The organism is Micromonospora sp. CNB394, from assembly GCF_000374985.1.
GTDB lineage: Bacteria > Actinomycetota > Actinomycetes > Mycobacteriales > Micromonosporaceae > Micromonospora > Micromonospora marina.
The window spans coordinates 1-55,913 of the sequence record NZ_KB895858.1 but is presented as its reverse complement, the minus strand read 5'-3'; the positions used below and the strand labels follow the sequence as shown (position 1 = coordinate 55,913).

The window sequence follows — 55,913 nt, the reverse complement described above, 5'->3', positions numbered from 1 at the left end:
ACCCTCGTGGTCTGCGCCGCATGCCACGACCACATCCATACCGGGAATCCAACCGACCCACTCACGCAGTAGTCACTGGAGAGCCGGATGATCGGGAAACCATCAAGTCCGGTTCGGCGGGAGGCCACACGGAAAAGGGCCAGCTCACGCTGGCACCTCGCCGCGTGGCCGACCCAACCCTCGTGGATGAACGGCTTCGGCAAGATCCGCCGCTGCACCGACCGCAACGCGGCGATCATCGACTTCTACCTGTACCTGGCCGCCGCGATCGTCACGATCCGTCAACTCATCCAACGAGCCCGCACGCTCTATCGCTGGGACACCCGACCGACAACCCGCCGACTCAGGTAACGCCTATTGCCGGTCGCTCTAATGCGATGCCTCGGAGAACGCGGCTTCGCGATCCTCACCGGCAGCCGCACTCGAAGATGTCGTTAGGTGCCGTGTGCTCAGTGGCGTGTCCGGCTCTGCACTCCAAGCCGCCAGGCAGACGCTGCTGGCCGGGAGGCGGATGAATACGGCCGGTCACGAATACGTGCGTTGCACCAATCCTCTACGGGCTGATCCGCCGCGTGGCCGACGCGCTGCCCGCCAAGTTCACCCGAGGCAAACACCTCATGCGAACCCGGGGCGAGCTGAACGACACCTTCTCCGAGGTGTTCGACACCCTCGCCCCGAGCCGGGGCCAGATAGCGCCCGGCCACCCTCTCGGCATCTGGCCCGACCCGAAGGCGATCTCATGACCGACAGCGCACGGCGACAGCGGCCGGCGTTCACCCACGCGCAGGCCCGACGACGCCTCGGCGCGGTGTGCGGAGCCGATGACGGACCGCTGACCCGCATCACCGACGACCCGCACCTCGTCACCTGCCCGGACTGCGATGGGCTGATCGAGTTCGACGCGCTTCCCGACGACGCCACCGCAGGCGACCCCCGGGTCATCGAGGTACTGCGCGAAGTCACACGGGGCAACTGCCGCAAGATCGACGGGGTGATGGTGGACATGACGACCGCCGCCGCAATCCTGACTGTGTACGACGCGCTGAAACCCGCGACACGGGCGAAACTGGCCGCGCTGCGCATCGACCGGATGTCACAGGTGGCGTGGCGGCTGCTGCGCCCGCACGTGTAGGCCGGTGGGGTCGGTGGCCGGCGGGCACACCTGAGGGTGTGTGCAGTTCCCGACCGGCCACCTCGCCTGTTCCGGGCGGACCGGCGGACCAACGACCGCCTTTACCCGGGCCGGGCGTGCCACCGATCCTACGGCGCGTGGTACATCCGCTCGGCCTGCGGCGCCGTAAGGAGGAACCTCCGGGGGAGGATGACTACCGTGGCACGACGCGTAATGGGCGGGAGGATCGCCCTCGACCGGGCGGGTGTCGCCGCGCATACCGGCGCGGCGTACTCCACGGTCAACCACTGGCACCGCCACCGCGCCCGCTTTGGCTTCCCCGAAGGCTTCCGCCACGACGGCCGTGACTGGTTCTGGCTCGACGACATCGAGGCATTTCAAGGCGCGCACCAGGCCGCGAAGCGCGCCGAGCTGACGAAGGTCGACCGCCGCGGCGACCCGGAGGATCTGATCGGCTCGGGTGCCGCAGCACGCGTTCTCGGTTACGGCTCATACCGCAACCTGCCCGACACCTTGCTCGACCATCCCGACCGCGTCGAGGAGTTGCCTGACGGGCGGGTCCGCCGCTTGTGGCGACGGCGCACCGTATGGGCGGTGGCCGACGCCCGCACCGGGCGGCAATCCACCGGCCGTACCCTCGGCGCGACCGGTGCTCGCCAGCCGCACCCGTACGCCAACGATCCTCGCCTTCACACCGCGATTGAGCTACTTACCGAGACGGGCGCCGCTGGGCGGGACCGGCGGGGGCTCGGCGTGAAGCTGGCGCGGGTGCTCGGCGTCTCGCAGCGCACCGCGCAGCGGTTGCTTGCCGAGGCGCAGGCGGTGCCTACCGCTGCTGGCGACGCCAAGCTGTCCAGCCCTCGTCAGTAACCTCCCCTGTTCAGAAGGGATTTGGCTGATCGAGGGCGGTAAACGAAAGGTGCACCGGACCTGCGAGGATGTGGGTGTCTACGCCATGTCCACAGCAGAGCAAGGTGCACCTTTCTGGTGAGTAAGAGTAGTGGGTGGGATCAGCGGCTGGTCGTCAGCTCGGACGCCAAGGGTCTGGTCGGTCACGTGGGTGCGGTCTTGCTGCGTAAATGCGCTGATCGAACCGGTCTGACCAGCGGTTTGGGTCAGGTCCTGCCGCGCGGTAACGGTCCTGGCTGGTGGGATCGCGGCACGGTTCTGGTCTCCTTGGCTGTGGCGATCGTGCTCGGCGCCACGAGCATGTCCGACATCGGTTTGCTCGCCCATCAGGGCCTGGTCTTCGGTGATCGGCCATCAGAGTCGACCGTGCGGCGAGCCCTCGCCGGCCTCGACGAGGCGATGCTGAAACGGATCGCGAAGGCGCGGGCGAAGGTCCGCGCTCACGTGTGGGCGCTGCTGGCCCGCCGCCCGCAGGGGTTCCCGTGGCTGACCGTGGCGGGCAAGCTGCTGTCCGGGTGGGTGGTCATCGATCTGGACGCCACCCTGATCACCGCCCACAGCATGAAGCAGGGCGCCGCGGCGACCTTCAAGAAGGGCTATGGTTTCCACCCGCTGGGCGCCTGGTGTTCGAATACCGCCGAGTGCCTGGCCATGCTGTTCAGGCCCGGTAACGCCGGCTCGAACACGGTCGCTGACCACATCCGGGTCCTCGGCGACGCGATCGGCCAGCTCCCCGTCACCTATCGGCGCAAGCTGCTGATCCGCGTCGACGGGGCCGGTGCCACCCATGAGTTCCTCGATCATCTGGAGCAGATGAACCGGGCGTGGCGCAGCGTGAAGTTCACCGTCGGCTGGACGATCACCGCCGACGACGAGACCGCGATCGCCGCTGTGCCCGCCGACGCGTGGACCGACAGCCTGAACCAGGACGGCACCGCCACCAGTACCGCGCACGTCGCGGAACTGACCGGCCTCAACACCCGGCTCGCGGGCTGGACCGGCACCCTACGGCTGCTCGTACGGCGGGTGAAACCCTCGGCCCGGCACGTCAAGAACCTCACCGACCTGGAGAAACGCACCGGCTGGCGGTACCAGGTCGTAGCCACCAACATCACCCGCATCGCCCGGGTGCCCGGCTCTCACCAACCGCAATGGCTCGACGCCCTGCACCGGGCTCACGCCAGCGTGGAAGATCACGTGAAGACGGGCAAGGCGATGGGACTGCGCAACCTGCCGTCGAAAGCGTGGACCGTCAACCAAGGGTGGGTCCTGACCTGCAACATCGCCGCGGATCTGGCCGCCTGGACGCGGTTGCTCGGCCTGCACGACCAGCCGGACCTCGCCCACGCCGAACCCGACACCCTGCGCTACCGGCTACTACACCTGCCCGGCAAACTCGCCGCCCACGCCCGCCGCCGCGTGCTGTCGATCCCCGAGACCTGGCCCTGGGCTGAGGCGTTCACGCTCTGCTGGCAACGCCTCAGCCTGCTCCCGTTGACCACCTGACCAGCAGATCTCTGCACCTACCAGCAGAAAGGCCACGTCCCGAGAGTCCGGAGACCTCGCGCGTCCACAGTGACACGTGGCGATCCCACGCCCGAACCCAGTGGACAAAACGGTCAAGCCGAAACGGTCAGGCCAGGAGCAGACCACTCTGACGGATCGAGGGTAACGCTGTGCTGTCGTCGGAGGCTGGTCCTATCGTTGATCGCGTGGTTCTGCAGATCGACACCTCCGCCCCGCTGCTGCGCCCGAGCCAGCTGACCGACCTTGTTCGGGCAGTCAGTCTCGCCGACCCGGACGACGAGCACCTCTGGATTGAATGGAAGTCGACGCTCGACCTAAGCACGTCGGCTGGGCTGGAGCAGGTCGTCAAGGCCATCATTGGCCTGGCCAACCGCGAGCCTGCTGCCGCCGGGCGACGGGCGGGTGGGTACGGCTACCTTCTCGTCGGGGTCGAGCCCGGATCGATTAGTGGTGTGGCGACTTTGGACCCGGAGAAGCTGGTTGGCAAGGTCTGCTCTTACGTCGGCACCGCGATCAACTGGACGCCGGAGTACATCGCGATCGACGGGAAACAGGTCCTCGTCGTGATCGTGGATCCGCCGCAGCCGGGCGATCCCATCCACATCCTGCGTAAGCAGACCGAAAAGTTTAGATCGGCCACGATCTTCGTCCGGCACACCGGCCGTACCGACCCGGCGAACCCCGACGACTTCGACAAGCTCCAGGCCAGATTGCTCCAACGGACCCCGAGTCTGCAGCTGTCCGTGGCGGCTATCCCCTCGGCTGTTGAGGAGGCGGCCGACATCGATGGAGCGGTGAGGCGATGGGTGGATGAGCGCCGGCCTGGTCTTCTCGCTGCGCGCTACCGGTCCAGAGGGCGTGAGTCCGGCATTGACCTCGTGGGGGTACGCGGCGGGCTGCTAGGAGAGCGGGTTCCCGATGGCCGCACCGAGGAGCAGTACGCCGAGGAGATCGCGCAGTTTCTCCACGACGCGGAAGATGCTCTCGTGCGTCGCGGAGCTTGGGATCTGTTCCGGCACGAGCCGGCCTCGCTGAAGGTGACGGTGACCAACCCCACCGATGTTGGCTTCGTCGGCGTTCGGCTTGAGGTGCACGTTCCGGGGCAGGTGAGGAGCTATCCAGAGGAGTTGGTCGAGGCCCTAGAGGAGGATCGCCCGGGGGTGCCGCGTGCCCCCAAGCCCCTCGGCATGCCAACCTTTCGCAGCCCCATTCAACTCGGTGCCCACAACTTCGGGTCGTACATCCCCGCGCCTGTGTTCCCCGGCCCAGGCCCCTCGTACACCGTGCGAGACACCGGGTCCGTCACCATCGTTTACGACGACTTCGAGTTGCGCGCCGAGGACGCGATGACCTTGGAACCAGTGCCACTACTCGTACACGAGGAGCCAGGAACGACGCTGAAGGCCACCTGGTCCGCAACCGCTAACGGAATACGTGGCCGGATCAGCGGTGAATTCCCCATCACGGTAAGCCCCAGCACCCTTGACCTGGAGAATCTAGATGAGGACGGAGAGAGCGACGAGTAGCCCATGTTAGGTGATACCAAGCTGCTGACGTTGGAGAAGACGGCGGCTGCCGGGTTTCTCCCCTCGGCAGCCGCCGTAGCAGTTAGGTCACTCGTCTTCGGTGGCCTGCGGTACCGTGGCTACCTTTGGCGCCTCGATCAGGTAGCGCAGCGCACCATTGATATCGGTGTCTCGGCGGTTGGCGGTGCGCTCCAACACGTCGTATACGTCGGCGTCGACCTCGACGGTGCGGGACGCGGCTGGCTGGTCGTTCACGATGAAGCCTCCTGATGTGTTCGGTGTGATGCCCGGCCGGACATCCGGATCCATCCACGCTGACCTCGGTTGAGCGATCAAGCCTGTCGGTGGCGACGACCTGGGGCATGGACCAACGGCTCCGGGCGAAGGCAGCGGTGATGTCGCATGCGGTGTTCCGCGTTATCTCGTAGTGCCGTTCGGGATCGCGGTGTCAGCGGCGTGGGCGGCGTGCAGGAGAGCGGCGGCGAGGTGGCGCGCCTGATCCGGGCTGAGACTTAGCTGGAGGCCGCTGTGGGATGAAACGCTGACCTCGACGTAGGGGCGTTCCAGGTCGGCTGGGTCGGTGCCGATCCAGTCCGGGGACTTGTCCCAGAACGCGACCCGTACCTGTGCCTCGACCCTGAGGCACGCCTCGTCGTACAGGTGGACGGTGTCGGCTCGCCCTCGATGCATGCGGGCGCGCAGCGAGCCGGGGCCGGTGTCGCAGTCGCGGCACTCGGTGCACCAGCGCGGGCAGCGCTGCGATCGACCAGCAGCGGCCTGGGAGATGGGCTCGGTCACGTGCGGCCTCCTCGCGGGTGTGGTCGTGCGTGGTGCGCCGAACGTCGGCGCTATACCGAGGTGGTGGGTCGGGAGCCGTTGACCGGTCGCTCTTCGCGGCGTAGCGCGGCGAGCAGTTGGGATACGCCGCTGTTGCGGATGGAGTGGCCGTTGCGGCGTAGCCGTCGGGCGAGGGCGTCGCGGCTGACGGTGTGGCCTTCGCGGGTCAGCTCGGCGCGGGCGGTGCGGGCGGCGGGCAGCAGAGGTACGAGGTCCGGGGGAAGGTCTCGGTCGGAGTCTTCGGGGTCGTCGTCCTCGTGCGGATCGCTGTCGACGTCGTGGTCGTGCACGCTGTTGGTGGAGCTGCGGCTGCCGGGCGGATGTTCGGCGGTGTCGGGATCTTCGTACGCGTGCCGCGTGCCGCCGTCGATGTCTTCGGGCTGAGGTCCGGGCAGGGGATTCGGTAAGGCCGGCGCGGTGTCGCTGGCGAGCCGCATGGGCTCGGATACGGCAGTGGTGGGATGTGCGGGTGGGTGCGGGGGCGTGGGCGGTGCTGGGTTTGGTGCGTTGTCGAGTTCGCGGCGGCGGGCGGCGAGTTCGACGAGGGATACGGAGGCGACGATGATCAGGCCGTCAACGGAGGCCGGTAGGAGGTAGGGCACGGTGCCGGTCTCGCCGTAGCGGGCGACGACTCCGATCATGTGGTGGTAGCTGATCCAGGCGGCGATGGCGGCGATGGTGGAGGCGGCGGCGATCCGCAGGACACCGAGGGCCCGCCGGGCTATGGATACGCGGGTGACCAGCTCGACGGTGATCAGCAGCGCCAGCGGCGGCCAAGCGGCGATTGCTTGGGAGATGGCGTTGGGCTGGGCGTGCAGGATGTTCGCGGTGACGGAGGCGGCCACGCCGAGAGCCAGGGTCGCTCGTACGGCCCACTGCATCCGCCGGAGTTGGGCGCCGGTCACGGTCGGGTTCCGGTGAGGGGTGCCGCGGGTCGGAGTTGACGTTCGGCGACGCGACGGGTGGCCTGGGACGGTTCAGCGTCGCCGAGGTCGGCCAGCCGTTCCTCCAGCCGGCGCAGGGTGCGGCGCACTTCGTCGGGCCGTTGCTGCCGTCCGTGGATGCGCATGATCCGCTGGCACAGCTCCTCGTTGACTGGGTCGAGGTCCGCCGCGCGTTCGAGCTCGGCTATCGCCTGGTCGGGGTGCTCGGTTTCGAGGATTTCGGCGATGCGGGCGTGTGCGGTGAGGATGTGGTGGCGGTAGCTGGTGGCGTAGTCGGTGGCCCAGGTGTGGTCGTGGCCTTCGGCGAAGTCACCGGCGTATAGCGCGGTCGCGCGGCGCAGCGCGGCGAGTCGTGCCGCGTCGTTGTCGGTGGTGGCGGCCTCGTGGATGGCGGTGAGCATCTGCCACAGGTCGACGGTGATGGTTTCGGCGTCGAGGTGGTAGCGGCTGGTGGCCGGGTCGTAGACGATGAACATCGACTCGTCGTGGCCGGTCGCGGTGCGAAGCACCCGCCGGGCGGTGGTGATGTCGGTGCGGACGCGCTTGACGGCGGCGCTCGGGTTGGCGTTGGGGTGGAGGTCTTCGGCGAGTTGGTCGAGGGTGCGCCCGGCGGGGTGGGCGGCGAGCACGGCGAGCGCTGTGTAGGAGCCGCTGCGCATGCCGGTCGAGACCGGGCCGGCATCGGTGGAGACGGTGACCGGGCCGAGGACCCGTAGCTGGACCAAGGTCGCCGTGTCGGCTGGCTGGACCGGAACGGGCTCGTTCGCCTCGGTGGGCGCCGCGGCCGGGGGAGTCTGGGCGGGTGGGTCTTCTACGTCGGTGCCGGCCTCGGGTCGGGCCAAGGCTTCGGTGAGCATGGCAAGGACGGCGGCGAGGTCGTCCGCGCTGAGGGTGGACAGTCGGGCCGCCGGTTGCGGTTGGTCGCCGGTGACGATCCCCTCGCTGGTGACCTCGACGGTGGGCATGCCGTCGTGGTGGCCGAGAAGGACCGGGTGCAGGTCCAGGGCCGCGCGGTGGGTGTCGACGGCGTGGACGCGGGCGGCGTGCCGAGCGGTGGTTTCGATCAGCAGGACGTATGGCGGCTGGGTTTCGGCGTGGTCGGTGCGGGCGTTGAGGTCGGCGATCGTGGCGGCGTCGAAGCTGTCCAGCAGCCTCCGGCGGCCGATCATCTCCTCTTCGGCGTGGGTGACGGCGGCGGCGGTGTCGGAGAGGACGATGAGGCGTTCGCCGTCGTAGGCGGTGCCGTCGGGGTCCAGGCCGACCGCTGGGGCATCTTCGGGCAGGAGTTGGCCGAGCAGGTCGGCGGTCGTGACCACCACTGGGCGGGTAGCTGTGGCGTCGGCCGTGCCGGTCGTCAGGGCGGCGGCGAGGATGGCGCGGGCGACCGGGATGGCTCCGTCGCCGTAGAGGGCGAGGCCGGTGCCGGGCAGGTGGAACAGGCTGACCTCGGCAGCGTCTGAGTTGATGCCGACCGGGGCCGGCACGGTGGGGCTGACGGCCCGGTGCTCATCGGTGCCGAGGTGGCGACTGCCAATGGCGTCGACCCGGGCCAGGGAGGGTGGGGTCGGGGCGGGTTGCGGTGCGGTAGTGACCGGCGCGGGGAGCGTCAGCCGGGCTCGGCGGCGTCGTTGCAGGCGTAGCAGAGCTGCCAGGGCGGCGATGGCGGCGGCCAGGCCGAGACTGATCCAGCCTTGCGTCGGCAGCGTGACGCCGGTCTCGCCCTCTGTTCGGTCATGCTCCGATTCGCTGTCGGGGGTAGGTGTCGCGGCGTCCGCCGAACGGTGTGGAGCGCTCGGTTCGGCGGTGTTCGGCGCGCTCGGTGCGGGAGTGCTGGGAGCGGGGGCGGTGCTGGCCGGTGGGGCGGCGGGTTGAACGGTCTCGGTGGGCTCGGTTGTGGTGGCGCCGGGGTTGCCGGAGTCGGGACGGTGGGTGCGGGGTGGGGTGGGCGCGGGTGTGGCGTGGCGGGCAGGCAGGGCGAGGATCCAACCGACGTGGATCTCGGCGGGGTCGGTGAGGGCGTATCCGTTGGCCTGTTCGTGTCCCCGGTTGAGTGTGTAGATCTCCCGCCAGCGGTTCGGGTTGCCGAGGTGCGTGTCGGCGAGGTCCCACAGGGTGTCGCCAGCGAGGACGCGGTGTGTTCCACCGGGGGCCTCGCGCGCCCACTCGGGGACGGCATGTCCATCTTTCGACGCGGTCAGGGGCAGGGCGGTGCTGGTAGCGACCAGCGCGGCGCGGCTGCTGATAGTCACCGCTGGACGTGCCCCCTGCTGCGCGGCCGTTAGGTCGTGCAGCTGTGCGGGGGCGGCGGTCACGGCGGGATGGCGCGCGGCGGCGTCAGCGGACGCGCTCGGTGTGCCGGTGGCAATGGGGGCGGTGTCGATCAGGATGGCTCCGGCTATCGCGCCGACGAGCACGGCGGCTACCCAGCGGATCGGACCGTGTCGCCTCGCAGGTCGGCAGGGTAGACCGCGCCGGGTGGCCGAGGCGGCGGTGAACGCGTCGATGATTTCGATGGTGGTGTCGCGGAGGAACTGCGCCCACAGCAGCCAGCCGATCGTGGCGAGCAGCGCGAGGACCATCTGGTCTGACCATGTGCTCGTTGCGGCGGCGGACAGGTCGGCCAGGCCGGGCATGCCGCTGGGGGTTGGCCAGCCGATCCAGTCGAGGGGCCAGCCGGCGGCGACGATCAGCAGCCACGGCACTCCGGCGGTGAAGCCGGCCAGGACGGCGAGCGCGAGCAGCGCGCGTGTGGTCCGGGTGATGGCGCGGATCATGCTGGTCGTCTCCTCTCGGTGGGCGGGTCAGGTGTTGGGGCCGGTGACGCCTTGCACGGCGGTGGCGGTCGCGGAAGCGGACACGTCGAGCTGCCGGACGCCGACGAGTTGCAGGAGTTGGGTGTGGCTGGTGCGGCGCACCGTCACGGTGACCGTGGCCGTGGTCGCGGTGGCTTCGCCGTCGGCGCCGGCCGAGGCGAGCCATGCCCGAGCGGCCGACGCGGCGCGGGCGGGGTCAAGTTCGGCGATGTTGGTGGTGCGGTACTGGTACAGGTCGAGTTCCTGCGCGCCGGCCCTGGCCGCCGCCTGGGCGATGTCGAGGGCGCGGACTTTCTCCGCGAGCGCCAGCCCGGCGTCAAGGACGAGCCCGGCCACGGCGAGCAGGGCGATGGTCACCAAGACGGCGAACGGGGTCACCTGGCCGGAGTCATCTGCGGCGCGGTCGCGGAGCCGCCGCCAGCGGCCGGCGTCGGGTCGCCTCATGTCGGGCCTCCTCGGAAAACGTCGATCGGGCTGGTGGAGGTTGCGGTGACGGTGCGGGATCCGGGCACGGCCAGCAGCGCGAGGTCGGACAGCGGAACGGTGCAGGCCAGGGTCACGGTGACCGCGCCGCCGGGGCGCAGCCCGCCGGTGGCCACGTCGACGGTGATCTGTTGGCAGAGGACGGCGCGGGCGGCAAGGGTTTCCCGGGCGGTTCGGTCGGCTACGGCTCGGGCGGCGGCGTCGGTGCGGGCGAGGGAGGCGGCGCGGGCCGCGGCGCTGGCGGCGGCGTCGAGGTCCATCTGCGCGGAGACCAGCCGGCCGCACAGCACCACGAACAGCATCAGCGCCACCAGCAGTGGAGTCGCGAGTGCCGCCTCGGCGGTACTTGACCCCCGGTCAGCGTGTGCGGTCACCTGCCGCAGTCGACGGGTCATGTCTACCCGTGCTCCTGCTCCCGTCACGGCGCGGCCTCGCTGTCGGGGATGAAGCGCTCGGTCGGTCGAACCAATGTGGCTCGTACCGTCCAGCGCACGCCCGGTACTACCGAGGTGGCCGTGCCCACTACCTCGGTGCGAACCTTGGTGGCGGTGCGGGTCACCGACACCGACGGGTTCTTCAACACGCCGTCGCCGATCGCAGCGAGAGTTTGCTCGCCCGCATCCCTACCGGCGGTGGCACTGGATTGGTAGCTGGCGGCGGCGTTGGCCGCGCGGGTCGCAGCGCTCTGGGCAACGTGGGTGGCGTGCATGAACACTCCGGCCTGGATGACGAACATGACGATGAGCAGCAACAGCGGCATCGCGACGGCCAGCTCGGCGGTCGCGGCGCCCGCATCGGAGCGCAAGGCGACGCGTCGCCAGCGGGCGCGTAGCCGCCGGGCCGCGCCGAGCGCCGGGGAGGGTGGGCGCTCGGCACGGGGCTTCCGGATGGTCCTCGGCATCGGGTTCAGCCGAGGTTGATGCTGTTGGCCTTACCGGCGACCTTGACCGCGATGATGCCGATGACCACGATCGCCAGGGTGACCAGCAGGGCGGTGACGAGAACGGCCTCGGTGGAGTAGCCGCCGTCCTTGGTGTCGCGCACCGTCTGCCAGCGGTCCCGCAGCTCGGCGGCGAGGTAAGAGATGAGAGCGGACATGGTGTATTCCTCCAATGCGATTCGGAGCCTCGGGTTCGCGGGGCTCGCGTCCTACAGGCCGCCCAATACGGCAGCGAGAGCTGGGTAACCAAGGAAGATCAGGAACCCGGCGAACAGGGCGACGACGGGTAGCGCCATGCGTTCGGTGGCGGCGTTGGCCTCGCCTTCGGCGTCGGTGAGCTGCCGGGCGCGTAGGGCGACGGCGCGGGAGCGCAGCGACGCGCGGACCTTTGCGCCTTCGGTGCCGGCCAAGCCGACGGTGGCGGCGAGTTGCTGTAGCTCGGCGACGGCGACGCGGCGGCCGAGGGCGGCGAGGATGTCCCATGGCGGCACCCGGGCCAGCCGCGCCTCGGTCAACGCGTAGCGCAGCTCGGTGTAGGCGGGGCCGGAGCCCACCTTGGCGGCGTCGTCGAGGGCTTGGTCCACGCCGGCCCCGGACGCGAGGCTGATCACCACCAGGTCCAGGAACGAGGACAGGGCGTCGCGGAAGGCGGCCCGGTGTTTGGCTGCCTCGGAGCGCACCGACAGCTCCGGTGCGAGGAACCCGGCCGCGCCGAACAGTAGCGACACGGCGGCGGGCATGACCGCTCCGACGCCTATCCCGGCGACGGCGAGCAGCGTCGCGGCGACGGGCGGCAGCAGCAGCCCAAACACGGCGGCGGTCGCCTGTTCGGCGAGGTGTACGTCCACCGGCTTGTCGACGGTGGCGAGGTCCCGGCGGGTGCTGGCCAGAGGCAGGCCGGCGCGGCGCAATCCGTGAACGGCCGGACGACCCCACCGTCCGGTCCATCCCAGCGGGCGTCCGTCAGTGGTGGGGTCGGCGGTGGGGCTGCGCCGGTACGGGGCGTCGAGGGCCGCATCCAGGCGGGGTGGGCGGGGGAACCAGCCCACGACGATCAGCCACAGGCCCAGGCCGGTGCCGAGCCCCGCCAGCAGCACCAGCCCGGTCATGTCGGCACCGCCTCGGAATCGGCCGGCGCGGCGACCCCCGCCAAGATTCGGGCGGTGTCTCGGTCGCGCATCAGCCGGCTCAACCAGGCGAACGCGCAGGCGAAGCAGCCGCCGGCGGCCAGGAGGACGAGCTGACCGGTCGGCGTGTCGAATGGGGCGAGGTAGCCCCGGTTGAGTACGACGAGGAAGCCGGCCATGGACAGGGTGGCACCGACGATGACCCGCGCGGAGGTGCGGTTGCGTTTGCGGGCGGCGGCGACGCGCTGCCGCGAGGCGACCTTCGCCCGCGCGGACGCGGCCAGCTCGCCCAGCACATCTCCGAGCTGCCCGCCGCTGCCCCGCGCCGCCATCACCAGGCCAGCCACCACGAGGTCGGCGGTAGGGTCCGCCAACTCGTCGGCGAACGCGCGCAGCGCCTGCGGTAAACGCCACCTGCGCTGCAGGCGCATCGCGAGCCGGGTCACCTCCTCACGAATCGGTTCTGGGGACTCGATCGCGCTGGCGGTGATCGCCTGCTCCAACCCGGCCGCGGCGGACAGGTTGTCCCGCAACGCTTCCGTCCAAGTGGCGATGGCCTCGATGCGGGCAACCCGGCGGGCGTGGTCGCGGTCCGGGCCGATGATGGCCGGCAGCACCCACGCCCCGGCCGCCGCCAGGGCCGCCGCGACCGGCCACCGCGTCACCACGCCGACGAGCACGCCCACCACCACGCACAGGGCCACCCGACGGCGGTCGACCGCCCCACGGGACGAGGCAAGCCTCGACAACCGCGACTCCGTGTCGAGGTCGACGGGCCCGGCATCCCGGCGCGACAGGCCAACCGCCAGCAGCACCAGCCCGAATGCGGTTCCGGCCCCCAGCAGCGCGGCAAGGGGCACCGTCAACACCATCACGCCCACCCACCACCCGGGGCGGTACGGACGTCGTCGAGCAGCCCTGGGTCGAAACCGCGCCCGGCCAGCGCCGACAACAGCCCGGTCGATGCGGGCGCGTGCGGCACGGCCCGACCAGCCGGGCCGGGGCGGAAGATCTCGTTGCTGGACACGGCCAAGCCGTCCGCGTCGACCACCTCTCGCACCGAGGTCAGCACCCGGCCCCGGCCGTCAGCGGTGAACCCCATGTGCACGACGAGGTGCACCGACTCGGCGACGAGGAGGTTGGTGGTGGCCGGTGCCAGCCGCTCCGGTGCCTGCGCGGCGTAGAGCATCAGCTTCTTCAGCGCACCACCCGACGACGAGGCGTGGATGGTGCCCAACGACCCGTCGTTGCCCTGCGACATGGCGTTGAGCATCGGGATGACTTCGTGTCCCCGGATCTCCCCGACGATGACGCGGTCCGGTGACATCCGCAGACCGGAGCGGAACAGCATGCTCATGTCGATCGCGCCTTCGCCCTCGACATTGGCCTCCCGCGACTGCAACGGCACCACGTCCGGGTGCAACACCTTGTCCGCATCCAGGGCCAGTTCGTAGGTGTCCTCGATGGTGACGATCCGCTCGTCACTTGGGATCGCGGAGGCTAAAGCGCGCAGAAGAGTGGTCTTGCCCGCGCCGACCCGTCCGGCGATGAGGATGTTCAACCTCGCCCGCACCGCGGCGGCCAGCAGCTCCCGCAGCACCGGATTGACGGTGCCGAGCTGTTCCAGGTCGGCCAGGGTGACCTTCACGTATCCGTGCCGGCGGATCGACAACGCCGGACGCCTCGTGACCGACATGATTGCGTGCAGCCGGGAACCGTCAGCGAGCTGCAGGTTGAGGATCGGCGCGGCGCGGTCCCAGCGGCGCTCCTCGGCACCCTCACCGCCGGTCTCGGCGCGACCGGCGTCGGCGGCCAAGCGGCGGATCAGCTCCACCATCTCGCTGTCGGTATCGGCGATCGGTGCGACCTGGACGCGGTTGCCGTCGGCGTAGCGGACGAACACCTGGTCGCAGCCGTTGGCGTGGACCTCCTCGATCCGCTCGTCGTTGAGCAGCGGCTGCAGCCCGCCCGCGCCGAGCAGCATGTCCGCCACCGACCGGCTTACCCGCGACTCGACGTCCGGGCGCAGCGGCGGGCGCCCGGCGTTCATCTCCGCCGTGGCGTACGCGTCCAGAGCCTCGGTGACGAGGCGGCGGGTCGTGGCAGCCCGTTCGTCAGCGGGCATCGGCGTACCGGTGGCTGTCTCGTGCGCTCGAGTGGCACGGGTCAACCGCTCGGCGACCTCCCGACGAATGCGCCGCACCACAGGGATCTCGCTGGCCTCCCGGGTAGCCGAGTCAGGCAGCAGAGGGCCGGTCATGACGCCGCCTCCGCGGCTTGCTCTGTCGGCAGCGCAGCCACGGCGGGCAGGTACGGCGCGAGGTCGTCCCACATCCGGGCGTAGGCGGCCATCAACGGCAGCCGTCGCCACCGCCGTCCCGCTACGAGGTCCCCGCCGAGGACCGCTGCCGCGCGCCGGTCGTGCGGCAGCGGGCCGAGCACGCTCACGGCTTGCGGGTCCCGCGCCAACTCCTGCCCGATGTGGGTCGACAGGACATCGGCCACCTCAGCCGCCGGGTACGCGGCGCCTGCGCCGAGCAGCACCACGAGCCGGCCTTCGCCCGCGTCGATCAGGTCGCCCAAGTGCTCCCGCAGATGAGCCACGTCGGCGGCGTTCGCTCGCGCCAGCACCAGCACCACATCGGCCAGGCGCAGCAGCGACCACACCGGCGAGCCCTGCCCCAACCGGCCGCAGTCTGCCACTACCACCCGGTCCGGGGCGGTCAGTACCGCCCGGCCACCGCCGGTCAGCTCCGGCAACGCGGCCCGGGTCTGTGCCCCACCCGGCGGGGCGCAGACCACCGGCACCATGGCCTCCCGCACCTTCAGCGGTTGCGTCACAGCGGCGAACACCTCACGCGGCCTCGCCGTGCCCCGCGCGGCGGCGGCCAGGTCCACCACACTCGGCACCGCAGCCAGCTCGTGCCGGCGCACCAGATCCCCACCCGCCGGATCGCACTCCACCACCACCGGCCGCGCCCACTCCGGCGCGACCGCGGCCAGACCGAGCGCCGTCGTCGTCGCACCCGGACGCCCCTTTACGTACGTCACCGCCACCAGAGGCATGTCAGCTCCCTTCAGGCGCGGTCTGCATCAGCACCACACCGCCGGACGGAGCCGCCGCCAACAGCGGACCGTCAGATGCGGGCAGCAGCAGCGTAACGACGGTGGCGCCCTGCCCGTCACCTGCGAGGTCAACACCCAGCACCACCGCCGACAGTCGGGCCGGCGCTGACGCACTCGATCCCGAGCTGGCCGCCGGAGCCGGCTGGCCGCCCTCTTGTGCCTTGGCCGTGACGTACACCGTCACCCGCGCGCCGGCCGCGAGCCCTTGGGGATATTGGCCCGGCTTCAACGCCACCGAGGCCGTCACCTGACCGCCCGGCGGAAAGGCGGCATCCCCGAGCAGCTCCGGCATCAGGAGGGTGCCGGCCACCAGCGGCACCACCGCCGTCCGGCCCACCACCTCTGCGGCCTGCGCAGCCGGAATCAGTCGTACGCCAGAATCACGCGCAGCCGACACCTGCGTCAGGTCCGCTGCGGCAATCGCCTGTCCAGCCGCCACCGGCCGCGCCACCGCGAGTGCCTGGACACGGTCCCCGAGCTGCGCCGCCCCGTAGGCGTACGCCAGCACGCATACGATGACCAGCAGCCCGCCGAGCGCGACGAACGGCATCCTGCGACGCCGCCTAGCTGCTCGCCAGGGCCCCCGCCCCGCACTCGCAGACGAAGGCGCTAAACGATCTTCTCGACCTGACTTTGGGCGCACGGAATCCAGCGCCATAGCTTGTCCTCCTTGAAAGTGGCGCCTGAGCGGAGCTGTCTGCTCGCCTTTAGTTGGTGACCGTTTGAGACTCCTGGACCCGCGTCTGCACCTGCCCGGTCGTTACGAGCCCCGGCACCGTTCCGGACTGCCCCGCACCGGCCCAGGTCACCTCCCACGTGACCGTGACCGTCACCCCGTAGGTGCCTCGCGGTGCGTTAGCCGAGGACCGCCGATAGACATGGCCGCAGTCAGGCGACGCCTTCACCGGATCGGTACCCGACGTCCACGCCGTTCCCGGGCCGGTGCACGTCACCGTCACTCCGTCGCCCATCGACCAAGTCGCCGACACCGGCCGCGCCGTCGCCGTCACGCTGACCCCAGGAACCGAGGCCGTTGCCGAAACCGACCGCCACGACTGCCGATCGAGCGCCAACCAGACCGGCAGGTTCACGAGCTGGTCGCCCGGCGGGTTCAAATGAATGACAATCCTCGGCAGGTCCAAGCGCGCCCGCGCCTGCCGGGCCAACACCGCCGGAGAAACTACCGGCGGCGCACCTGCGATCCACACCACCCCGCCGAACGAGCCGGGGTCGCCGTAGCAGGTCCGCATGTACCAGCCGCCCTCGCCCGCCGGCTGACCCCCGAGCGCAGCGACCGTGGATGGCGACGGATCGGCCGGCGCGTAGTAACAGCCGTCCGCCCCCGCGTACGCCCCATCCCGAACGCACGGAATCTCCTCACCAGCCGGGTTGCGGCACTTACCGTCACCGCCTTGGCCACCTCCATCACCGCCGTCCGGCTTACCTGGCTGACCTGGCTGACCTGGCGTCCCCGCGTTCACGTCGCACGCCGGACGAGGGTCGTCCTTGCTGCACTGCACGCCGCCGGTTCCATCACCGGCAGACGCCGGGACCGGCAGGAGCACGGAGCCGAGCAGCCAACAAGCCGCGACCATGCCAAGGAGCTGTGGCCAGCGCGAAGCTGGGCCCGACGTCCGCCGGCCTAGCATGTCCCGGACTCCTCAAGGATGAACGAGCTGACCTTCCACGTGCCGCCGGTGAACTTGACCGTCGCGGTGGTGCGATGCTTGCCGCCGGGCTTGTCGTCCCAGAGCCCGCCGGAGACCTTGTACTCAAGCCACCGCGTCGAATCGACGCAGTCGAGCACCTCTGCCTCCGTGGGAGCCTGTTCCGGCTTGACTTGGGTGATCCTCGGGTTGAGAGCCAGGGACCCCTTGGTGACCTTCTTTTGTTCACGGTTGGTGTAGAGCGAATTGACGATCAGCCTCAACGCCTGATCAGAGGCGTAGCGGCGTACGTCAGGGGCATCCGGGTTCGACACTTTGGCCGCGTCTACGAACGCGCCCCACATGCTCCGATAAGCGAGGAGCGCGTCCCTCTCGGCGATAGCGCTCGGTCCGAGGCTCGGCGTGGTCGGCGGCGTCGCCGGTCGCGTCGTCGGTGTCGACCCGCTGGGTTCGCTAGAACGACACGCAGCGCTGAGTAGCACTGACGCGCCGACGAGACATGCCATGAGCTGACGGGTGAACACCGGCTCCTACCTCCCCGATCTCGGCGGTCGGCCCCTGTCTGGCCGCCGGCTCTGCGAGGCTTGACGCGGCGGACGGACGGTCAGCTGCACCAAGGTCACGACTCGTGTCTACACCCTGACCCCGTGGTGATGTCTACGTGCGTACCTGTGGGTACGTGCGTGGAAGCGGCCAAAACTCACGCACTCCGGAGTACGTACCTCGGTGCAACTGCGAGTTACATAAGCGCTCAAATGCCTCGATGTAGTGTCGTCGACCTGACAGATCCGCCAGTGTCGATAACAGCTAGGCTTCCTTGAAATTGTGGTCGCGAGAAGGGCGGAAGCGTGATGGGCGGCCCCGAACGCTTGGAGCAGGCGCTGGCATTGCTCGCGCGACGCGGCTCGTACGAGGTGCTGTCCGCCCTGGATGCCAGGGGCGGCACCGCAACCTTCGCGCAGATTGCCGCCGAAGCTTCGAGCCCGACCGCAATCCTGCGTGCGATGGCCGCCTACGGGTTCGTGGTCAGCGTATGTGGCGGCTCGTTGGACGGCGACCCGCTCGCCGATACCCACTTCAGCCTCACTGCTAAGGGGCAGGCAATCTTCGGCCACCTACTGCGATTGCACCGCTGGGTCGCCTCGCGCACCTCGTCAGCGGGGGGCGTCGGTACTTCCATCAACAGCGCGCAGACTGAGGAACCCTGATTCGCGGTTTTTGCTACTTAAGCCGTTTTTAGGAAGAGACGCTTCATGCTGAATGCTGCTAACCCTAGCTAGATCTCTCGCTGTGCGTGGCTATGCCTGCATAGACTGTGACCTTCGTGCGGCGCTCTCGGATTCGGGGGAGGTGAGTAGCGCTGATGAAGGATGTGCAAGAGCTGCTGGATCTTCTGACCAAGCGGAAGCTTTCCGTGGCGATCTTGACGGCTCTCCACGACGGACCACTTCGCTACACGACGCTGCAACACGTCGTGTCGCGAATCAAGGACGAGCCCGTGCACTCGCGCACGCTGACAGACACCCTGAACTACCTCTGTTCAGAACACCTCGTTGAGCACCACTACCAGGGAGCGGACTACGGGCTGACCGTCGGGGGCGAGAAGCTCGTTGACCTTCTGGCCGAGATCAGACGTTGGAGTCGCCAGCACCGCGGCAGCAGCGACGGCAGGCCCGCCAGGTGAGCAGCCTCCGGGCGATCGGGCTCGGCATCGCTGGCGCCGTCGCTGGCCTGCCTGTGGCCGCCCTCGTCTACAACGTTCGAGCATCAGGCCCGGTCCGGATGCCGGATCGCTGGTGGGTTGGCGGCGCAGCAAGCCCTAGGCTCCGTCTCGGTACTGCCGCCAGCACGGGAAGCGCCTCATCGGTCGTCGGGGCCTCGATATCGTCAACAATCGCCCTTCCCTCTTACTGGATCTTCTCAGTCGTTGGCGTTGCGCTGGCCATCATTGACCTGCGTTACCGGCGGCTCCCGTATCTCCTCACGGGGCTGCTCTTTGCCTCATCGGTGCTGTCCTTTGTCGTTTCAGCTATCACTGAAGGCGAAGCCGGCTCACTCGTAGCTCCAACGGCTGCGTGCTTCACCACGTCGTCCATGATGCTAATCATCGCTCTGGCCCTACCGGGCCAACTCGGGCTTGGCGACGTTGCGTTCGCTGGCGCAATCACATTCAGCCTCGGTTGGCTGAGCTGGCAGACAGCGGCGCTCGGTCTACTCGCGGGCCTGATCCTTCATGGCGCTGTCGTTGCCGCGTCTCAGCGTCGGCACTCCGTGAACGCGCTGACGCCCATGGGTCCAGCTTTCCTGGTCGGTTGGCTGCTGGCGGTCGTGGGCCACTCGCAATTGCATCTTACGCCGTAATGGGCCGCAATTCGGATCTTAAGCGACCCCGCGCAACGCCGCCATGGCTCGCTGAACAATCTTGCGGGCCTCAACGTCGTACAGGGCGTCGTTTGCCAGACGATCCATGACTGCCGAGTAGGCAGCAGCCTCCCCGCCATGGAACATGTACTCGCCGATGAAGGTTTCAACGATTGCCAAGTCATCACCGAGCAGTAGAAAAGAGTTCTGCGGTGCGGTTGCGAGCTGGCGACCAAATGGAATAACTCCGAGCTTTATGTGGGGCATGTCGGTGATGTTGATGAGCCTGTCGAGTTGCGCGAGCATGTCCGACGGTGGGCACAGTAGAATGTGCAGCGCGCCCTCGAAGACGAGGAACTCGAAATCCTTTGACGTGTCATACAACACCTGCTGTCGCATGATTCGACGTGCTGTTGCTGAACCCACCTCATCGGGATCGGCCCCGTGGAGTTGCACGCCCTCCTCAATCCGAGAACGAGCGTAGCTGGGCGTCTGGAGCAGGCCGGGGATGTACACGATCTCTGTGTTCCGGATCTTGCTTGCCTTGCTGACCAGCTGGTCATAGTTCCGCTGAATGGCAGACTGTCCAAGCCGAACCTGCTGGCGCCACTCCTGATGCAACCCTTGCGCCTCGGCGAGCAAAGCGGTGAGTGTAGCCTTTGTGGCTTTCGTTGCGCCGCATGTCGTCAACCAGCCGGAAAGGTCTTCGTCGGTTGGCATCTGCTTGCCGGTCTCGATCTTCGAGACCTTCGATTGCGTCCAGCTTAGGTGCCTCGCCAACTCGGCACCGGTCAACCCCGCACCGCGACGAAGGTCCCGGAGGTGCCCGGCTAGCCCACCCGGCCGCCGCAGCCAGTCCTCGATCGAATCCACTTTTGAGGACTTCCTTTATGGACTTTCCGGTGCTAGCCGAGTGACATCTGCATCCGGAGAGCTGTGTCGAACGGCGAGATTCCACCAGGCAACATGTTGCGACACGATAGTCGGGTCCGTAATGATCTCCCCGCCCAGAGGTTCACCTTGATCGCTGAACCGCATGAGCGCCAGCCGCAGCGAGTCGAAGAGCCACCAGTCGTCCTGAATCGGAAGCCCAATATTCTCTGCTCGGCTGCGACTCATGTAGCGGATTCTTTCGCCTGCGGCGGTGTTGTACTGCCCGCTCCACATCTCCCACCGCTGGTAGTCGGTGGGCGGCTCGGTGAGGACTCGCACCCGCTCAACCCGACGCCCCTGGGCCGTCACCGAGCGGATCTGATCCAGCCAGGCTGCGTAGAAGGGAAATTCGGTTACTGGCCGAGGCTCACCGGCGAGGAATTCGTCAATCGACTGCCGCTCGTCGGTCACGTCGTATACCGGTTGCACCTCTAGCCGGAATGCCGTGGCGGTGAAGTAGCGAAACAGTTTATTGAAATCATCGCCGGTGAGCTGTTCGGCCATGGTCAGGATGCCTGTGCCAGGATGCCGGCGATGACGTCGGCAGGAACCTCGACGGCCGTCTCGTTTGCGCCCAGATCGCGAAGCTGGGCACGCGTCTCGTCGTCTACCTGCCAACCCTGGACGACGTAGTTGCCGTTGTCGGCACGGTACAGCGCAGGGCAGTTGCCCGTCCCGCTCTCGCTCCACTTGCGAATGAACTCGAGTTGCACGATGTCGCCCCTCTCCCTCACCGCGCCTACCGCGGCGCGTCCGCACGGCGATGCTCGCATGAGGAGAACTGATGCGCAATATTCGCGAGGGGTAGCGAAGCTCTGGAACCCACGGTAACGGAGCGCGAACAGGGTCAAGCCAACGGAGAAGATATTCTCGACATGATGATCAACCCCGGGCTGTGTGCCAACTGGCTGACGCTCAGCGCACTGGGAGGGCCCCGCGCCGTGCCTCCGACACGAACGCCCTCCAAGACTCGCTGCCGAAGATCAACGCGGGCCCTCCGGGATCCTTGGAGTCCCGGACTGGGACCAGGGGGTTGAGGTTGGTGGCGACCTCCACGCACCCTCCGTTGTCCTGAGAACGACTGCTCTTGCGCCAGACGGCGCGTGACAGATCCGGGTTCACCGTGCGCTCCTCGCGGAATCCTCGTACTGGCGGGCCACGACCTCAACCAGCCGGACGGACTCCTGCTTGCTGAGGGCTGATGCGGTCATGTGGTTATACGCAAGGTTACAGCGGCGCAGGTCATCTTCCTTCTCCAGGTAGAGGTTTCCTGCCTGGCACTCTACGTAGACGACGGGGCTGTGAAGCCGCTCGTCGAACTCGAAGATGGTCATTGCGCCACGGGTTCCGGGGTATCCGCCATTGCCGAAGGGCACCACCTGCACGGTCACCCAGGGTGGCAACGCCAGCAGGTGTCGAAGCTGTGCGGCCATCACCGCAGGCCCGCCGATCTCCCGACGAAGGACAGCCTCATCCAAGATCGCCCATACTTCCGGCGGGTCGTCGCTAAACACCTTCTCCTGTCGCTCCATGCGGATCCGCACCTGTCTCTCACGTTGATCATCGTCTGTAAGGAGGGCGACGGTTCCGGCGATGGCACGGGCGTACCCCTCGGTCTGAAGCAGCCCATGGATGACCATCGGCTCGTAAGCCCTGATTGTGGTTGCCGCACTCTCGATGCCGAGGAACGTCGCGAAGGGCGTAGGCACCGCGCCGAACTTCGACCACCATCCACGCTGCTTGCCGAGCCCCTGCAACGCAAACAACTCCGTGCGCAGTTGATCGTCGGTGAGGTTGTAGCTGGCCAGCATCGCCTCCAGCTCGGCCCGCACGACGCCGACCTCTCCAGCTTCGATCTTCTGGATCTTGCTAACCGAACACCCGAGTCGGTCCGCGATCTGGCCCTGCGATACGCGAGCCCTCTCACGCAGTGCGCTGAGCTGCTCACCGAGCTGCCACCTCGGGATCGTTGGTCCGATCGGCCTAGCCATGGGCTCATCCTCCGGTTCTCTTGGGGTCATCCCTGGGCCTCTCACCTCATGGCGGTGTCATCCGGCGTAGCGGGACGGGGACGAAAAGTTACATCAGAAGATTGACATCCCCGTGGGCGAATGTCACCCTGACTGCCGAGAATATATTCTCGGCACCCTCGACGGGTTGCCTGTCCCTGCTGGTCGTCCTCGACGAGGGGAAGTCTCGGATGAGCGCCTTGAACCCTGGCCCCGGCCCTGGCGGGCGCGAGTCTCATCCGGACAAGTTGCTGGCTCTCGCCCTCGCTGCCCCCAGCCACGCTGCCGACCATTTCTGGTCGTTCATGGAAGACAGGAGCGTCCGGTTCCTGCCTCAGCAGCTCGCGCCGATGTTCTTCTCGACGGTTGCGCAGATGGCGGCTGGGCAGGGTGATCCACCTGCTCGGCGTGCCGCGTTGTCGGTGGCGGGTCGTATGTACCGGCGGTTCGGGCTGTACCCGTATCACAGCACGGTGATCGCTGCGGCGGTGGTAGACACAGTGCGGCGGTTCGCGGGTACGAGTTGGGACCCGGGGCAGGCCGGCTCTTGGGAGGTCGGTTGCCGCCGGGCGCTCCGTCTGGCCGAGCGGGCGGCGCGTGCGTTGGGCGACGGCCCTCACCTCACGGTCGCCAAGGTGGTGGCCTGCGAGGCGGCTGCCGATGACATTGCGATCTTGACCGTTCGACCGGCGCGTCGTCTTCGTTACCTGCCAGGTCAGGCAATGCCCGTGTGCACGCCTCGGCTACCCGGGCAGTGGCGTTGGCTTTCTCCGGCGAACGCTGCTCGCGCCGACGGCACGTTCGAGTTTCACGTGCGGGCGATTCCAACGGGCGTGGTGTCTCCCGTGCTGGTCGAGCAGGTAAGGCCGGGGGAGGTGCTGTGGCTGGGGCCGGCGCTGGAGGTCGGGCTGTCGCTGGAACAGGCTGGTGATGCTGACCTCTTGTTGGCGGCGGGTGGCACGGGTCTTGCGCCGTTGCGAGCGATGGTGGAACAGGTAGCCGCATCGGAGAGCCATCATCGGGTGACGTTGGTGGTGGGCGCGCGGACTCTGCTCGATCTCTATGACGCCGTGGCGTTGGACAAGCTTCAGCAGGCGCATGGTGACTGGCTGACGGTGGTGTTGGCGTTCTCGGATGACCGTGATGTGGAACCGGCCGCGCAGGGGGATCTGCTGAGCGTGGCGCTGTATCACCACCGGCCAGGGCAGGCGGTCTTCGTCTCTGGCCCGCCGGGGCTGGTGGAGACGGCGCGGCAACGTCTGCCCCTGGCGGGGGTTCCCTTGGACAGGTTGCACCTCGCCACCACCTTTCAGCGCGCGCTCGACTCGGCTCAATGGATGTCCCGCCAGCGGGCTGCACACCCGCCGGGGCCAGAGGCAGCGGACGCGACTGCGGCCAACAGCGGCCCGAGCCGATCCACGAGGGACGCGACATGACGTTTCCGAAGACGGTGATCCGCCGCGCGGCCGTCGAGGACATCGACCCTCTGTCGAGGGTCGTGGCGGATACGCTGATGGCGCAGCCTACGGCCGCCTGGCTGGTTCCGAATGCAGCTGAACGAGCCGGCGTTCTGCTCGGCTACGCACGACTTCTGCTGAGGCGCGGGTTGAACGAGGGCCAGGTTGTCACGACCGACGACCAAGCCGCTGTGTCGGTCTGGTATTCGCGGTTGGAGCCGCCCGCGCCGGCTGCCTCGTGGGTGTATGACCTGCAGCGGAATCTCGGATCGCATGCACCTCGGTTCGCGTTGTTGCACGCCTACGTCGATGCGGTTGTTCCGCATTCTCCGCATCACTATCTGGCGCACTTCGCGGCTCGTACCGGGCAATGCGGTGCGGCACATGCCTTGCTGTCCAGCTACCACCGTGAGCTTGATGCGGAGGGGCTTCCGGCGTACGCGGAGGTGAGCGGCGCCTGTCCGCGAGAGGGCCTGCTCGCTCGGCTCGGGTATGAGCCGCGGTCACCGGTGTTGTTGGAGCCCGGCGGGCCGGCGCTGTGGCGGATGTGGCGGCCCTCCTCTGGCGACCGGGGGCCCGACGGGTTGCCGTGCCGAGTGCGAGCGCATCGCTTCGCCATGCCGATGCGTCGGCGCGTCGTACCGGCAGCGTCGCCTCGTTCTCCCTGACGCCCGACCACACCTCCATTTGTTGATCACCTGCTGGCGATGACCCTCGCGGCGGGTCACCCTCTCGCACCCCGGTATTGAAGGAGGCACCCCTCATGCTGTCCGCTCTGACCCGTTTACGGGCTCTGGCGCCGCCACGTCGCCTGAACGCCGGACGGTGGCTGCGGCCGTCGTCGTCCTCCGCGCAAGCTGATGCCGCCGTCACGGACGCGGGAGACGTGACGTCGGACGAGTTCGCGTGGGGGTACGCGATTCGGCGCGAGTGGGCCAGCGGCTCTCATGATCTGTTCGGTTTCACCCCTGACGTCGAGACTGCGCGGTGCCGTCTCGATCGTGATCGGGGCTACTGGCGTCGCGGCCCGGTCCGACCGGCGGCGGTGTACCTCGTCGCGGCGAATGTGACCGACGTGGACCGGCACCCGGTTGACGGCTGCCGGCTTGCGGGATGCCCGGACTCCCCGAATCGGGGGCAGCGGTGAGGGCGACGCATATGCAGGTGGCGCTGGCGCGCCGGACGTTGACTCCAGTGGGTTTGTGGGTGTTCGGGGCGGCGGCGTCGGCTCCGATGGTGGTGCTCGCTGGAGGCATCGTCGCCACGTACGCGACCACACAGGTGACGGCGCTGCCGTTGGTGTTCGTGCTCGTGGCCGGGGTGGTGGCGTTGCTGGCGGTGGGGTACACGGCGATGGCCCGGCAGGTGGGACACCCGGCGGCCTACTACGGCATTCTCGCAAACAGCCTCGGACGCGGCTGGGGCGTTGCCGCCGGCCTGGTCGCCCTGGCTGCCTACAACTCCATCCAGATCAGCTTGTACGGGTTGTTCGGGGCGACTTTGGCGGCCCAGCTCGGCGGGGTGTGGTGGGTGTGGGCGGGGCTCGCTGTGGCGGTGGTGGGGACGTTCGGTGTGCGGGCGATCGTGCTGTCCACTCGGGTCCTGGTGGCCGTGCTGGTGGTGTCGCTGCTGATCGTCGCAGCCTTCGTCCTCGCCGGCGTCGGACAGCCGGCGGGCGGGGAGCTGTCGTGGGCGGGCTTCGACGCCAGGGGACTCGCGGTTGGCGGCGTCGGCGGCGCGGCGGCTTTCGTGGTGGCGGCGTTGATGGGCGTTGACGTTCCGGGCTCGATGGTTGAGGAAGCCGTGGACCGCCGTTCAGTCGGCCGGGCCACGATCGGCGCGGTGATCGTCCTCGGCGGCGTGTACGCCCTCGCGGCGTGGGCGATGGGCGTGGCAGTCGGCCCCGAAGCGGTCGGAGAGGTGGCCGCTGACCCGGCGGGCGGGTTGCCCTTCTCGATTCTGGAACGCCTCGGCGGCTGGTGGGTTCCGCTCGCGGAGCTGCTTCTGGTGCTGGCGATCGTCACCTCGAAGCTCGTCTTTCACAGCGTCGTGGCCCGGTACGTGTTCGCCATGGCGCGCGAAGGAGTCCTGCCTCCGGGGCTCGCTCGCACGGGCAGCGCGACCCGGGTCAGCGCGCCGCGCGGCGGCTCGTTGACCCAGACGGCCATCGCCTCATTGGTGGTGGGTGCGTTCGCCCTCGCCGGGACCGATCCGATCGCTGTGATGTTCACGTGGCTGTCGACGCTGGGCGCACTGGGCTTGTTGTGCTTGCTGCTGGCAGCGTCCGTGGCGGCGATGACCGCACCGGTGAGCGTGCGCGGTCCGAGGCCGGGGATGTGGGAGTGGCGACTGGCTCCCGTGCTGGGCGTGGTGGGCGGGCTGGTGCTGCTGAGTCTGATGGTCGGCAACGTCGGTTCGCTGTTGGGTGCCGCCCCGGGGTCGCTGTATCCGTTGCTGTTGCCTGCGATCCTCGCCGTGTTCGCTGTTGTTGGCGGGCTGTGGGCGGGGCATTTGCGGCGGTCCCGTGCGGAGGTCTACGCCGGTATCGGCCGGGGCACCCCGACGACGCACTCCGTTCCCGACGCGATCAACGTCTCGATCTGACGAGGGAGCGACGATGATGACCCACGCGCCCACGCCACCGCAGTCAGGCAGGCACTACAGCGCTGGTCCAGTCGAGGCCGGATGGCGACAGGATCACCCGTCGGTGATCCCGCCCGCCGCTGGGCAGGGGCATCCGGCCCACGGGCCGGAGCATGCCGCCCATCGGCCGGGGACGGGCTACGGGACGGCGCACACACCCGCCGACTACCCCCGGCCGCCGGACGCCACGATCACCCCGGCCCCCACCACCTATCCGGTGCCGCCGCCAGCGCCCGCCTCGGCATACGAACACCGACCCGGCGACGACACGGTGCCGTTGGAAGTCCGCCGGTGGGCCGACCTCCGTAAGCAGGTCGCGTACCGATCCAAGCGGATCAACACCGGCCACATGGTCGAGGCCGATCAGCGGTTCGGCGGGCGCGAGGCGCTCGGCCCGCACGGGGTGATGCTGTTCTTTGTCTCCGACGCGCCGGCCGAGCCGCACGGCTACCGGCTGCACACCGCCTACCGGCTGTGGTTGGCGTCCCCGGACGCGGACAACCTCCCGAGGTTGCTGGCGGACCTCGACGGTGTAGCCCGTGACAACATCGCTCGCGCGGCCTCCGCGCGGCGTCGCTGGCATCCCCTCGGTCCTGACGGCTCGATGGTCAACGGCGGTGACATGAGTCTGCCCAGTGGGTCGACCTACGTCGGCGTCGGTGTCAGCACCCTCGACTCCGACCAGGGTCGCTGGTACCAGCTCGCCCACACTCTTCGGGACCTGCCGGCCACCGGGCGCCGCTTGTCGGTCTTCGACCTCAAAGGCCAGGCGTACGTGCTGCTGACCGACGGCACCGCCCTGCACATCGACCGCGACCCGCACGCGCGCGTCGGAGTGGACGGCATCCGCTGCAACCGCACCCTCGACCCGGACCGCGTCACCTACTACAACCGGCACGAGCACCTGACCGAGGACGGCGACGACGCCACCCGAGCGGTGTGGCGGCACCTCGGCGTCCTGCACCACACCCTCACCGCGCACCTGCACGGGCGGCCGGCGTGACCCACACTCTGAACCTCACCGACGCCGCGGACCTGAGCCGCGCGCCGGTCGACATTACGGCCGTCCTTGATCACCTCGTCCGCGAAGCCGACGCCGCGGCGGGCACGAGCATCGGGTTTCCGGGCGCTGTGGACCTCGACTACACCGAGGTCATGACACGCCTTGGCAGCCGGCTGTGGAACAACATCGGCGACCCCGCCGACGAGGGCGGAATCGCTCACACCCGGGCGCTGGAACGCGCCGTCATCTCGTGGGTAGCCGACCTGCTCGCCATGCCCACCGACGACCGGTGGGGGTACGTCAGCAGCGGCGGCACGGAAGGCAACCTGTCCGCCCTGCACGCCGCGCACCGGCGGGACCCCACGGCACGGATCTACTACTCGGCTGCCGCCCACTACTCGGTGGCCAAGGTAGTGCGTCTACTCGGCGCTCACGGCGTCCCGATCCACGCGCAGCTCGACGGGGAAGTGAACTACGCGCACCTCGCCGAGCAACTCCACCGGCGGCGCCGCTTCCCGGCCATCGTCGTCGCGACCGCCGGCACCACCATGACCGAGGCGGTCGACGATCCCGTTCGCATCCGCGCGGTCCTCGACGCACACCACGCAGGCGGGCACCTGCACGTCGACGCGGCCCTGTCCGGCATCCCCCTGGCCCTCGACGGCCGGCTGCGCCTCGACGACGCCAGCGGCATCGGCAGCGTCGCGATCAGTGGCCACAAATTCTTCGGCACACCGACACCGTGCGGCATCGTCCTCATCCGCGACCACCTCCGCGCCGCAGGCAGCCGCATCGCCTACACCGCCACGGCGGACACCACGATCACCGGCTCCCGCTGCGGCCTGTCGGCCGCGCTGCTCTGGCACGCCATCGCCGCCCACGGCCGGGAAGGGCACCGCTGGCGGGCCGACGAGGCCCGCCGGCTCGCGGCCTACACCACCGAGCAGCTCAACGCTATCGGCTGGCCCGCCTGGCGACACCCGCACGCCTTCACCGTCGTCCTACCCACACCTCCCGAACCGGTGCGCGCGAAGTGGCTGCTCGCCACCGACGGCGACACGAGCCACCTCATCTGCATGCCCGGTATCACCCCCGGCCAGGTCGACGCCTTCGTCGCGGACCTCGCCGCCGCCATCCGACCGCGATCCCGACCGATCCCGCGACCCCGACCCGGGCGGGCATCGCCGGCCAACGCCTCCGCGCACTAACCACACCAGCACCAGCTTCCTGAGTGACGAAGGGCAACCATCATGACCACCGGTTACGTATTTCACCCCGAGTACCTGTGGCACGACACCGGCACCAGCGCCGGCCTGCTGCCCGCAGACCCGACCGCCGGTGTCCAACCCGCGGTGCACGTCGAGAACCCTGAGGCGAAGCGACGCGTCCACGAGCTGATCCACGCCTCCGGACTACTGGGCGAGCTGATGGTCATCGAGCCTCGACGGGCCACCGTCGCGGAACTGACGCGCGTCCACACCGCCGCCTATGTCCAGCACATCAAGATCCAAAGCGAGCTGCGGGGCGGCGGTGGCGACGCCGGAGACGGCTTCTCTCCGGTCGGTCACGGTAGCTACGACATCGCTCGCCTCGCCGCCGGTGGGCTGATCGAACTCGTCACCGCTGCCGCCCACGGGGACATCACCAACGGCTACGCCCTGGTCCGCCCGCCCGGCCACCACGCCACCGCCGGCCAGGGGATGGGTTTCTGCCTGTTCAACTCGATCGCCGTCGCCGCCCGCCACGCCCAGACCGAACTCGGGCTCGCCCGGGTCGCGGTCGTGGACTGGGACGCCCACCACGGCAACGGCACCCAAGCCATCTTCTACGACGACCCGAGCGTGCTCACCATCAGCCTGCACCAGGCCAACTGCTTCCCACCCGACTCCGGCTGGACCCACGAAAACGGCACCGGCGACGGCACCGGCTACGCCCTCAACGTCCCCCTGCCACCAGGCAGCGGCCACGCCGCCTACCTCCACGCCATGCACCAGGTGGTCCTGCCGGCGCTGGACCGCTTCGCCCCCGACCTGATCCTGCTCGCCAACGGCTTCGACGCGGGTGTGTTCGACCCCCTCGCCCGGCAGATGCTCACCGCCGCGTCCTACCGCGAGATGACCCGCCTGCTCGTCGGCGCCGCCGACCGGCTCTGCCACGGCCGGCTCATCGCCGCCCACGAAGGCGGCTACAGCCCCTTCTACACCCCCTACTGCGCCCTCGCGTTCCTCGAAGAACTCACCGGCACCACCACCCACGTCACCGACCCTCTCGCCGCCGTCGTCGCCGGCTACGCCGCCGAACCCCTCACCCCTCAGCAAGAGGCCGTCATTGGCGAGGCTGCGCAACTCCTGCCCCGCATCCAGACGGTTGTTCCGTCCGCCTGAGGAACGACCAGGACCTGTGATGAGCACCAGCACCAGTACTCTCGCCGCCGCCACCGCGACCCTTCTTGTCGCGGCGGTCCCGGCTGCAAAACGAGCCCCGGAGTTCTGACCCGCACTCCACGAGACCAGGGCTGGGGAGACCCGAGATCCTTCAGCCCTCACCCGTAGTCGCCGCGAGGCGGCTACCCGACCGGCCGCCGTGTCAGGGGTGACCACGGATGGCCGGTCACGGGCCGGCGGCAGCGGGGCACCCCCGTTCCCCCTGCCGCCGGCCACCCAGCCCCGAATCGCACACCGGCCGCACCATCGACGCCGTCCAAACCGTTGCCAGCGGAAGCAAGGCCCAATGTGCCCCGATCCGCTTGAGGAAGAGGAAGTAGCGAGTGAGCCAGACAACCGACACAAGATCCGCCGCGGACCGCGCCGCTGAGCTGCGCGCCGCCCTCGTGGGCAACCTGTACGCCCAGGGCAAGATCACCTCGAAGCTGGTGGAGGCGGCGGTGCGTCAGGTGCCGCGCGAGCGGTTCATGCCCGCCGGGACCGATCTCGATGTCGCCTACGGCTTCGACAGCTCGGTGGTGACCAAGCGCGACGAGCACGGTGTGGCGATCTCGTCGGTGTCCGCGGCCTACATCCAGGCGCGGATGCTGGAGCAGGCCGAACTCGCGCCGGGCATGACGGTGCTGGAGGTCGGCTCCGGTGGGCTGAACGCCGCGTACCTCGCCGAGATCGTCGGCCCTGGAGGTCGGGTCGTGAGTGTGGACATCGACCCGGAGGTCACCGACCGGGCCGCGACGCTGCTCGAAGCGAACGGCTACGGCAGCCGCGTCCGGGTCCTCGTCGCCGACGCGGAGCACGGCGTGCCCGACGAGGGGCCGTTCGACGCGATCATCGTCACCGTCGGGGCGTGGGACATCGCCCCCGCCCTGCTCGACCAACTACGCGAAGGCGGCGTGATCGTCCTGCCCCTGATCATGAACGCGGTCACGAGGACGATCGGCTTCCGCCGCGACGGCGACCACCTGGTCAGCAGATCGGTGGAAGTCGCCGGGTTCGTACCGATGCAGGGCGACGGCGCGCACCCGGACCGGGTGTTTCTCATGCCTGACATCAACGGCCGGCACGTGCGGCTCCTGTTCGACTCCGACGTGCCCGATCACCTGGATCGTCTCGACGGCGTCCTTGCCGGCGGGCGCGCTGAGCTGTGGTCTGGCGTGACGATCGGCAACGGGGTGTCGTTCGCCGACCTGCATCTGTGGTTCGCGTGGTTCCTGCCCGGTTTCTGCCGCCTCGCTGCCGACGAGGGCACCGACTTGGCTGCCGAGCGCCTCTGGTTTCCCTTCGGTGTCGTCCACGGCGCGGGCTTCGCCTACCTGGCGTTGCGGCCTGCGCCCGAGGGGGAGGGGTTCGAGTTCGGGGCCCGTGCCTTCGGCTCGGACGGCGAGCGGGCCGCCGCCGCGATGGTCGAGCAGATCCGCGCCTGGGACCGCGACGGGCGCGACGTGGAACCCCGCTTCGGCTACTGGCCCGCCGACAGCGACCACACCCACATCCCCTCCGACGCCGCCGTCATGGACAAGACCTACGGCGTCATCTCGATCTCCTGGTCCTGATGACCAGGTGGCACCACCACAGCCCCTCTAGGGAAGGAGAGTGATGTCGATGGCTCCGCCGACCGCGGTCCTCGACGCCCCGCCGATCGACACCGAGGTCGTCACCGACGACGACTTCGTGCTCGACATGCGGGTGGTCGAGGCGACCACGCCGCTGGTGACCATGGCGTGCAGCACGAGCGACGGCTGCGGAAGCAGCTGCGGCACCAGCGCCTGCGCCACGTCGTCCTACGACCCGGCCTGATTCTCGGGCCACGCAACGCAGTAGCAGTGCCGCCGGAGCCCGCGCTGTGCGGGCTCCGGCGGCCCCACCCCTTCCTCGCGGCAGGAGGCGTCCGAATGCTGCCCCAGCGCTCTTTCCGACCGGTCGGCCCGGTACTGGTTCGAGCTAGCACCGACCCGGGTGACCTCGCCTGCGAGCCGGGAGTGGACCTGATCGGCCCCGCGGCCGGCGCCGAAGCTGGTCTCGCCTGGTTGGCCGAGCAATGGGCTAGGCCGGATGTCAGCGACGGCATCTCGCTGGCCAGCCCCGACCTGGCTCGTAGGGTCGACCAGCTCATCTCCGGCGGTGCGTCGAGTGCGACGGCCGCCGCCGTCCGTCGGGCTGTCCTCGCAACGTGTGGCTACCTACTGCGGTGGCAGCGGCGGACCACTCCGTTCGGGGTCTTCGCTGGCATCACGACCGCGACCGTCGGTCCTGCCTCCGCCAAGCTAGGGGATCGGCACCGAGCGGTGGCGCGGGTAGATGGCGAATGGCTCACGCGCGTCGTGGACCGGCTGGAAGCCCATCCTGCTCTGCGGCAGCGCTTGCTCGTGGTGGCAGACAGCGCCGCTGTCGTGCGTGACGGTCGCGCTATCGTCGCCGCTCGGTCCCCGGTGGGGCAGCGGACGCCGGGAATGCTGCGGGAGACGTCTACCAGGAACACGGCAGCGGTAGGGCTGGCTCTACGGCTCGGGGCGTGCCCGATTCGCCTCGATCAGCTCCTCGCACGGATCGCCCACGAAGTGCCTCAGGTGCCGGTCCCCACCGTCGAGGCGATGCTGCATGGCCTGATCGATGGTGGTTTCCTCATCACCAACCTTCGCCCACCCATGACCGCCGTAGATGGCCTAACGCACGTCATCGACGTCCTCAGCAGCGCCGGTGCGGCCGACCTGCCCGAGGTGGCGAGCAGCCTCGACCGGCTTCGCACGATCCGCCAACTGCTGACGCAGCACAACGTGCAGGTAGATGGCTCGGAGGCGCTGCTCGTCCGGGCTGCGGCGACCGAGCCGATGACTTCGCTGGCGCCCGACGCAGAGCATCAGCTCGCGATCGACATGCGCCTCGACGCCCAGATCAGCATCCCGCCGCCGGTCCTGGACGAGGCGGCCCGCGCCGTCGACCTGCTGATGCGCCTGAGCACGCAGCCTTTCGGGACGGTGGCGTGGTTGGACTACCACGCCCGCTTCCGGGAACGCTACGGCCCCGGCGCGCTGGTGCCCGTGCGGGAGCTGCTCGCCGACTCCGGCCTCGGCTACCCGACCGGGTTTCTCGGTGCACCGCGCGCCCGTCCCGCCTGGCGGGTCATTACCGAACGTGACACGCACCTGCAGGCCCTCATCCAGCAGGCGCTCCTCAACGGTGCCGACGAGATCCGCCTCACCGACGCGGACGTCAGGGCGCTCACCGTTGGCGATCACCGCACCGCCGTTCCGCCACCTCGGGTCGAGCTGGGCTTCGCCGTGTACGCCACCACCACCGACGCCATTGACCGAGGCGAGTTCACGTTGCAGATAACCGGCGCCCCCCGCACCCCGTCAAGCATGGCCGGCAGATTCGCCTACCTCCTCGACGCGACGGAGCAAGCGCAAATTACGGCCTCGTTCACCGCTGAGGCTGACGAGGCCGTGACGGCGCAGCTGTCGTTCCCGCCTCGCTTGCCGCGTAATCAGAACGTCACGCGCGTCGGCCGCATCCTGCCCATCGTGCTGCCGCTCTCCGAACAGCCGGACGAGCCGGACATCCGCCTGGACGACGTCGCCGTGACGGTCGACGGCGAGCAGATGTACCTCGTCCACCGGCCTACCGGCTGCCGGATCATCCCGCACATCCCGCACGCCCTCGACACCATCGTGCAGAGCCCGCCGCTGGCCCGGTTCCTCGCGGAGGTCGCCGACGCCCGCAGCATCGCCTTCGGCCCGTTCGATCACGGCGCAGCCGCCCGCAACCTGCCTTACGTCCCCCGCATCCGCCACGGCCGGGTCATCCTCGCCCCGGCGCGCTGGCTCCTGACCTCCCGCGACCTCCCTCCCCGCACGGCAGGTGATGTAGGGGACGCCGAAGACCTGTGGGGCGTGGCCCTGGCCGAGTGGCGGCGGCGGTGGCGCGTACCCGCTCGCGTGGTGGCCTGCCACAGCGAGCTACGGCTCCCCCTCAACCTGGACCACCCGCTCGACCGCGCACTGCTTCGAGCCCGGCTCAGCGGCGTCGACCGACTCGAAATCCGCGAAGACGCCCCCATCGAGGGCCACGGCTGGACCAACGGCCGACGGGTCGAATTCCTTACCGTGATGACACCAACCGCGCCGCCGGCCCGACGCCTTCCCATTACCGCACCCCCAGGGGAGACGCTGCGGCCCGGTACCTCCGCCGTTCTCCACGCTCAGCTCATCGGCGCGCCGGCCCGATTCGACGAACTACTCGCCACCCACCTACCACGACTGGCTGACCAGTTCGCCGGCCTCGGCCTCCAGCGTTGGTGGATCAGGCGACACCGCGACACCATCCGCGTTGAAGCCGACCAGCACCTGTCCCTGTACCTCCGGCTCGCCGAACCCGCCGCACACGCCGCTGCCTGCGCAGCCCTTTCCGAGTTCGCCGCCGACCTCGCCGCCCGCGCGCTGCCCGCCCAGCTCATCCTCGCCCCTTATCACCAGCATCCCGCCCGCTACGGGCACGGCCCCGCCCTGGACACCGCCGAAGAGGTCTTCGCCGCCGACACCGCCGCCGCCATCGCCCAACTCCGCACCGCCGACAAGGCCGGCACGCCAGCGCAGGCGCTCGCCGCAGCCTCCATGGCACGACTCGCCGCCGCCTTCGCTCCCGACCCCCACACCGGCTACCGCAACCTGCTGGCCTGCCTCCAGCACGCCACCGCACCAGCCGAGCGCGGGATCACCGACCTGGCCCGTCAGCTGGCCGACCCCACCCGCGACTACCACGGCCTACGGGCCCTGCCCGGCGGGGACACCACCGCCGCCGCATGGCAGGCCCACGACCGCGCCCTTGCGGCCTACCACACGTGCCTACTGCCGCAGCGCGATCCCACCACCGTGCTGCGGACTCTCTTGCATGAGCACCACGTCCGCGCGGTCGGCGTGGACCCCGACTTCGAGCGCGCCACCAACCACGCCGCGCGAGCCGCAGCGATGCGCTGCCTGGCAACGGCAGGCACCCGATGACCGCCGCCAGCGAGCAGCCCAACACCGCGGCTGACGAAGCCGACGGTCAGTCGCTCGCTACCGGAGGCGTCGGGCCTGCCCTCCTGGCGATTGAGCAGGCCCTGAACGGCACCGCAAACTGGAAGGCCGCGCACCGCCTCGTCACGCAGGCCGCGAGCAGTCCTATCGACGCCGGACGTCACGCGGGCCTGTACTACGGCGCACCCGCCATCCTGTTCACACTCAATGCCACCGCCACCGACGGCCACGACCGGTACGCCGCCGCCCGGCAACACCTCACCCCGCACGTCCGGCGGCTCATCCGGGAACGCCTCACAAACGGGGACGACCGCCTGCGACACGGCACCGCCGCAACGTTCGCCGAGTACGACCTGTTCTACGGCCTCACCGGGCTCGGCGCGCTCCTGCTCCGGGACCTGCCCGACAGCGACGAACTCGGCGACCTGCTGACCTACGTCACGCGGCTCACCGAACCCCGCACCTGCGACGCGCAGCAACTGCCCGGCTGGTGGGTCGATCACGACCCCGACCCCACGCTGCCTACTCCTGGCGGCCACGCCAACCTCGGAATGGCCCACGGTGCCGCTGGCCTGCTCGCCCTGCTCGCCCTCGCCTTACGCGACGGCCGGCAGGTCGACGGGCAGACTGAGGCGATCGAGCGCCTGTGCGCCTGTTTCGACCGGTGGCAGCAGGACAGCGCCCACGGACCGTGGTGGCCACAGTGGCTTACCCGCGACGACCTCCGAACCGGCCGCCCCGTGCAGGAGAGCCCCGGCAGGCCCTCGTGGTGCTACGGCCCGCCCGGCATTGCGCGAGCCCTCCAACTCGCCGCCATCGCCACCAACCAACCCGCTCGCCAGGCAGCAGCCGAGGCCGCGCTCGCGGCCAGCCTGACCCGCACTCAACTCGACCGGCTCACCGAACCTGGCATCTGCCACGGCTTCGCTGGGCTCCACGCGACCGCTTACCGGGCGGCCCGAGACGCCAGCACAACTGACATCGCCGCGCAGCTTCCCGCGCTGGCTGAACGCCTCCGGCGCGTCCCCAGCCCCGACCACGCTGGATTCCTCAAGGGCCGCTCCGGCTGCTCTCTCGCGTCGGAAACCGCGTGCACGAACATACCTCCTCGCACCAGGTGGGACGCATGTCTACTGATCACTTGACCATCAACCCCTATCGGATGGCCGCTATCGTGGAGGCGGTCCTCGAGGGCGTTCCGATGGTCACCGCGGCTGCCGAGGCCGGCATCGACGTAGACGTTGTCGAAGCGGCCGTGCAGACCTACCGCACCGCCGGACTCACCGCTCTGCACCGCCGCCAAAACGACACCTGGCTTCATGCCCACATCAAGCCGGTCGACTGGAACACCGCCGAGGCCGTGCTCCGGACGGAGGTCGCTCCGCGCCTCGACCAACTCGACGGGCAGACCGGCTGGTGGTTCCTGCGCAAACACCCGTACTGGCGGATCCGCATCCGCGGCGCCCGTCACGAGGCCATATGCGCATTGCTCGTTGACCTGACCACCAGCGGAGTCCTCGCCGACTGGAAGCCAGGGATCCTGCGTTCCGCAGCTCAGCGTCGATATAGTCGGCGTCGCGGTGTGAAGGTGCAGGTCAGGGCGTTGCAGCCTGGCGGGAACGGCGAAAACGCCTAGTGACACGCCTGCCTGTGGATAACTTCCATGAGCTGCTGATCTATGCGTGGTTTCATAGTCGGTGTACGGTCGTGCCTCGTGTACGTGAAGGCGTCGACACGCAAGACCCGTGACGGGCAGACGATCCGCTACCTGCAGTTGGCCCACAACGAGTGGGACCCGGCCGCGAAGGCGTCCAAGACCCGGGTGTTGTACTCGTTCGGCCGCGAGGACCAGCTCGACGTGGCCGGTATCCGCCGCCTGGTCGACGCGTTGTCGCGGTTGCTCGCCCCAGCCGACGCCCTGGCCGCGGCCGCGCCGGCCGGCCTGTCGTTCCTGGAGTCCCGTCCGCTGGGCGGGGCGTGGCTGCTCGACGGGTTGTGGCGCCGGCTGCGCGTCGACACCGTCCTGCGGCCGCTGGTCGGCTCGTCCCGCCGGGAGGTCGACGTCGAAAGGGTGCTGTTCGCGCTGGTCGCGAACCGGGCTCTGGCGCCGTCGAGCAAGCTGGCCGCCGCCGACTGGGTCTGCCAGGACGTGCACCTGCCCGGCCTGCCACATGTCACCGACGACGCCTGCTACCGGGCGATGGACCAGCTGATCGAGGTTGAGCCCGCGTTGACCCGCGGTGTCTACGACCAGATCGCCGACCTACTCAACCTCGAAGTCGACCTGCTGTTCTTCGACACCACCAGCACCTACTTCGAACTCGACGAGGCCGACGAACCGCTGTGGCGTGACCAGCAGGGCCGGGTCGTGGCCGAGGACGATCCGGCGGCGGTCAAGCAGGCCGGGTTCCGCACCCATGGCAAGAGCAAGGACTCCCGCGACGATCTGCCCCAGGTCGTGGTCGGGATGGCCGTCACCCGCACCGGCATCCCCGTGCGTGTCTGGTGCTGGCCCGGCAACACCGGCGACTCCGCCCTGATCCGGCAGGTCAAGACCGACATGCGCGAGTGGAGCCTGGCCCGCATCGTCTGGGTCGCCGACCGCGGCTTCGCCTCCGCCGAGAACCGCCGCTTCCTGCAACAGGGCGGCGGGCACTACATCCTCGGCGAGAAGCTACGCGCCGGCACCAGCGAAGCCGACCAGGCTCTGGCCCGGCAGGGCCGTTACGCCACCGTCGCGGACAACCTGCAGGTCAAGGAAGTCAACATCGACACCGACGACCGGTTCGTCATCTGCTACAACCCCGAGGCCGCCGACCGAGACGCCGCCGTCCGGACCCGACTGCTCGCCCAGCTCACCGACCTGATCGACGACACAGACCGGCTGTCGGCCACCAAACGCGCCGAGCTCCGCGGCGTGATCTCGACCAAGCCCGGCCTGAACCGGTTCCTGCGCGTCACGCCCAAGGGCCTGCTACGCCTCGACCAAGGCAAGGTCAAGGCCGAACAGCGCCTCGACGGCAAGTACCTGCTGCGCTGCTCCGACCCGAAACTGAGCGCGGAGGACATCGCCCTGGGCTACAAGCAACTACTCGAAGTCGAACGCGGCTGGCGCGACATGAAGACCACCCTCGACCTGCGCCCGGTGTTCCACCGCCGCGAGGACCGCATCCGCGCCCACATCCTGCTCTGCTGGCTGGCCCTGCTGCTCATCCGCGTCGCCGAGACCGAGACCGGCCGCACCTGGACCGCGATCCGCACCGAGATCGACCGGCTGCACCTCGGCGTGTTCACCGGCCCCGCCGGCACGTTCACCCAGCGCACCGAGCTGTCCCAACCCCAGAAGGCCCTGCTCACGAAACTGCGGATCACCGAACCGCCCCGCATCTTCGACGCCACACCCGCAACCACCTGACCTGCAACAACACAGCCGCCTAGTGACACGCCCCGTCACCGGGCCTACCCCTGTTTGCCCAGCTCACAGCCCAGATCCGCCGCCTATATCGACGCCGAGCTGCGGAACGCAGGGGGATCTACGAGCCCGAAACCGGAGCGTTCGGCGGAGACACCGCCATGGCCATCGTGCACGAGCTGTTCTGCGCCGACAGCCGAGGCGTCCTCGACTACAGCGGGCATCATGCGCCCCCGATCGGACGCAGGGAGCTGTCACTGCTGCTCATCCGAACCCTGCAGCACCACGCGGGACTCGACTGGTACGAGACAGCGGACGTGTTCGACCAGGTAGCCCAGATGCGCCCCGCCCCCGCAGCCGCCGACACCACCCGCGTCGACCAGCTTGCCGCCCAGATGCGACCCCTCCTCGCGCTCCCCGCCGACGCGATGTTCGCCCCCGGTGAACCCTGCAGCGACGCCGACGCCTGGCACGCAGCCTTCGCCACCGCCGGCCGCCAGCTCGCCGACGCCGGGCACACCGGACGACTTCGCCGAGGCATCCGCGCCGTTCTCGCCCAGATCGTGATCTTCCACTGGAACCGCCTCGACCTACCGGCCCATGCACAAGGAATCCTCGCCCACGCCGCGACCGCCGCTATCCTGCCCAGGAGCTGAACCATGTACCACGCCAGCGTCGCCGCCGCCCTGCGCTACTTCCCGCTCCTCGGCCGTCCCCGCCCCGACTGCCCAGCCCTCCCGCTGCGCCTCAAAGAGATCACTGACTCCGCCGAAGCCGCGATCCAGAAACGCGAGCACGGGATGCCCGACGCGGCACACACCCTCAACAAGGCAGCGCTCATCGCCAGTGACGCCGGCATGCCTGACTTCGCCCGGAAGCTGTGCTGGCAGCACATCAACGCCTACCGCCACAAGGGCCGGCCGCTGTCGATCCTCGAAGCCCGCTACATGTTCGAACCCGTCCTCAACCTGGCCCGTCTCCAGATCCGCGCCGATCACGGCGCACCAGCACTGCGCCTCCTGGAGGCCATGTACGACGCCGTCACCCACCGCACCGACCTGATCGTGGATGACCAGTCCCTGCCCACCGCCACCCTCGACGGCGAAGCTGGCGAACGTCGCAAGCTGCGCGAGTGGGTTTGGCTGCAACTGCTCGGCGAAGGCATCCGCATTCTTGCCCTCAGCAACCGCTGGGCCGACGCCGCTGCCCTGGCCCAGAAGCACAACGGCATCGGCGGCCACCTCATGGAAGGACGCCAAGCGGCCATCATCGCCGCCTGCATCCAGGGCAAGCCCGATCAGGGACGCAAGATCCTCGGTACTAGCACCCTCACCCAGCCGTGGGAACACCAGGTAGCTGCCTGCCTCAACCTGATCTGCGCCGCGCCGACAGACGCAGGTGCCAGCCACCACCTCATGACCGCCACCGGAAATCTTGCAACGCCGATACCCGCACCTAATTATGCGTCCTACCGCACACGACTCGGACTCGCCACCGCGATCCTCGCCAGTCCTACTCGGGCCGAACTCGCGGCAGACATCCTGTACCGCACCGCACAAAGCGCCATCGATTCCAAGGATGGCTACGCCGCTCGGGACATCCTCAGCTTCCGTGAACCCATCGGCGGCATCACCCCAGATCAGCAAACCGATCTGCGCCGCACCGCCACCGACGCGGGCCTCGCACCTGCAGGGCTGCCGGAAAGGGGCTTGGAGCAGGTCTCCCGAATAGCGGCCTTGGCCGAATCGGCCTTAGATGCCGCACTTCATGGAGCGCTTGGCGACCGCGCGGGTCAGCAGGGCGAGCCGCTCCACCAGCGACGATGACATTGCGTCGGGACCGCGTGTCGTCGCTGACGAGCGGCCGGCTATGCATGGCCGCGTCGTCGGGCTCGCTTTGGTGGCGGCTCGGGATGAACGGTCGCCACTTCGCCGCTGACGGGAGCGCCGACCCGGAGCTGGTAGACCAAACGCTCGGTCGGCTCGGTCGTCGCTTCGCTCCATGACGATGATGCGGAGACGAACACCCGGCCTGCGAGGAGGGTTCCCAATACAGGCCCGGTCTCCGGCAGGAGTTCAGCCAGCACCACAGACTCCTCCGTGATCGGGTCTCCCCAGTGCCGTAGCACGGTCAGCCCCAGCGCAATCGGACTGACCGGCACGTCCGCCTTGCGCTTCGCGTCGCGCACCGCGAGCAGTTCGGCCCGCAGCCGATCCGCTGGTTCGCCTTCAGGAATGCCTGCCTTGATACACAGCCCGAGATACATCGACTTGAGCAGCGCCAGGCGGCAGCGGTTCTGATCCGGTGGCGAGACTTCTAGAGTCACGTCGCCGCCAGCCGCCAGGATCTCGCCGACGGCAGGATCGCAGCGCCCTTCAGGCAGGAAGACGAACTGTCCGTCGGATGTCCACCGTCTCAGCAGCCGGCTCGTCTGCCGCCTGCCGGGGATCGCGTCTGACTGGAAGGACGACGTCGACCAGGCTTCGTCGAACCAGTCGACCAGGTCAGCTTCCAAGAGAGTCCCGAAGCTGTTGTTGCACCGGGCGCAGGTCCGGGTCATCCGCGTACCGCCGAGCCGCTGCGGCGGTACGTGCTCCTCTGTCGTCGCTGGGTCACCGCAGATGGGGCAGTGAGCGAACATGCGCGGGCACAGCACCTCGATCAGCCGCAGCGGCACCGTCTCCATCGGCCCCGGCGGCTCGATCCCCAAGTTCAACGGGCCGCCGTGCGCGCGATTCACCGACATTGCCTCGGGTGGCCGTTTACGCAAGGAAGCATCCTTTCGGCCACCAGGCTGCGTGCGAACGCTTCACAGAGCGGCACCGATCGCTGCGGTGACCTGGTCCAGGCCCTGCTGCGCGAGCTGCCGCGCTTCCTCTGTCACCGCCTCCGTCGCGATCGGGAACAGAAAGCCCTTGAGCATGGCGGCGCCGCGACGAAGCTTGCCCGGCTCGGGCTGCGCCTGCTGCACCTCGGCGAGCACCTCGTTGGCTGCGGCCTCGATGTCCTGCTGATCCCGCAGTGTCAGCCCATAGCTGGGAAGCTGCTGGAGGATCGTCACGACGGCCTCCGCGAGCGGCTGTAATGCCGGCGCGACATGCTGGTCGATGTTCTGCTGCTGCGTCACATCGCGGTTGCCCCATGCGAACTGGCCGCCCTGAGAAGCGCCGTGGAACACCGGCCCGTGGTTGATCGTCGGACCGTATCCCTTCTGGTCGCGCAGGTAGTCCGCCACATTGCCATCCCAGTCGGTCGCGCAGTCGACGCCGTCAGTGGTGATCTCAGCCCGTACCGGGCCACGCAGCTCGGCGACCTCGATCCCCTTAATCAGCCCCTTCGCAGACAGGTACTCGGCCGCATCCTGGATCTCAACGTCCGTGAACCGGACGCCCTCCCAGAGCGACCCGTCGTCCTTACCGAACTCCTCAGTGATCGGCATGTGCACCTGCGCGATCCGCTGCCGGTAGAACCAGTTCAGCAGGCCCGACCGGCACACGCGCGCCCGCAGCACAGGGTCGGCACGCCGGCGCCGCCGCTCCCGCACGTCGGCGATCCCGTAGGCGGTGAGGATGCCGCAAGGGTTGCCCATGCCCGAGCCATTGTCCCTGAGAAGCCCTTCGTCGCGGCAGTACCAGAGCAGCGTGTACGCACCGTCAAGATCTAAGCCGACGCTCTCAGCGAACTCCATGATGGGTACATTCTCGGTGGAGGTGCCGTTCGCCTTGTCGTACACCCAATCCATGAGCTGATTACGAAACATGGCAGCGTCGCCCATAGCTGATCTTCCTTACGTCCGGTGACGGATCGCGCACACGGTACACGCGACCACCGACAGGTAACGTGGACGACGGCCCCGGTTCGGCTCGAATCGTGGTAGGGGGCATCACATTCACTGGACTCGAAACGGTGCGGGTTCAGCGAGACAAGGCGTCGGGATGGGCTGTTGCCCTTGCTGGCACAGGGGGGCGCTGTCAGCTCGGCTGAGGGGTGGTCGCAGGGCGGCGCAATGCCTAAACACTTCCACTGGTTCCCGGATCGTCTGAGGTTGTGTGGGGGTTGTCGGAGCCTTCCGCTGCAGCCCGGCGGCGTGCCCGCGTTGATTGGCCCTCAATCGGGGGCTCGTCGATCTTCCGGATGGGCTTGGCCACCAGTAACCCCGCTCTGCGCGCGTTCAACCCCATCGTTGTATCCATGGTCATTAGCTGTACTGGCTTGCCGGCGAGGGTCTGTACGGCCATCGCCCGGTCGATAATCTCGGCATCGGGATCCGAGAGGGGCCGGTGCGCCGGGTCGTCATAAAAGACCCGTAGGTGAACTGCACCGCGTGGCATTTGCTGCCCACGTAAGGTCGCCTCAGCCCAACCATCTTCCGGCCGGACCAAGACCGTGCCGCTTGGATCAGGTAGCAGCCTGTCGATGACGGCCAGTGTCACCTGCGCCCGGTGTCGCAGCGTCTTGTTTGACGATTCCTTAATCCGATCGAGTTCCCGAATCACAACTTCTGGAAGCACGAGCAGTATGTCCTCGGCCCGGGCGCCGAGTTCGTCTGCCCAGGGGATGCTTGCGAGCACCGCCGCCGGATCGTCGTCTCTCGTCCAGCAGGGGTGAGACAAAAATACACTGCTATCTACGACTACCAGAATCAGTCGCACCGCTGCGTCCCACGCGTTGAACTGTGCGTGCAACTTGTCGGCAGCTTGAGTCAGCATCGCCTGGCGTTCGGTGATCTCGGCGTTGAGCAGCAGTAACCCCTGAGGAGTGCCCATCAACGTCGGATCAATGAGCCGGTAGAACGCTGGTGTGAGCAGCAGCTGCTCCAAGTTGGATTGAGCGATCTGACCCCGCAGCATCCGGCTCGTGTCCAATACCCATTGGACGTATTTGTCCTGCTGGCCGTGGTTATTGGTGATCTCCAGGGAAGCGGAACGGAGGAGCTGTAAGGCGCGATCGCGGGCAACGCCGGGTGTCAGGGTGACAAGCATGGACTCATTCTGCCCAGCCGTTCACGCAAAGGCGACGCCGCCGTCATGGGTCTTCACTGCTGCGCACCGGGGCGCACCCTGCCGGTCGCGGTCGCTCGGGCCTGTCGTTCTGGGGGCATGCCTGCCCGGACTGGCGATGCGACGCATCGCCGACCTGCACCCCGGGCGCGGCGAAGACCGACGCCTGGGACGCCTATGTCATCGTCGACGGGGCCCCACGTTGCCGCACATGCAACGGCGGGTCGACACCGAGGACGACACGTTGGCTGAGCTAGAAGTCCTCGTCGGCTTCGACGACGACCTCGCCGGCGAAGCCACCCGCATGTCCAACCGCGTCCGGGGCCTGCTCACCCACGTCCAGGTCCACCCCGCCCTGGAGCGACTTGACGCGGATTCTTGCGGCGACACACTCGCCGGGCTCGCCGAGTGACTGATGGGTCACTCCGCCCGGCTCGACCTCGACACCGGTCAGTAACGACAGCCCTGACTGGTTACGGGACTGCGCTGGTCGGGGTTGGGCGTGGAGCCTTCCTGGACTATCTTGAGCACGGCGTACCGTCCCAAGCCGGGGCGTCAACGCCGGTCCTGATCGGAACGACGCAGAGGCCGAGATCACCATTAGGGCGGTGCGCCGCTTGAGGACCAGGCCCAACGACCCACCACAGGTTCAGATCATCGCTCCTGTTCGGGCAAGCTTGGTGCCAGGAGATTAGAAACGTAACAGACGGGACTTTGCATGGCGGCGGGGTACACCGGGGGGCTCGAACTTACCTGGACGAATAAGGACAAGGCGCTCCTATCCACGGGGGACGGCAAGTACGACTACACGTTTGTCGATCGCGCCGACTACCGTGTTTCAGAGGTTCGGCTTTTGCATGAGGTGGAGCGCATTGAAGCCCAGCCCCGCGAGGGTCGGCCCGATGGGCTACCCGAGCCCACCACCGAAAATCTGCTCATTTCGGGCGACGCCATGCATGCTCTGGACATTCTCAACAAGGTCCCCGAGTACGCGGAGCGCTACCTTGGCAAGGTGAAGTTGGTGTACATCGATCCTCCGTTCAATACGAGGCAGGCGTTCGCCAACTACGACGACAACATCGAGCATTCCGTCTGGCTCACGATGCTTCGGGATCGATTGAGGCAGATCAAGCCGCTCCTGTCTGACGATGGTTCGGTGTGGGTACATCTTGACGACGCCGAGGTGCACCGCTGCCGTTCGGTGCTGGACGAAGAACTCGGTGCTGAGAACTTCCTTGCAGAGGTCGTGTGGCAGAAGGCCACGTCGCCGCGAAACGACACCACGGGCTTCTCGGTCTCGCATGACAGCCTGTTGGTGTATCGCAAGACCGATCGCTGGGTCCCTAACCGATTGAAGCGGCTCGCATCCTCGAATACCTCGCGCTACCGTTCCCGAGATGGTGACCCGGTGCCGTGGCGCGACGGCGACGCAACGGCAGGGAAGGCTGCTACCAACCACCCGATGGTTTATGGCATTCAGCACCCAGTCACCGGCGGGCTGATGTACCCGACCCCCGGTCGTTGCTGGGGGAAGGCGCAGTCTTGGTTCCTTGAGCAGATGAACGAGTACGCCAAGTACGAGCTGCGCGACATCGGTGACGCGGCTCGCCGAGCCACCATTTGCGGCACCACCCCGGATCGAGTAAAAGCAGGTGTCCCAGCCATCATGCTTGCGGAGCCCTTGGAGGCCGCAGCAAAAGCCGCACGCGCCAGGCACCAGGCGGGAAATTGGCCCGAGTTGGTCTTCCTTGATCTCGACAAGGAGCGCATCCAGCGCAAGAAGCACCTGGCCGACGAGGGCCGCGTCCCGGAAACACTATGGTTCGCATCGGACGTCGGTGGCTCGCTGCGCGGCAAGAACCAGGTACGCGACTTGTTCCCGGACCTCCACGCCTTCGCCACGCCGAAGCCAGAGGAATTGCTCCAGCGGGTCATCCACATCGGCTCGAATCCGGGCGACATCGTGCTCGACTGTTACGGCGGCTCCGGAACAACCGCGGCAGTCGCACACAAGATGGGGCGCCGTTGGGTGACCGTCGAGCTTCTCTCAGCCACGGTCGCTACTTACACGAAACCACGGCTAGCACGGGTCGTGAGGGGCGAGGAGCCAGGCGGGATCACGACGTCGACCGAGCGTGTGGCAGACGCAGACCTACCGGCAGAGATGACGCCAGATGAGGCGCAGGAGTTCAACCGTCTCCTGAACAAGGTCGTGAAAGGTGTCGAGCTCGATAGGGAAGCGATCAAAGCCCTTCGGGACGCCACAAAGACCAAGAACCAGACCGCAACCATCTGGCACGGTGGTGGAGGATTCTCGCATCACGAAATTGGCCCATCGATGTTCGAGAGCATCGCCGACATCGTCGTTCTCGCTGAGTGGGCGACCCAAGGCGACCTCGCACAGGCAATGTGCGCCCAGCTCGGCGTTCGTTACCGACCTGACGGGATCTTCGCCGGCAAGCGCGGTCGCGTTCGCTACGTAATCCTGGACGGCCTGGTAGGGCACGGCACGGTGGAGGCGATTCTTGACCAACTCCCCGAGAAAGAGATCGTTGAAGTCTGGGCGACGCAAATCGACCTAGACGCCGAAGAGGCGCTCCGCAAGTCGCGGAAGGGGTCACGGCTGACGAAGATCCCAGAGGCCGTGCTCGATACCTACCGGCGACGGGCTGCCAACACCTCTCCGTTCAACCGCCGCACCCAGGAACCGGAGGGAGCCGACTCATGAGCGGCATTGACATTAACAACGACCTCCTCGCCGAGATTGCCCACCGACTCGAATTGCGCGAGCCCAACCGGGCAGCGGTCGAGAGTGTCGCGGCGATGACTTCAATGCACTTTGATGTCGATGCAAAGGCCGCTCCATTCGATTGCGTCGTCGACTCCGCCACAGGGGTTGGCAAGACCTATGTCATGGCCGGCCTCATCGAGTACTTTGCCGGGATTGAGACACCCGCTCGTAACTTCCTGCTCCTCGCCCCGGGCCGCACGATCCGCGACAAGAGCATAAAGAACTTTAGCCCGGGCCACCGCAAGTCCCTGACTGGCGCGATGGAATCTGATCCGTTTGTCATCACGGCCGACAACTTCCAGAGCCCGGCAACGCGCAAGGTGATGGAGGACAGCAGCCGGACGAAACTGTATATTTTTACTGTCCAAGCCCTCACTTCGAAGACCGGTGAAGGGCGCGCCACTCACGAGTACCAAGAGTGGCTTGGTGGCTCCCTATTCAACTGGCTCAGCAGCATCGACGACCTGGTCATCCTCGCCGACGAGCACCATTGCTACCGCGGCCCAGCGTTCTCAAAGACCATCACCGACCTGCGACCCGAGGTCGTCGTCGGCCTGACGGCAACCCCTGCGAAGGCGGATGAGAACCTTGTCATTTACCGCTACCCCTTGGCTCGCGCGATCAAAGACCAACTAGTAAAGACGCCCGTCCTCGTTGCGCGCAAGGACGACCGGAAGGACGACCACACCAAACTCCTCGACGGAGTTACTCTGCTCCGCTACAAGGAGCGCCTCGCCCACGCGCGGTGCGACGAAGAAGGCATTCCGCGCATCAACCCGGTCATGCTTGTCATCGCTCAAGACACCGCCGAAGCCGACCGTTACCAGGAGTTGTTTGACAGTGAGTCGTTCGACAACGGTGCCTGGATCGGCCGCACGCTGCTCGTCCACTCGAACCTGAAGGGTGACGACAAGGAAGAGGCCCTGGCCGCGCTGGAGGATGTAGAAGCCCCGAAGTCACCCGTGCGGATCATCATCAGCGTTGGCATGCTTAAGGAAGGCTGGGACGTCAAGAACGTCTACGTCATTGCCTCCATGCGCGCCAGCGTGTCCTCGGTGCTGACTGAGCAGACCCTCGGGCGGGGTATGCGCCTCCCGTTTGGAGAGTACACCGGCGTCGAGATGCTCGACACTGTCGAGGTGCTCGCCCATGAGCGGTACGAGGCCCTGCTGGCCAAGCGGCAAGCGCTTAACGAGAAGTTCATTGACCACGCTGTACTCGCTGAGATCCGCCGCACCGCAGACGGCAAGCTTGTCGCTCGCAGGAAGGTCGTCGACGAAGAGGCCGACGTCATTTCCTCTGGCGAAACTACTGTCGGCGACGCAGCGCACGCCGACGAGCAGACCGGTGCGCCGACGTCCGGCTCACTCGCGGCCGAGTTTGCGCCGGCGGGTGGAATCGTCGACCTAGAACACCTGCTCGGCAAGGCCAAGGAGGCGGCAGCGGAGACCGAGTCCAAGGTGCGGAAGCACTACCCGCTCCTGGACCGCGCAGAGATTTCTATTCCATACACGCAGAAGGTTCCCTCCAAGGCGGTGATCTCCCTCAATCAGATCCATGACGACGCACCCTTCACCGCGCTCGGCAAGGCACTCGCGACCGAGGCTGACACCGAATTGCGCCGGACACTGCTACGGCCTGATGAAGGCGGCACGATCCGCGGCGTACAAGCCGAGGCGAGGGTCGAAGCCCTTGCCCTTGACATCCCTCTCGAAACCTCTCGTGGTGGTCTCGTGAAAGCCATCATGCGCGCCCCCAGCGTCCGCCCGGAAGCAGGAGAGGCACGCGCGGCACAACGTCTCGCCGATCTGCTCATCGAAGGTATGGGAACTGGCGCCCAAAAATACCTTTCCGCGTTCTGGGAGCGCGCGGCCCGCAGGCTCACCAACCTGGTTACGGACCAACTGAGGAAAGTGGCCAACCAGGACATCGTGTTCTCTGATGAGGTGAAATTCCAGAGGCTGCAGAAAGAACGCCAGACCACCAAGGAGCACCTTGGCGGGCATTCCGAACCGCACTCGAAGTCCGTTGCCTACAACGGTTGGACAAAGTGCCTCTACGAGTACGCCTGGTTCGATACTTCACCTGAGTACAAGGCCGCCCAAGCCCTCGACGAGGCCCCCAGCGTCATCGTATGGGCACGTCTCCACATCAAAGACCTGCCGATCACGTGGACGCAGGAGGGCCGGGAGTACAACCCCGACCTCGTCGCAATCGAGGAGGTCGACGGGCAACGAACGTGCTGGCTCATTGAGACCAAGATGAACAAGGAAGCTCTCGCCGAAGACGTCCGTGCCAAGGCGAAGGCCGCCAAGACCTGGGCCAACACAGTCAACAACAGCGGCAAGGTTGACGGCAAGTGGCACTACATTCTCTTGACCGAAGATGACGTCAACGACGCCGGACTCGACTGGAAGCAGATGAAGGCGTTTGGCGCGCGATAAGTAACGCCCCGACGCCAAGCTAACAATGGGCCTGGCTCCGGGCCACTAGTCGCTATCAAAGCGGGGGAAGTTCATTCATGCTGACCTTGGCCGGCCGCCGTGAACCGCCCGCTGCTTATCCAGCGACTACGCGGGCTAGGAAGTTCTCCTGGCCCTTTCGGCTTGTGCAATGAGGCTGCGTACGGCGCCTGCGTGGGGGTCTCCGAGTGGATCGAGGATCTGGAGTGCTTGTTGCCAACTACGCTGCGCGTCGTCGTGTTGGCCGGTGGCGTCAAAAGTGTCGCCGAGGGCGGCGAGTGTGAGTCCTTCGCAGCGTCGGTCGTCGAATCTGCGGAAGAGTTTCAGGGCCAGCTGGTGCTGTTTGAGGGCTTCGTCGTGTTGGCCGGTCTGTTGGTAGGCCAGGCCGAGGGGGTAGGAGGCCCAGGCGACGCTCCATTGGTCGTTGATGCCGTCGAGGATGGCAACTGCTTGCTGGTAGTGGGCGATGGCGGTGTCGAGTTGTCCGCGGGCGCGCTGGCAGTTGCCGAGGCTGAGCAGGGACATGCCTTCGCCTCGGGTGATGCCGTGGTGACGGAACACCGCCCGCGCCTGGCCGTACAGGTTGAGGGCTTCGTCTATGTCTCCGAGTTCCTCGTGGATGAGGCCCTGGCCTCGGAGGCTGAAGCCTTCGACCCAGTGGTCGTGGACCTCGCGGCTGGCGTTGGCGCCTTGGCGGTAGCAGTCGAGGGCGGTTTCGCGTTGTTCCATTCTCCAGTAGGCGTCGCCGAGGCAGCGGAGGTTGGCGGCTTCGCCAAGGCGTGACCCGGCGGACCGTGCGGCGCGTAGGCCGGTGAGGTGGATGTCGCGCCAGTCAGCCCAGTACGACTTGAGTTCGAAGAACCCGTCGCTGACGACGGGTAGCTGCCAGGCGATGTCGTGGTCGCCCAGCTCGTCTGCTTGCCGGATGGTGTCGAGGAGGTTGAGCCGTTCCCGCTCGAACCATGCCATCGCCTCGGCCACCGTGCTGGGCGGGGTGAGTGGTACGTCGGGTCCGGCCGGGGGAAGGGCGATGGCGTGGGAGTAGGGGAGAATGACCTTGCGGCCCTCTTCTGCCATCCACAGGTGCCAGGCGTATACGCGGCGCCGCGCGAGGCGTTGCTGTTCGGCTGTCTCTTCGGCTTGTGCGCGTTCGAGGGCGTAGGCGCGCAGGAGGTCGTGGAACAGGTATCGGTCGCGGGCGGGGTTCTGCACGAGGTGCGCCGCGGTGAGCTGGTCGAGGAGATTGCGGGCGCGGGGGATGCTCACGCCGGCGATGGCTGCCGCTGCGGCGACGGAGATGTCGGAGCCGGCGTGCAGCCCGAGGAGGCGGAAGAATTGCGCCGTGTCACCGGGCAACGCCTGGTAGGACCAGGAGAACACGGCTCGGACGTCGGAAAGTTCGTCATCGTCGACGGTGAGGGCGTCGAGCTGATGCTCGACGAGCGCGAGGTCGGCCACGAAGTCGGCGAGGGTGGCGTAGGGAGTGTTGGCAATGCGTTCCCCGATGATCCGCAGGGCAAGCGGGAGGTAGGCGCAGCGGCGGGCGAGTTCGGCGGCGGCCTGTGGTTCGGCGCTGACGCGGTCTCCGCCGATGCTGTCGCGCAGCAGCGTGATCGCTTCATCGGGGGACAGGACGTCCAGGGTCATGCGTGACGCTCCTTCCCGCGCGACAAGGCCGGAGAGGCGGCTGCGGCTGGTGATGATCGCCATGCAGGTCGGTGTGGCGGGCAGCAGCGGCCGGACCTGGCTGACCGTGGACACATTGTCCACCACGACCAGAACCCGTTTGCCGGTCAGGACGGACCGGTAGAGAGCGGCGCGTCCCTCGGTGTCCGTCGGGATCTGCTCGGCCGGCACGTGAAGGGCCCGCAGGAACGTGTCCAATGCCTGTCCGACGTCCAGGGCCGGTCCTGGCCCGTAGCCGCGCATGTCGACGTAGAGATCGCCGTCGGCGAACCACCGCCGGACCCGGTGGGCCCAGTGCACGGCCAACGCTGTCTTGCCCACACCGGGGGCGCCCGCGATGGCCGCGACGGCCATTGGGTGGCCGCTCGCAGCCGTCGCGTCATCGGCGGCGGGTAGTGCCGCGTCCAGTCTGGTGAGGGTCTGCTCGCGGTTGACGAAGCGGGTCGCGTCGAGGGGCAGTTGGCGAGGTGGGGGAGAAGGCGGTGCCGCGCGCCCGAACAGGTTGATGCCACCGTGCACCGTTCCGGCTTGAACGACAGCTTCGGCGTCGCCGGACGATTCGTTGTGCGCGGCGGGCACGCTGTCTCCTCCCCGACGAGCGGCGGATCTATGGAGAGCTGGGTTGGAGTTGGCCTGCGTACGTCCGGTAGGGGGTCGACGCGGAGACGGCGGCGTCACGCCAGAGGTTGGCCTGCACGATCTTCTCCGGCTCGCTGATCAGCTCGCCGGAGACGAACCGTCCCTGCTCGTCGTAGTACATCGCCACGAGTTGCGAGGAGTCGAACAGCCAGTAGTCGTAGTGCGGTAACGCGGCCGGCCAGTCGTCGCCGGAGACCACGATGAGGCGGACGTCCTCGCCCGCCTCGACCGTGTGTTCGTAGGCCCAGCCGCATTCGAACCGGACGTAGTCCGACAGCGGCTCGGCGACGACATGGACCCGGTGCATACGTTTACCGGCCGACACCGCTGCCCGCACGGTGTCGCACCAGGCCGCGATCCCGGGAAACTCCCCGCGAGTCTCGCCCGCCAGGAACCGGCCGAACTCGTCCTGCTCGTACGACACGTCGTACCGCTGAAGGGTCTCCAGCCGGTAGGCCGTGTAGCGGAAGTCGCGGAACAGTTGGTTGAACTCGGCGTCATCCAGCGAGGTGAACGATCGGGTCAACCTCGATCACCGCTGTCCGGACTCGCGGTAGCGCTCGATCGCACCGAGCACTACCTCGGCGGAGATCCGAACCGCACCCTCCCCGGGAAGCACGTTCTCCAGCTCGCCGAAGGTGTCGCCGTCGACCAGGTGCCCCTGGACGACCAGCTCTCCGCTGTCGGCGAGGTAGACCGTCGGGCAGCCGTTGCCCCCCGACACGACGTCCTTGTAGAGCTTGGTCAACTTCACCGCGTACTCCTTCGAATCAGACGGCCAGCAAGTGCCGTCGGTGAGGACAGTAGTGCGTAGCGTAGCGGCCGAACAAGCCAATATCGTCTATCCGATCTTGGCGTATCGGGGCACGCGCATTGCCGTACACGCCCCGCCTGAAGGTCGGCAGAGTGCGGGCCGGGGCGGCAGGCTGGGTCCGGTCCCGACACCTTGGGCCGGCTTCGGGACACGAACCTGCCCCGCTTTGCGACCGTCAGCGGCGTGTTGGCGGCCGACAGTAGCATCGAGGGAACTAGATAGGCGCGGCATCTCTGGTTGGTCTTCGTGTCGGCTGGAGTCAGATGCTTGGAGGCGGACTGACGGTGGATCCACTCATGGTTACCGCGGCGACAACGCTCGTTGCCTGGACAACCACCGAGCTCGCCCAGGGCGGCCGGCAGGCGGTGTCTGCGCTAGTTGATTTCCTGCGAGACCGATTTCGGCGCGAACCCGAGGCGCGCCAGATCATTGAGGGCCTGCTCCACCAGCCATCACAGGACGCCGCTCATCCCCTGGCGGTATTACTTGACCGCGAGGCGCGACGTGACCCGGCGTTCGGCGCAGAGTTCCAAGCCCGATGGGCGCAGACCGGCGCGGCCGTCGCAGCCGGTCCGGACGGCGTAGCGAACTCCATCTCGGGCGACGTCAGCGGCCCTGTAGTGCAAGCGCGCGACATCCACGGAGGTGTCTCGTTCGGCGGCGACAGCGTACGCCACTGACTATGGTTTCCGGCTGAAGCGCCTACCGCGTCACAAACGCCGGCCTGGATGCGAAGCTAGATCCCAGGATCGACACCTGCTCGGCACGCGAGGTCGCCGGTCTCGAGCTCTCATACCAAGGTTGGGGTTTACTCGGGTAGCGGTGGAGCGGAGGTCTGCTTCGGAGGGAGGATACGGAGCAGCGCGGCAGTCATGGCCACCAGGCTCTCCACCTCACTTCAACAACTGGCGTGCTTATGGCCGAGGATCAGAGGGCTCAGCTTATGGCACGCCCCCCGAGCAACATGCGATATCGGTAAGGTCGAGCGCCGGCGGAGCCGGACTGGCGGGCGGACGGGAGCGAGGTCGTGGTGCAGGGGAGTGCCGAGGTCGTCGACGAGATTTTGAGGACCCTTGACCGGGAACTACCGGACATCGCAGCGCAGATCCGGGAGGAGATTACCCGAGGGCGCATGGTGAAGGGATCGAAGCTGCCCGAGAGTATCCGGCAGGATCGGCAAGATGCCCTCACGGCGCAGCGCCTCGGGCGCATCGGCAAGGACGAGCTTGCAGAAGTGCCGTACACCGACGACGAGAGCCTTGCCATACTCTGCGACACACTCCTCACGCTGGCGCACAGCTTGACAGCGAACCGGCGGGCGTTGCTCGGCTTGCTTGTCGATCACGGCATCCACAGCGGTCACGTTACCTTCGCCCAGCCGGACGAGACGCAAACGGCTGAACCAAGCAGTCTGCAAGTCGAGGGGGAAGTCGGACGAGCAGAGGTGATGTTCGGCCGAGTAAAGAACCTCATCGAACCGGCTCGTGAGGAGGTCGGTTCATGGCACTGACCAAAGAGGAACTGATCGCCGCAATCGAGGAGGCGATAGGCGCGCTGCGTACGGTATACACGGACGCGGCAAGGGAAGCTGATCTGTACGAGGCAGCCCTGCTCGCCGTCGCAACGGAGGCCGCTGAGGCTGCTGGAGGTGCCTGCCTGATCACCAACGACGGCGTCTCGGCGGCCAGTAGCGCCGTCTTCCGCACGCAGCCCGGCAACCTGTACGCCGGAAATTTCACGTACGTGTTGGCGTCGTTCTCCGGAGGACGGCAGGTGGAGATTCACCTGGGCGTCTATGTCGCCGGGAAGTCCGGCGTCCTGCATGAGTGCGACGTGGCGGTTCTGGATCAGGAAGAAGCTGAGCGTAGCCGCGTCGGATCTGTGCACCCGCGCAGTCGTAACCTCGTTGCGGCGGTGGAGGCAAAACACTACTCGGCATCGCCGAGGCTACGAGTTGGTAGGGAATTCATCGGCCTTGCCTCCGAGATGGGACCGGGCAAGTGCACACTTGCCTTCCCCGCACCTGGAGGCAGCAACATCATGCCGCTGCTCGCGAAGCACCCGGGCGAATGTTTCGACGAGCTGATTCCAGGTACTCCCCCAGCTGATCTGATGCGTGGCCATATCACCCAGAAGATCAAAAACTGGATCAATCCTACGTAGAACGGCGAATCGCGAGAGCTCGTCACCGTAGTCCTCACATCAACGTAGCCGCCGGAGATGAAGATCGACTCCGCGCCGTCGGTCCCATCGCGGATCCCGCCCTGGAGCGGCCGGTGAATCCTCGATGGTGTCAGAGCTGCCCGGCTGGCGAACGTCGTGCCTGCAGGGAAACGGGGTGTCGCCGTAGGTGCGGTCGGTCGTAGCGGCGTTCTAGGGCACCGGTACGACGCCGCGTCGTCCTCATCCAGTGGCTCGTCGGGTCAGAAGTGTTGACGTGGACGGTGCTCACCTGGGCAGCACCACAATCGGGAAGCGACCGGATGTTCGAGTAGGCGCGAACGGCGCCCCGGCATCATGCCGGGGCGCCGTTCAATGCTCATACAACGGTAAGCTGGGCTCCACGGTCAGCAGGTTGCCGTTCGCTCTTCACGTCGTCGATGACGCCAATCCCATCCGCAAGTTCAGTCGGCGTCCAGGTTGCTCACCCTCGTCTTCGCTCGCTCCAGCCAGTCCGAGACCCACTTCCGGGCGTCGGCCTCCGTCCTGGCCGGATCGTCGCCTGTCACGTAGACCTCGCTGTCGCTGCGCCCGGTGTCGTGGTAGATCCCGGACGCGGTTAGGTACGCTGGGCGGGCGTCCTCCCCGGCGTCGTCGATCATGCCAAGGCCGTAGACGCGCTCGGGTCGGCAGAACGTGTCCAACCCACTCTCTGCGCTTTCGAGCGTGTCTTGCCACTCCCGCTCGGTCTTGTTGGGGCCCCTGCGGAGGAGGCTGCGCTCCATGCCGGTGCGGGCAACGTATAGCGGTTGCGCAACGCTCACCCAGGTAAATTCGGCCATTTCTATCTCCCCACGTCGGTAGCGCCGGTTCAGGGCCTCGACCGTGACTCTAAGCTGCGGGGTCTGGATCTTTGCGCGGCGGAAGCTGTAGTACCGGTGTAGCCCTTCGCGGCGTGGCGGAGCCCGGGGACCGGATCGTTCGAGTCGGCCAGGCGAGCACACTCCCGAACAGGAAGCCGGTCTGGCGAGTCGCTTGGTTGGGTACGCGGCCACCAGCTGGACTTATTCGGGCGGGTCCGGGGTCCTCTGACGGTCCGGGCTCAGGGCGACGGGTGCCCGGATAGGGTGCCTGTGGGGCCGTGATCGTCCCGGCAACCGGTCAATGGTGCCCCCGTTTACCCCCCGAAAACCCCTGCCAAGTGTCGGCTGTCCGTGGTGAACATTGATAAGTTGGCGATCAGATTCGAGCAGGTCAGCGACGAGTTTTGACGATCAACGACAAGCTCAGGCCAGTGACATGCGGTAAGCGTAGGTTCTGACAACGAATGACAAGGGACGAAGGGATGCTCGACACGAGGTTCTCGTAGGTTCAAATCTCGTCGCGACGATGGAGTAACCGGCAGCCTTGGCAGGGAGCTCCGTCTCCGCTGAGCGCTCACTGCCGTTACCTGTTACCTGCGGACTTGGCGTACGGCAAGTAGCGCTTGTCGACGCTGAGGCCGCGCAGCAGTGCTCCGACGAGTTGCTCGGTGACGACGTCGGGTGTCCTGAGCAGGTCTGCGGTACTTGCGGTCGCGGTCTTTTGGTAGGTGTCTGCATCGTACGGTTGCACCACATCCTCGTCGCCGCTCTGCACGTACTCGTAGGCGATCGCCGTCTTGATGCCGGTGAGGCGTAGTCCGATTGTCCAAGGGCCGTTGTACCCGGCGTAGCGGTTCGCGAGGTCGGCGGCCACACGCAGCGCGCCGTGCACGAGTCCGAGGACCAGACTTGGCAAGATCACCCAGGGCCCCGGCAAAGTCGTCAGGTGATGCCGAGTAGTGCCAGCGGGCGGGTGCTGTCGCGGGCGTGATGCCGGTTCGCGGCGGCGATGTTGGTGATGCCGGCGGTGCGTAGGGCGCCGATGGCGGCGTTGCGGAGGGCTGCCATGACTTGGGGGCCGGTGCCGGTGCGGATCTGGGATCGGTCCTCGTCGTAGGTGACGTCTCGCACCCAGTGGACCTTGTTCTCGATCGACCAGTGGCCGCGGATCCATCCGGCCAGTTGGGCCG

55 protein-coding genes and 3 pseudogenes are annotated in these 55,913 nt (G+C 67.8%); 29 read left to right on the top strand and 29 right to left on the bottom strand.

Going from position 1 to position 55,913, the window contains the following annotated elements; all coding sequences use genetic code 11:
• Positions 1–180 precede the first annotated feature (180 nt).
• The 6 genes and pseudogenes from C569_RS31055 to C569_RS31825 all read left to right on the top strand — a co-directional run.
• Positions 181–351 (top strand): annotated as a pseudogene (locus C569_RS31055) (IS5/IS1182 family transposase); the annotation flags it as partial.
• A gap of 221 nt (positions 352–572) precedes the next feature.
• Positions 573–743 carry a hypothetical protein gene (locus C569_RS33390; RefSeq protein ID WP_018788596.1) on the top strand — a complete coding sequence of 57 codons (171 nt, stop codon included), beginning with the start codon at positions 573–575 and terminating at the stop codon, positions 741–743.
• Positions 740–1,132, top strand: coding sequence for a hypothetical protein (locus C569_RS0125630; RefSeq protein WP_018788595.1), 393 nt, complete (start codon positions 740–742; stop codon positions 1,130–1,132). The genes C569_RS33390 and C569_RS0125630 overlap by 4 nt, the downstream gene beginning before the upstream one ends.
• A gap of 189 nt (positions 1,133–1,321) precedes the next feature.
• Complete coding sequence (locus C569_RS0125625) at positions 1,322–2,002, top strand: hypothetical protein (protein ID WP_051090535.1); 681 nt, start codon at positions 1,322–1,324, stop codon at positions 2,000–2,002.
• Positions 2,003–2,119: 117 nt separating this feature from the next.
• Positions 2,120–3,547, top strand: coding sequence for an IS1380 family transposase (locus C569_RS0125620; RefSeq protein ID WP_196806782.1), 1,428 nt, complete (start codon positions 2,120–2,122; stop codon positions 3,545–3,547).
• A 206-nt stretch (positions 3,548–3,753) separates the two neighbouring features.
• Positions 3,754–5,094, top strand: coding sequence for a helix-turn-helix domain-containing protein (locus C569_RS31825; RefSeq protein ID WP_018788592.1), 1,341 nt, complete (start codon positions 3,754–3,756; stop codon positions 5,092–5,094).
• Positions 5,095–5,181: 87 nt separating this feature from the next.
• On the opposite strand, the gene C569_RS33385 is transcribed toward C569_RS31825, so the two are convergent.
• From C569_RS33385 to C569_RS0125535, 15 genes are all read right to left on the bottom strand, one after another.
• Positions 5,182–5,403 carry a hypothetical protein gene (locus tag C569_RS33385; RefSeq protein WP_155945608.1) on the bottom strand — a complete coding sequence of 74 codons (222 nt, stop codon included), beginning with the start codon at positions 5,401–5,403 and terminating at the stop codon, positions 5,182–5,184.
• A 108-nt stretch (positions 5,404–5,511) separates the two neighbouring features.
• A complete protein-coding gene (locus tag C569_RS31045) occupies positions 5,512–5,892 on the bottom strand; it encodes a hypothetical protein (protein WP_018788590.1) in 381 nt (126 codons plus the stop codon).
• 50 nt (positions 5,893–5,942) lie between these two features.
• Entirely contained in the window at positions 5,943–6,836 is an 894-nt protein-coding gene (locus tag C569_RS0125600) for a DUF2637 domain-containing protein (RefSeq protein WP_018788589.1), read from the bottom strand.
• A complete protein-coding gene (locus tag C569_RS0125595) occupies positions 6,833–9,649 on the bottom strand; it encodes a BTAD domain-containing putative transcriptional regulator (RefSeq protein WP_018788588.1) in 2,817 nt (938 codons plus the stop codon). Before C569_RS0125595 ends, C569_RS0125600 begins: the two co-directional genes overlap by 4 nt.
• Before the next feature lie 27 nt (positions 9,650–9,676).
• Positions 9,677–10,132, bottom strand: coding sequence for a pilus assembly protein TadG-related protein (locus C569_RS0125590; RefSeq protein WP_018788587.1), 456 nt, complete (start codon positions 10,130–10,132; stop codon positions 9,677–9,679).
• Positions 10,129–10,566, bottom strand: a complete 438-nt coding sequence (locus C569_RS0125585) for a TadE/TadG family type IV pilus assembly protein (protein ID WP_018788586.1) — start codon at positions 10,564–10,566, stop codon at positions 10,129–10,131. The genes C569_RS0125590 and C569_RS0125585 overlap by 4 nt, the downstream gene beginning before the upstream one ends.
• 23 nt (positions 10,567–10,589) lie before the next feature.
• Positions 10,590–11,072, bottom strand: coding sequence for a TadE family protein (locus tag C569_RS31040; protein WP_026268642.1), 483 nt, complete (start codon positions 11,070–11,072; stop codon positions 10,590–10,592).
• Positions 11,073–11,077: 5 nt separating this feature from the next.
• Positions 11,078–11,269 (bottom strand): hypothetical protein, encoded by a 192-nt coding sequence (locus tag C569_RS0125575; protein WP_018788584.1) that lies wholly within the window; start codon positions 11,267–11,269, stop codon positions 11,078–11,080.
• Positions 11,270–11,320: 51 nt separating this feature from the next.
• Positions 11,321–12,220 carry a type II secretion system F family protein gene (locus C569_RS0125570; protein ID WP_018788583.1) on the bottom strand — a complete coding sequence of 300 codons (900 nt, stop codon included), beginning with the start codon at positions 12,218–12,220 and terminating at the stop codon, positions 11,321–11,323.
• Positions 12,217–13,119, bottom strand: coding sequence for a type II secretion system F family protein (locus tag C569_RS0125565; RefSeq protein WP_018788582.1), 903 nt, complete (start codon positions 13,117–13,119; stop codon positions 12,217–12,219). Before C569_RS0125565 ends, C569_RS0125570 begins: the two co-directional genes overlap by 4 nt.
• Positions 13,110–14,498, bottom strand: a complete 1,389-nt coding sequence (locus C569_RS0125560) for an ATPase, T2SS/T4P/T4SS family (protein WP_026268641.1) — start codon at positions 14,496–14,498, stop codon at positions 13,110–13,112. Before C569_RS0125560 ends, C569_RS0125565 begins: the two co-directional genes overlap by 10 nt.
• The gene (locus tag C569_RS31035; protein ID WP_036346898.1) at positions 14,495–15,304 is read right to left on the bottom strand and encodes a hypothetical protein; all 810 of its coding nucleotides are present in this window, start codon (positions 15,302–15,304) and stop codon (positions 14,495–14,497) included. Before C569_RS31035 ends, C569_RS0125560 begins: the two co-directional genes overlap by 4 nt.
• Position 15,305: 1 nt before the next feature.
• A complete protein-coding gene (locus C569_RS0125550) occupies positions 15,306–15,914 on the bottom strand; it encodes an SAF domain-containing protein (RefSeq protein WP_018788579.1) in 609 nt (202 codons plus the stop codon).
• A gap of 157 nt (positions 15,915–16,071) precedes the next feature.
• The gene (locus C569_RS31030; protein ID WP_036346897.1) at positions 16,072–16,959 is read right to left on the bottom strand and encodes a hypothetical protein; all 888 of its coding nucleotides are present in this window, start codon (positions 16,957–16,959) and stop codon (positions 16,072–16,074) included.
• Positions 16,960–17,006: 47 nt separating this feature from the next.
• Positions 17,007–17,375 carry a hypothetical protein gene (locus tag C569_RS0125535; RefSeq protein WP_018788576.1) on the bottom strand — a complete coding sequence of 123 codons (369 nt, stop codon included), beginning with the start codon at positions 17,373–17,375 and terminating at the stop codon, positions 17,007–17,009.
• A 507-nt stretch (positions 17,376–17,882) separates the two neighbouring features.
• Between C569_RS0125535 and C569_RS0125530 the strand changes: the two genes are divergently transcribed.
• The 3 genes from C569_RS0125530 to C569_RS0125520 all read left to right on the top strand — a co-directional run bounded on the left by C569_RS0125530 (position 17,883) and on the right by C569_RS0125520 (position 19,392).
• Entirely contained in the window at positions 17,883–18,239 is a 357-nt protein-coding gene (locus tag C569_RS0125530; protein WP_036346896.1) for a hypothetical protein, read from the top strand.
• A gap of 155 nt (positions 18,240–18,394) precedes the next feature.
• On the top strand, positions 18,395–18,715 hold the full coding sequence (locus C569_RS0125525; RefSeq protein ID WP_081636025.1) for a helix-turn-helix domain-containing protein: 321 nt from the start codon (positions 18,395–18,397) through the stop codon (positions 18,713–18,715).
• A complete protein-coding gene (locus tag C569_RS0125520; RefSeq protein ID WP_026268639.1) occupies positions 18,712–19,392 on the top strand; it encodes a prepilin peptidase in 681 nt (226 codons plus the stop codon). The genes C569_RS0125525 and C569_RS0125520 overlap by 4 nt, the downstream gene beginning before the upstream one ends.
• Before the next feature lie 18 nt (positions 19,393–19,410).
• On the opposite strand, the gene C569_RS0125515 is transcribed toward C569_RS0125520, so the two are convergent.
• The 5 genes from C569_RS0125515 to C569_RS0125500 all read right to left on the bottom strand — a co-directional run bounded on the left by C569_RS0125515 (position 19,411) and on the right by C569_RS0125500 (position 22,316).
• Entirely contained in the window at positions 19,411–20,265 is an 855-nt protein-coding gene (locus C569_RS0125515; protein WP_018788572.1) for a helix-turn-helix transcriptional regulator, read from the bottom strand.
• A 15-nt stretch (positions 20,266–20,280) separates the two neighbouring features.
• Positions 20,281–20,829, bottom strand: a complete 549-nt coding sequence (locus C569_RS31025) for a DUF6879 family protein (RefSeq protein ID WP_018788571.1) — start codon at positions 20,827–20,829, stop codon at positions 20,281–20,283.
• A gap of 2 nt (positions 20,830–20,831) precedes the next feature.
• Positions 20,832–21,038, bottom strand: a complete 207-nt coding sequence (locus C569_RS0125505; protein ID WP_026268637.1) for a hypothetical protein — start codon at positions 21,036–21,038, stop codon at positions 20,832–20,834.
• Positions 21,039–21,240: 202 nt separating this feature from the next.
• Positions 21,241–21,447 (bottom strand): DUF397 domain-containing protein, encoded by a 207-nt coding sequence (locus C569_RS32655; protein WP_081636024.1) that lies wholly within the window; start codon positions 21,445–21,447, stop codon positions 21,241–21,243.
• A complete protein-coding gene (locus C569_RS0125500; RefSeq protein WP_018788569.1) occupies positions 21,444–22,316 on the bottom strand; it encodes a helix-turn-helix transcriptional regulator in 873 nt (290 codons plus the stop codon). Before C569_RS0125500 ends, C569_RS32655 begins: the two co-directional genes overlap by 4 nt.
• Positions 22,317–22,525: 209 nt before the next feature.
• Between C569_RS0125500 and C569_RS0125495 the strand changes: the two genes are divergently transcribed.
• The 14 genes from C569_RS0125495 (at position 22,526) to C569_RS0125435 (ending at position 40,134) form a co-directional block, all read left to right on the top strand.
• Complete coding sequence (locus C569_RS0125495) at positions 22,526–23,770, top strand: FAD-binding oxidoreductase (protein ID WP_018788568.1); 1,245 nt, start codon at positions 22,526–22,528, stop codon at positions 23,768–23,770.
• Positions 23,767–24,459 carry an N-acetyltransferase gene (locus C569_RS32650; protein ID WP_081636023.1) on the top strand — a complete coding sequence of 231 codons (693 nt, stop codon included), beginning with the start codon at positions 23,767–23,769 and terminating at the stop codon, positions 24,457–24,459. Before C569_RS0125495 ends, C569_RS32650 begins: the two co-directional genes overlap by 4 nt.
• A 490-nt stretch (positions 24,460–24,949) precedes the next feature.
• Positions 24,950–26,395 (top strand): APC family permease, encoded by a 1,446-nt coding sequence (locus C569_RS0125490; protein WP_018788567.1) that lies wholly within the window; start codon positions 24,950–24,952, stop codon positions 26,393–26,395.
• 103 nt (positions 26,396–26,498) lie between these two features.
• Positions 26,499–27,437, top strand: coding sequence for a hypothetical protein (locus C569_RS32645; protein WP_018788566.1), 939 nt, complete (start codon positions 26,499–26,501; stop codon positions 27,435–27,437).
• Positions 27,434–28,645, top strand: a complete 1,212-nt coding sequence (locus C569_RS0125480; protein WP_018788565.1) for a histidine decarboxylase — start codon at positions 27,434–27,436, stop codon at positions 28,643–28,645. Before C569_RS32645 ends, C569_RS0125480 begins: the two co-directional genes overlap by 4 nt.
• Positions 28,646–28,687: 42 nt before the next feature.
• Positions 28,688–29,821 (top strand): class II histone deacetylase, encoded by a 1,134-nt coding sequence (locus C569_RS0125475; protein ID WP_018788564.1) that lies wholly within the window; start codon positions 28,688–28,690, stop codon positions 29,819–29,821.
• Between the two features lie 383 nt (positions 29,822–30,204).
• A complete protein-coding gene (gene fxlM / locus C569_RS0125470) occupies positions 30,205–31,434 on the top strand; it encodes a methyltransferase, FxLD system (protein ID WP_018788563.1) in 1,230 nt (409 codons plus the stop codon).
• Between the two features lie 49 nt (positions 31,435–31,483).
• Positions 31,484–31,678, top strand: a complete 195-nt coding sequence (locus tag C569_RS0125465; protein WP_231394888.1) for an FxLD family lanthipeptide — start codon at positions 31,484–31,486, stop codon at positions 31,676–31,678.
• 182 nt (positions 31,679–31,860) lie between these two features.
• The gene (locus C569_RS0125460; protein WP_018788561.1) at positions 31,861–34,878 is read left to right on the top strand and encodes a lantibiotic dehydratase; all 3,018 of its coding nucleotides are present in this window, start codon (positions 31,861–31,863) and stop codon (positions 34,876–34,878) included.
• Positions 34,875–36,041: a lanthionine synthetase C family protein gene (locus C569_RS0125455; protein ID WP_018788560.1), complete on the top strand. Its 1,167-nt coding sequence runs from the start codon at positions 34,875–34,877 to the stop codon at positions 36,039–36,041. The genes C569_RS0125460 and C569_RS0125455 overlap by 4 nt, the downstream gene beginning before the upstream one ends.
• Positions 36,038–36,532: a hypothetical protein gene (locus C569_RS31020; protein ID WP_196806781.1), complete on the top strand. Its 495-nt coding sequence runs from the start codon at positions 36,038–36,040 to the stop codon at positions 36,530–36,532. The genes C569_RS0125455 and C569_RS31020 overlap by 4 nt, the downstream gene beginning before the upstream one ends.
• 78 nt (positions 36,533–36,610) lie before the next feature.
• Positions 36,611–38,311 (top strand): IS1634 family transposase, encoded by a 1,701-nt coding sequence (locus C569_RS0125445; protein WP_018788558.1) that lies wholly within the window; start codon positions 36,611–36,613, stop codon positions 38,309–38,311.
• A 50-nt stretch (positions 38,312–38,361) separates the two neighbouring features.
• Positions 38,362–38,964: a thiopeptide-type bacteriocin biosynthesis protein gene (locus C569_RS31015; protein ID WP_369754099.1), complete on the top strand. Its 603-nt coding sequence runs from the start codon at positions 38,362–38,364 to the stop codon at positions 38,962–38,964.
• 3 nt (positions 38,965–38,967) lie between these two features.
• Complete coding sequence (locus C569_RS0125435; protein WP_018788556.1) at positions 38,968–40,134, top strand: hypothetical protein; 1,167 nt, start codon at positions 38,968–38,970, stop codon at positions 40,132–40,134.
• Positions 40,135–40,175: 41 nt separating this feature from the next.
• Here the strand turns inward: C569_RS0125435 and C569_RS0125430 are convergent, their stop codons facing one another.
• The 3 genes from C569_RS0125430 to C569_RS0125420 all read right to left on the bottom strand — a co-directional run bounded on the left by C569_RS0125430 (position 40,176) and on the right by C569_RS0125420 (position 43,290).
• The gene (locus tag C569_RS0125430) at positions 40,176–41,078 is read right to left on the bottom strand and encodes an HNH endonuclease (RefSeq protein WP_155945607.1); all 903 of its coding nucleotides are present in this window, start codon (positions 41,076–41,078) and stop codon (positions 40,176–40,178) included.
• Positions 41,079–41,117: 39 nt separating this feature from the next.
• Positions 41,118–42,083 carry a hypothetical protein gene (locus C569_RS0125425; RefSeq protein WP_018788554.1) on the bottom strand — a complete coding sequence of 322 codons (966 nt, stop codon included), beginning with the start codon at positions 42,081–42,083 and terminating at the stop codon, positions 41,118–41,120.
• A 235-nt stretch (positions 42,084–42,318) separates the two neighbouring features.
• A complete protein-coding gene (locus tag C569_RS0125420; protein WP_018788553.1) occupies positions 42,319–43,290 on the bottom strand; it encodes a PIN domain-containing protein in 972 nt (323 codons plus the stop codon).
• Between the two features lie 78 nt (positions 43,291–43,368).
• Between C569_RS0125420 and C569_RS32640 the strand changes: the two are divergent.
• The 3 genes and pseudogenes from C569_RS32640 to C569_RS0125405 form a co-directional block, all read left to right on the top strand.
• A pseudogene (locus tag C569_RS32640) lies at positions 43,369–43,675 on the top strand (transposase); the annotation flags it as partial.
• Positions 43,676–44,026: 351 nt separating this feature from the next.
• Positions 44,027–46,036, top strand: coding sequence for a site-specific DNA-methyltransferase (locus C569_RS0125410; RefSeq protein ID WP_018788551.1), 2,010 nt, complete (start codon positions 44,027–44,029; stop codon positions 46,034–46,036).
• Positions 46,033–48,543, top strand: a complete 2,511-nt coding sequence (locus tag C569_RS0125405; protein WP_018788550.1) for a DEAD/DEAH box helicase — start codon at positions 46,033–46,035, stop codon at positions 48,541–48,543. Before C569_RS0125410 ends, C569_RS0125405 begins: the two co-directional genes overlap by 4 nt.
• Positions 48,544–48,678: 135 nt before the next feature.
• On the opposite strand, the gene C569_RS0125400 is transcribed toward C569_RS0125405, so the two are convergent.
• The 3 genes from C569_RS0125400 to C569_RS0125390 are packed head-to-tail and all read right to left on the bottom strand — an operon-like array spanning position 48,679 to position 51,640.
• A complete protein-coding gene (locus C569_RS0125400; RefSeq protein ID WP_026268634.1) occupies positions 48,679–50,826 on the bottom strand; it encodes a tetratricopeptide repeat protein in 2,148 nt (715 codons plus the stop codon).
• 28 nt (positions 50,827–50,854) lie between these two features.
• Positions 50,855–51,412, bottom strand: coding sequence for a DUF6879 family protein (locus C569_RS0125395; protein WP_018788548.1), 558 nt, complete (start codon positions 51,410–51,412; stop codon positions 50,855–50,857).
• Positions 51,413–51,418: 6 nt separating this feature from the next.
• Positions 51,419–51,640 (bottom strand): hypothetical protein, encoded by a 222-nt coding sequence (locus C569_RS0125390; RefSeq protein WP_018788547.1) that lies wholly within the window; start codon positions 51,638–51,640, stop codon positions 51,419–51,421.
• 356 nt (positions 51,641–51,996) lie between these two features.
• Between C569_RS0125390 and C569_RS31815 the strand changes: the two genes are divergently transcribed.
• The 3 genes from C569_RS31815 (at position 51,997) to C569_RS0125375 (ending at position 53,863) form a co-directional block, all read left to right on the top strand.
• The gene (locus C569_RS31815; RefSeq protein ID WP_018788546.1) at positions 51,997–52,380 is read left to right on the top strand and encodes a hypothetical protein; all 384 of its coding nucleotides are present in this window, start codon (positions 51,997–51,999) and stop codon (positions 52,378–52,380) included.
• A gap of 347 nt (positions 52,381–52,727) precedes the next feature.
• The gene (locus tag C569_RS0125380) at positions 52,728–53,210 is read left to right on the top strand and encodes a hypothetical protein (protein ID WP_018788545.1); all 483 of its coding nucleotides are present in this window, start codon (positions 52,728–52,730) and stop codon (positions 53,208–53,210) included.
• Complete coding sequence (locus tag C569_RS0125375) at positions 53,201–53,863, top strand: hypothetical protein (RefSeq protein WP_018788544.1); 663 nt, start codon at positions 53,201–53,203, stop codon at positions 53,861–53,863. The genes C569_RS0125380 and C569_RS0125375 overlap by 10 nt, the downstream gene beginning before the upstream one ends.
• A gap of 461 nt (positions 53,864–54,324) precedes the next feature.
• Here the strand turns inward: C569_RS0125375 and C569_RS0125370 are convergent, their stop codons facing one another.
• From C569_RS0125370 to C569_RS0125360, 3 genes and pseudogenes are all read right to left on the bottom strand, one after another.
• Positions 54,325–54,702 (bottom strand): hypothetical protein, encoded by a 378-nt coding sequence (locus tag C569_RS0125370; RefSeq protein ID WP_018788543.1) that lies wholly within the window; start codon positions 54,700–54,702, stop codon positions 54,325–54,327.
• Between the two features lie 604 nt (positions 54,703–55,306).
• A complete protein-coding gene (locus tag C569_RS0125365; RefSeq protein WP_018788542.1) occupies positions 55,307–55,645 on the bottom strand; it encodes a hypothetical protein in 339 nt (112 codons plus the stop codon).
• Positions 55,646–55,665: 20 nt separating this feature from the next.
• Positions 55,666–55,913 (bottom strand): annotated as a pseudogene (locus tag C569_RS0125360) (ISAs1 family transposase); the annotation flags it as partial.

Excerpts from the sequence above, each read along its gene's own strand:
- C569_RS0125575 (WP_018788584.1), bottom strand. The coding sequence starts at position 11,269 with ATGTCCGCTCTCATCTCTTACCTCGCCGCCGAGCTGCGGGACCGCTGG.
- C569_RS0125465 (WP_231394888.1), top strand. The coding sequence starts at position 31,484 with ATGGCTCCGCCGACCGCGGTCCTCGACGCCCCGCCGATCGACACCGAG.
- C569_RS31035 (WP_036346898.1), bottom strand. The coding sequence starts at position 15,304 with ATGCCTCTGGTGGCGGTGACGTACGTAAAGGGGCGTCCGGGTGCGACG.
- C569_RS0125560 (WP_026268641.1), bottom strand. The coding sequence starts at position 14,498 with ATGACCGGCCCTCTGCTGCCTGACTCGGCTACCCGGGAGGCCAGCGAG.
- C569_RS0125410 (WP_018788551.1), top strand. The coding sequence starts at position 44,027 with ATGGCGGCGGGGTACACCGGGGGGCTCGAACTTACCTGGACGAATAAG.
- C569_RS31025 (WP_018788571.1), bottom strand. The coding sequence starts at position 20,829 with ATGGCCGAACAGCTCACCGGCGATGATTTCAATAAACTGTTTCGCTAC.
- C569_RS31030 (WP_036346897.1), bottom strand. The coding sequence starts at position 16,959 with ATGGTCGCGGCTTGTTGGCTGCTCGGCTCCGTGCTCCTGCCGGTCCCG.
- C569_RS0125425 (WP_018788554.1), bottom strand. The coding sequence starts at position 42,083 with ATGGGCGACGCTGCCATGTTTCGTAATCAGCTCATGGATTGGGTGTAC.
- C569_RS33385 (WP_155945608.1), bottom strand. The coding sequence starts at position 5,403 with ATGGATCCGGATGTCCGGCCGGGCATCACACCGAACACATCAGGAGGC.
- C569_RS32650 (WP_081636023.1), top strand. The coding sequence starts at position 23,767 with ATGACGTTTCCGAAGACGGTGATCCGCCGCGCGGCCGTCGAGGACATC.
- C569_RS0125535 (WP_018788576.1), bottom strand. The coding sequence starts at position 17,375 with ATGTGGGGCGCGTTCGTAGACGCGGCCAAAGTGTCGAACCCGGATGCC.
- C569_RS0125475 (WP_018788564.1), top strand. The coding sequence starts at position 28,688 with ATGACCACCGGTTACGTATTTCACCCCGAGTACCTGTGGCACGACACC.
- C569_RS0125625 (WP_051090535.1), top strand. The coding sequence starts at position 1,322 with ATGACTACCGTGGCACGACGCGTAATGGGCGGGAGGATCGCCCTCGAC.
- C569_RS0125630 (WP_018788595.1), top strand. The coding sequence starts at position 740 with ATGACCGACAGCGCACGGCGACAGCGGCCGGCGTTCACCCACGCGCAG.
- C569_RS0125370 (WP_018788543.1), bottom strand. The coding sequence starts at position 54,702 with ATGGCCGAATTTACCTGGGTGAGCGTTGCGCAACCGCTATACGTTGCC.
- C569_RS0125500 (WP_018788569.1), bottom strand. The coding sequence starts at position 22,316 with ATGGCTAGGCCGATCGGACCAACGATCCCGAGGTGGCAGCTCGGTGAG.
- C569_RS0125490 (WP_018788567.1), top strand. The coding sequence starts at position 24,950 with ATGCAGGTGGCGCTGGCGCGCCGGACGTTGACTCCAGTGGGTTTGTGG.
- C569_RS0125595 (WP_018788588.1), bottom strand. The coding sequence starts at position 9,649 with ATGATCCGCGCCATCACCCGGACCACACGCGCGCTGCTCGCGCTCGCC.
- C569_RS0125455 (WP_018788560.1), top strand. The coding sequence starts at position 34,875 with ATGACCGCCGCCAGCGAGCAGCCCAACACCGCGGCTGACGAAGCCGAC.
- C569_RS31040 (WP_026268642.1), bottom strand. The coding sequence starts at position 11,072 with ATGCCGAGGACCATCCGGAAGCCCCGTGCCGAGCGCCCACCCTCCCCG.
- C569_RS0125375 (WP_018788544.1), top strand. The coding sequence starts at position 53,201 with ATGGCACTGACCAAAGAGGAACTGATCGCCGCAATCGAGGAGGCGATA.
- C569_RS0125585 (WP_018788586.1), bottom strand. The coding sequence starts at position 10,566 with ATGACCCGTCGACTGCGGCAGGTGACCGCACACGCTGACCGGGGGTCA.
- C569_RS0125435 (WP_018788556.1), top strand. The coding sequence starts at position 38,968 with ATGTACCACGCCAGCGTCGCCGCCGCCCTGCGCTACTTCCCGCTCCTC.
- C569_RS0125590 (WP_018788587.1), bottom strand. The coding sequence starts at position 10,132 with ATGAGGCGACCCGACGCCGGCCGCTGGCGGCGGCTCCGCGACCGCGCC.
- C569_RS0125420 (WP_018788553.1), bottom strand. The coding sequence starts at position 43,290 with ATGCTTGTCACCCTGACACCCGGCGTTGCCCGCGATCGCGCCTTACAG.
- C569_RS0125570 (WP_018788583.1), bottom strand. The coding sequence starts at position 12,220 with ATGACCGGGCTGGTGCTGCTGGCGGGGCTCGGCACCGGCCTGGGCCTG.
- C569_RS0125525 (WP_081636025.1), top strand. The coding sequence starts at position 18,395 with ATGAAGGATGTGCAAGAGCTGCTGGATCTTCTGACCAAGCGGAAGCTT.
- C569_RS0125550 (WP_018788579.1), bottom strand. The coding sequence starts at position 15,914 with ATGCCGTTCGTCGCGCTCGGCGGGCTGCTGGTCATCGTATGCGTGCTG.
- C569_RS0125405 (WP_018788550.1), top strand. The coding sequence starts at position 46,033 with ATGAGCGGCATTGACATTAACAACGACCTCCTCGCCGAGATTGCCCAC.
- C569_RS0125495 (WP_018788568.1), top strand. The coding sequence starts at position 22,526 with ATGAGCGCCTTGAACCCTGGCCCCGGCCCTGGCGGGCGCGAGTCTCAT.
- C569_RS0125530 (WP_036346896.1), top strand. The coding sequence starts at position 17,883 with ATGGGCGGCCCCGAACGCTTGGAGCAGGCGCTGGCATTGCTCGCGCGA.
- C569_RS31815 (WP_018788546.1), top strand. The coding sequence starts at position 51,997 with ATGGTTACCGCGGCGACAACGCTCGTTGCCTGGACAACCACCGAGCTC.